The sequence below is a fragment of the Actinospineispora spinosispora DSM 44797 genome (genome assembly GCF_000429025.1).
Taxonomy (GTDB): domain Bacteria; phylum Actinomycetota; class Actinomycetes; order Mycobacteriales; family Pseudonocardiaceae; genus Pseudonocardia; species Pseudonocardia spinosispora.
On record NZ_KE386834.1, the window covers coordinates 1 to 57671 of the forward strand.

Genomic DNA, 57671 nt, shown 5'->3' on the forward strand with positions numbered 1-57671 from the left:
TCGAACACCGACAAAACCAGGAAATCAGCAGGTCAACCAGTCAACAAACCCCCACCAGCGGCAAACGGTCACAGCCAGAACACCGCGATCAGACCCACCCCGACCACCCACACAACGCGGCCAGAAGGGACTTCATGGGCAACCCGAGCCGCACCACAGGGCCCCCAGGGCCCTGCGGTGCGGCTCGGGGCGGCAGCCCCCTCAGTAAAAGCCCCCGGGCGCAGCCCGAAAACCAAACCGCCGCAGCCAGCAGCTCACAAGACCGAAGCCGCAGCCAGCAGCCCGAAGACCAAAGCCGCAGCCCCCGAAACCTTGTGAGTGCTGAGGCCGCCTATAGCCGGTCTTGCCACTCACGACGAAAAGCGTGTCGTGAGTGGCAAGACCGGCTACGCTTCGCGCCGCTTCGCGGTAGACGGCCTCAGCACTCACAAGGTTGGGGTGGTCGCGGTCGTCGGGATATGAGGAGCACGAGGGCTGTGGCGCGTTCGAGGACTTGGGTGAGTCGTGCCTAGGCACTCGACGCACCTGCTCAACGTGGCCGAACGTTATCGAGGCCATACGGTGCTGCGTGACGTCACGCTGCGGTTGCCGACCGGTGAGCTGACGGTGGTGCTCGGCGCCAACGGGTGCGGCAAGTCGACACTGCTGCGGACCGCCGCGGGTGTCGCGGCACCGTCCGAGGGTCGGGTGCTGGGACTTCCACCTTCGGTGGGGTACGTCCCCGACCGGTTCCTCGCCAGGTTGCGGCTGTCCGCTTCCGGGTATCTACGGCGGACGGCCGCGCTGCACGGGTGCCCGGCGCGCGGTCCGGTCGTGGAGTCCGCGACCGGACCTGCTCGAGCGTCTGCGATTCACCGGTGACCCGTCCGCTCCGATGGCCCAGCTGTCGAAGGGCAACGCTCAGAAGGTTGCGCTCGTCGGCGCTCTGTGCGGCGGCAGTGGACTGGTGGTGCTCGACGAACCCTGGTCGGGGCTCGACCGGGCGGTCGCTCCGGTACTGATTGAACGCCTGGCCGAAGCGGTGTCGCGGTGCTGGTCACCGACCACACCGGGCTGGCCGCGCAGCTGGGTGGGCAGCGCTTTCGGCTGGCCGAAGGCCGATTGGCGCCGATCGAGGAGGAGACGTCCACGCCGCATCCGGCGTGGACGGCCGACTCAGTGGGCCCGGATGAGGGCACCGATAGCACTGACGAGAACGCTCGCGGTCACCCGATATCTCATGGCCGACCTGCTGCGGTCCCAGCGTTTCCTCGTGCCGCTGCTCGCGTACCTGGCCGCGGTCGCGGTGTTGATGGGAGGCGGCCCCGGACCACCGCCTCAGCCGTGGGCGGCAAGCGCGGGCCTGCTGTACCCGATCAGTGCCTGGCTTGCCATAACTGTGAGTAATACCGAGGAGTCGGTCGGGCGGCAGGCGACGGTGGCGGCGTCGGGTGGCTGGTGGCGCTTGCAGGCCGGCGTGTTGCTCACCTGTCTGGTCGGCGACGCGGTCCTCATGGCCTGTGCGGTACTTCGACCGCTGGTGCCGCTGGGCAGCGTGTCCTATGCCTATTCGGCCAGGATGGTGCTGGTGGGAGTGTTGGTGCACGTCGCGGCCGCCGGTACCGGCACGGCGCTCGGCCTCGTGTTCGGACGGCCTCGCGTCAGTCGGATCGGGTGGAGCGCGGTACTGATCGGCCTGACCGTTCTGGCGACGATCACCCAGCCGTGGCTCCCCCCGGTCGGCGTATCGATCGTGACGCTGAACGGTCCAGAACCATCACTGTCCGTATTGACAATGAGTGCGGTACTCGGATTATTGCTCAGTGGAATGGCTCTTTGGCTGGTTACAGTCGCTGAACGGCGATATAATTGATATCGGCCCGCAATTCCCAACTGTACGCTCGTTAGGTCGTGCGATATAAATTGAGTGTGCCAGACGAGTCAGGGCAGGCTGCGGTGGACGTGGAGTTTCGCGCTGAGGACTACGACGCCGCTCACGCCGGTCCGCTGCTGCCCTTAGTGAAGGCGGCGCACGACGAGCTGCCGACACACCCCGACCTTCAGCCGCCTCCCGGCAAGGAGTTGTTGCCGGAGAACCGAGGTGTATTCGTCGTCGCCTACGTCAATGGCCGGGCAGCGGCCTCGGGCGGATATCAGACGTTCGAGGGCGACTCCACCGGTGCGACGGTCGAGTTCGTCAGGTTGTACGTCGGGCCGGCCGCCCGACGCACCGGAATCGGGCGCGCGCTGCTCAGTGAGCTGGAGGAGCGTGCGCTGGACGACGACTACCGCTGGGGAGTGCTCCCTGTCGGGGCCAACCAGCGCGCGGCGCAGGGCCTGTACGAGTACCTCGGTTATCACCGGTTCGACGGCGCTGAGGGGGGCGGCGGACGGTTGTTGTACCGCAAGGAGCTGGAGGACTGAGTCAACCTTCGTTGGCGCACCAACCGGTTACCGATTGCCCACGACCGTATGCGTACCGATAGGGCATGTCGTACTGTCACCGGTCTTCTGACATGCAGGATGGGGAATTGTGGAGTCCGAACAGGGTGAGGTCGTGTTGCGGGTCGTCCCCGTCGACCGCGACAACCCCGTTCTACTTCAGGGCATGGTGGGTTTCCCCGAATTGTCCGGTGCGGAGGTCCTCGGGTTCGCCGAGGCGAACGACGGTCTCTTCATGTTGGCCTATGTGCGCGGGCAGCCCGCTGGCTGCGGCGGCTACCGGCGGCTGACCGGCGCGGACGAGACGGTGGTGGAGTTCGCCAGCATGTACGTCCGCCCCGGCGCGCAACGCGCCGGGCTGGCCAGGACGATCCTCGGCGAGCTGGAGCGCTGCGCCGTCGATGACGGTTACACCTCGGGCGTCGCCCGTGTCCCGCGCGGCGCCCAGGCGGTTCGCGCGCTGCTGGAGGTCAGCGGCTACCGCGTGGAGTCGTCGGCTCCCGACGCTCCGGACGGTCAGCTGGTCTACGGCAAGGCTCTGACCGTCGAGGACGGGCCGGTGATGGCGGCCGCGCCGGACGGGGTCGGCAGGCACCGCCGCTGATCCGGTGGTTGCGCGAAGCTCTAGAGGTCATTATTTTCCATCGTAAACATCGATGGAGATGAGGCAGTCGTGCAGCCTGGTGAGCGAGTGATCTCCCAGAAGATCGGTCTGTGGTGCAACTGGGTCTTCGTGGCGCTCACCGCCATCGGCTGGCTGGGCATCGCGCACTTCTGGGCACCGGCACGGGCCGACCTGGGCCTCGAGGCGACGAAGATGTGGTTCGGCGACACCCACAAATGGGGCACGCTCATCGGTTGCTCGATCTTCTACGTCGCCGCGGGGCTGCTCACCCCCGGTTCGGTCGCGTTCGGCATCATGCTGTCGAAGATCGAAGGACGCTATCCGCTCTGGTCGATCACGACCGCGGTGTGCGGGGCGTTCATCTCACTCATCGTCTTCTTCAACTGCTGCGCGTGGATCGTCACCGCGTATCGTCCCGAGACCGGCGCCGACGTCATCCAGTCCTGGTACGACTGGGCCTGGTTCGCGTTCCTGCTCGGCTGGATCTATCTGGCGCTGGAGATGGCCGCGACCGGGGTCGTGGAGCTGATGGACGATCGTCCCCGGCCGATGGTCCCGCGCTGGTTCACCTGGCTCACCTTCCTTGGCGCGTTCGCGCTGGTCTGCGCGGCGGGCCCGGCGTTCTTCAAGAGCGGCCCGTTCGCGTACCACGGTCTGCTGGCGTTCTACATGCCTGTCGTGATCTGGGGCGGCTACATCGCGGTCACCAGCTGGTTCATGCTGAAGGAGCTCGACCGGGACTCAGCGCCAGGAGGGCAGCCACATCTCGGCGTCCCAGTGGGCCGAGGTGATGGAATCGCCGACCATGATCGGCCATAGCCAGGCGAAGTTGGCGACCGCGAGGCCGACGTACAGCGAGATGATCAGTAGGCCGGTGGCTCGCCGCTCGGTGCCGGCGAGCGCCGGACCGAGGACGTCACCCAGCATCAGCGTGAGGCCGAAGATCAGGAACGGTGCCATCGGCGTCGCGTAGAAGTAGTACATCTGGCGGTCGATGTCCAGGAACCACGGCAGGTACCCGGCGCCGTAGCCGACCATGATCGCCACGTGCCGCCAGTCGAAGCGGGTGACCGTCCGCCACACCGCCCACACGAGCGCGAGCGGGCTCGCCCACCACAGCGCGGGTGTGCCGACCAGCATCGTGGCGCTCACACAGTCCTTCGCGCCGCACGTCTGGTCGGAGTTGTTCAGGTAGTACAGCATCGGGCGCAGGCTCATCGGCCACGCCCACGGCTTGGACTCCCACGGATGCGGCGCGGACGTCGACGTTGTCAGGTTCGCGTGGAAGGACAGCACGTGGCCGCTGTAGTACCACAGCGACCGCAGCGCGTCCGGCATGAACGAGAACGGGCCCCCGACGCCGATCTCCTGGCCGACCTCGTGGCGGTCGACCCCGGTCTCGCTGGCGAACCACGCCCACCAGCCGGCGAGGTAGGTCAGGATCGGGATCGCGGCCAACGCCCACAGCGCCGGTCCGACGTCCCGCACCCACACCCCGAGCCATGGTCTGCGCACCCCCGCCGCGCGCCGGGCAGCGACGTCCCAGCCGAGCGACAGCACACCGAACGCGGCGACCCAGTACACGCCGGACCACTTGACCGCGCACGCCATCCCGATCAGCACGCCCGCGGTGAACCGCCACCAGCGCACCCCCAGCCGGGGCCCGAACGGGCTGACCCCGACCCGTCCCTCGGCGACGACCACCGCCATTCGGGCGCGCACATCGTCGCGGTCCAGCACCATCGCGCCGAACGAGGCGAGCACGAACACGGTGAGGAAGATGTCGAGCATCCCCATCCGGGACTGTACGAAACTGACCCCGTCGCACAGGAACAACGCACCCGCGACGACACCGAACATCGTCGAGCGGGTGAGCCGGCGCGCGATCCGGACGACGAGCAGCACACACACCGTGCCCGCGACGGCCGCGCTGACCCGCCACCCCATCGAGTCGTAGCCCCACACCCACTCGCCGAGCGCGATCAGCTGCTTGGCCAGCGGCGGATGCACCACGAGCTCGAACCCCGGGTTGTCCTCCACCCCGAAGTTGCGCAGCATCTGCCAGGCCTGCGGCACGTAGTGCTTCTCGTCGAAGACCGGAGTGCCGTGGTCGGAGGGGAAACCCAGACGGTAGAACCGCAGAATCCCGCCGATGAACGCCAGCAGGATCGCCAGCAACCAGCTGCGCAGCCGATCGGTGGGCATGGGCCGCTCGACGGGGAACCGCACGCCCAAGGTCGGCCCCGGCGCGCTGGTGGCCGGCCGACGCCCGACCGGCACAGCGCCGGCCCGCGCCGGCCGATCCCCAACAGAAACCATCGCGGGTGACTCTATTTGCTGCCCCGACGTCGGTCGTGCGGGGCTCTGCGAAGTCGCACCGGTGCGACTTCGCAGAGCAAGCTGTCGCGTCGCAGAGACTGCAGCGTCTGCGACACGACACGAAGCTCTGCGACGTCGCCCCAGGGGTCAACGCATAGGCTGCGGCGGTGGACAGTGAACCGAGCGGGCGACTGCTGCTTGCCGCCACCCCGCTCGGCGACCCGGGCGATGCGTCGGCCCGCCTGGTGGCGGCACTGGGGCAGGCCGACGTGATCGCCGCGGAGGACACCAGGCGGCTGCGGCACCTTGCCTCGGCGCTCGACGTCACGGTCACCGGCCGGATCGTGAGCCATTACGACGCGGTCGAGGCGTCCCGAGCTCCCATGCTGGTCGACGCGATCCGTGAGGGTCAGACCGTCCTGGTGGTGACCGACGCCGGCATGCCATCGGTGTCCGACCCCGGATACCGCCTGGTCAGCGCATGCGTCGAAGCGGATCTGCCGATCACTTGCCTCCCGGGCCCCTCGGCGGTGACGACGGCGCTCGTCCTGTCCGGCCTGCCCTGCGAACGGTTCTGCTTCGAGGGATTCGCCCCGAGGCGCCCCGGCGAACGGCGCCGCTGGCTGACCGCACTGGCCACCGAGGAACGCGCGTCGGTGTTCTTCGAGTCGCCGAGGAGACTCGCCACCACTCTCGCCGACGCGGTCGACGTACTGGGCGCCGACCGTCGCGCCGCGGTCTGCCGTGAGCTCACCAAGACCTACGAGCAGGTCCTGCGTGGCTCGGTGGGCGAGCTCGCCGAGTGGGCGGCGGCGGAGGAGGTGCGCGGCGAGATCACCGTGGTGCTGGCCGGCGCCGAGCCGGTGGTCGCCGCGCTGGACACCCTGGTCGCCATGGTCCACGAGCGGGTGGAGGGTGGGCAGCGACTCAAGGATGCGGTCAGTGAGGTCGCGGCCGGTTCCGGGGTACCGAAACGGGAGCTCTACGCGGCGTCACTGCCGGGAGGCGACAGCTCGGCGAGCTCCGCCACCAGCTCGTAGCTGCGCCGTCCGTCCGCCGGGTCGTGAACCATGGTGGCGACCATCAGCTCGTCGGCCTGGGTCTGTTCCAGTAGCGACGTGATCCCCTTGAGGACAGTGTCCGGCCCGCCGATGATCTGGTTGGACATGCGGTCCGCGACGAACGCCTTCTCGGTCTCGTTGTAGGCGTACGCGGCGGCGTCCTCGGGTGTCGGCATGAGCCCGGGTTTGCCCTGCCGCAGCTGCAGGAACGACAGTCCGCCGGGGCCCGCGAGGTAGCGGGCGCGGTCGTCGTCCTCGGCGGCGACCACCGAGGCGCACACCATCGCGTAGGGCTCCTTGAGCCGCGCCGACGGGCGGAACCGCTCGCGGTAGAGCGCGAGGGCGGGCAGCGTGTTCGCCGCGCTGAAGTGGTGGGCGAACGCGAACGGCAGGCCGAGCAGGCCGGCGACCTGGGCGCTGTAGCCGCTGGAGCCGAGCAGCCACACGTCGGGCGGGTTGCCCATCGCGGGCACGGCGTTCACCCCGCGCTCGCTCGGCCCGGTGAAATAGCCCATCAGAGCGGTCAGCTCCTCAGGGAAGTCGTCGACCGACAGCGCGTTCGCGGTACGGCGCAGCGCCTGCGCGGTGACCGGGTCGGTGCCGGGCGCGCGCCCGATGCCCAGATCGACGCGACCCGGGTGCAGTGCCTCAAGCATGCCGAACTGTTCGGCGACCACCAGCGGCGCGTGGTTGGGCAGCATCACGCCACCCGAGCCGACCCGCAGCGTGCTGGTCGCCGCCGCGAGGTGTGCGATCAGCACCGGCGGCGCGGAGCTGGCGATGCCCGGCATGTTGTGGTGTTCGGCCACCCAGAACCGCCGGTAGCCCAGCTGCTCGGTGCGCCGGGCCAGCTCGATGCTGCCGTTCAGCGCCGCGCCGGCGTGCGAGCCGGAGCCGATCACGGCAAGATCCAGTACGGAAAAAGGGATGTCGAAGCGCGCCACTCAGGGTGCAACGCATCGAGCCCCCGCTGACTTCCCGATGTGCGCAATCAGTGGCCGTTCACAGGCGAGATCAACCTTAAATATCGTGATATCATAGTTCGGTAGAGTGTCCCAAGTTCGTGGTGAGTCGGTCTGTCTGTCGGGTTTCCGGCACGGTGGGTGAAATCAGTGGATCTGAAGCAGTCGTCGCCCATGTCTCATCCGATCGACAAAACCATTCTCGATGCGGTCGATCGCAACGCCCAGCACCACCCCGGTGTCACCGCCGTGGTGGACGGCGACAGCCTGACGAACTGGTCGCAGTACCGTCGACGAGCTCGCGCCATCGCCCTCGCGCTGCTCGATCTCGGTGTGGAACGTGGTGCGGTCGTCGGTCTGCACATGTGCAACCGCGCCGAACACGTGCTGTCGGACGTCGGGGCGCTGATGGCCGGTGCGGTCCCCGCGAGCTTCTATCTGACGATCACCGATGAACTGCTGATGTACATGGCGCGGGACTGCGCGGTCCCGGTGGTCGTCATCGATGCCGACCAGCTGCCGCGCTGGCAGGTGATCTGGCGCCAGCTGCCGGCGCTGCGCCACCTGGTGGTGGTCGGGCTCGAGCCGGGGCGGCCGCTGCCACTCGGTGTGCTTCGGTTCGAGCTGCTGGTGGAGAACGCCGAGTTCGCGCTGGACCGTCGTGGGCACGAGGTCGACACGATCCGCGCCCGCGTCCGGCCCGACGACCTGGCGACGATCGTCTACACGTCGGGTACCACCGGTCCGCCGAAGGGCACACTCGTCACTCATGCCGGCGTGTGCTCCTCACTGACGGAGCTGTCCAACCTGGCCGCGGAGCACCTCGGTGGGGTCATTCCGGTGGGCTGGACCATGGTGTCCTACCTTCCGCTCGCGCATCTCGGTGAACGCTCGTTCGCGCACTATCTCGCGGTGCTCAGGGCATTCACCGTGACCTACGTCCGCGATCCGCTGCAGCTGCCCACCGTGCTGCGTGTCGCTCGGCCGTACCTGTTTCTCGGCGTGACCAGGGTGTGGGAGAGGGTCCTGTGGACGATCCGGAGCAGGGCGCTCGAGTCGAGGAACCCGTTCCGGCGGATGCTGGGCAGGGCCGCCGTCTCCGTGGCCACCCAGGCCGGTCAGTCCCAGCTCGACGGCACCCCCATGTCGGTCACCGCTCGGCTGCTGCTGCCGCTCATGGACCGGGTGCTCTTCCCCCGGCTGCGCGCGGCACTCGGTCTGGATCGTGCGAGGTTCGCGGTGAGCGGCGGGACCCCGATGCCCACCGAGGTGTCGGCGTTCTTCGCCGGGATCGGGCTCCCGATCACCGAGGTCTACGGGATGACCGAGGCGCCGCTCATCACGGTCAGCCCGTTCGACGCGCCTCGGCTGGGCACGGTCGGCAAGACCTGCCGGGGCACCGAGCTGAGCCTCGCCCGGGACGGGGAAATTCTGGTCCGGGGTCCCGGGGTGACTCCCGGCTACCTCAACAAGCCCTCGGAGACAGCGGCGGCGTTCGATGCGGCGGGTTGGCTGCTCACCGGCGACATCGGGGTGATCGACGACCACGGTTACCTACGGATCGTCGGTCGTAAGAAGGAGATCATCGTTCTGTCGACCGGTGTCAGCCTGTCGCCCAACTACATCGAGGACGTCATAGCCAAACAGTCGGACCTGATCGGCACGGTCTCCGTGCACGGGGACGGCAAGCCCTGTCTCGTCGCGCTGATCACGCTCGATGCGATGAGCTGGGAGGCGTGGTGCCGATCGCGTGGTATCCGGGTCGCCACGGTCGCGGAGGCGGTGTCCAACGGCAGGGTGCGGCTGGAGCTGGCGAGGGCGATCGGCAGGGCCAATGCGACGTTGTCGCGCAACGAGCAGATCCGCGGCTGGACGCTCATCGACGAGCTCTGGACGACGTTCACCGGCGAGCTGACCCCGACCATGAAGCTCAAACGCCCGGTGGTCAGTGAGCGCTACCGGGAGGAGATCGAGGAGCTCTACGACGACAACATCATAGAGAAATGGGGCGATGGGTAGAACGATTCCCCCGATTCGGGCACGTTTGACCAGCGCGATCCGCCTCGTCTCCTTGTAGAGTGCACTACTTGTAGAGGACGTGTGCCGACCTCGTGCGGCGTACCGGCCAATAGGTGGATCAGTGGGGTCGAGGGGGCAGCGTCCCGTCCAGGAGACGATCCTGGACGCGGTCGATCGGAACGCGCTGGAGCATCCGGGTGTCACCGCGACCGTCGACGGTGCGAACCTGCTGAACTGGTCGCAGTACCGGCAGCGCGCCAGAGCGATCGCGCTCGGGCTGCTCGATCTCGGTGTCGGCCGGGGCGAGGTCGTCGGCCTGCACCTGTGCAACCGCGCCGAGCACGTGCTGTCCGACGTGGGCGCGTTGATGGCGGGCGCCACTCCGGCGAGCTTCTACCTGCAGGTCAGCGACGAGCTGCTGGTGTACCTGGCGACGGACTGTGCGGTCACGGTCGTCATCGTCGACGCCGACCAGCTGCCCCGATGGCAGGCCATCCGCGGCAGGGTGCCCTCCCTGCGGCACGTCGTCGCTCTCGACCTGTGCCCCGACGAGCCCACGCCCCAGGGTGTGCTGCGGTTCGAGCACTGGGTGGAGGACGCGGAGCACTCGCTCACCGAACGCGGCGCCGAGGTCGACGCGACGCGGGAGAAGGTCCAGCCCGACGACGTACTGACGATCGCGTACACGTCCGGCACGACCGGTCCGCCCAAGGGCACGCTCATCACGCACGCCGGTACCCGGTGGATGCTCGACGAGCTGTCGCTGCAGGCAGCCGAGTACCTCGGCGGAATGATCCCGGTCGGCTGGACCACCGTGTCCTACCTGCCGCTGGCGCACATGGGCGAACGGATCTTCTCCCACTACCTCGCGTTGATCAGGACGCTGACCGTCACCTACGTCCGCGATCCGCTGGAGCTGCGTGCGGTGCTTCCGGTCGCCCGGCCGTACCTGTTCCTCGGCATGCCGAGGGTGTGGGAACGGATCCATCAGGGGATCCACACCCGGGTGGCCGAGTCGAGGAACCCCGCTCGCCGGGCGCTGGGCGCCGTGGCGCTGTCCGTGGCGCGCTCGGCGGGCCAGGCCGCGCTGGACCGCACCGAGACGCCGGCGCACACCCGAGCGCTGTACCCACTCATGGAACGGCTCGTCTTCCAACGCCTGCGCGCGGCACTCGGACTGGACCGGACGCTGTTCGCGGTCACCGGCGTCGCGCCGATCTCGACCGAGGTGTCGATGTTCTTCGCGGGCATCGGTATCCCGCTCATCGAGGTGTACGGCATGACCGAGAGCGGGCGGATCACCATGAGCCCGTTCGACGCCCCTCGTCTCGGCACCGTGGGCAGGCCAGGGCGCGACGTCGCGCTGCGCATCGCCGAGGACGGCGAGATCCTGGTCAAGGGACCGGGGGTCACGCCGGGCTACCTGAACCGGCCGGAGGCCACCGCCGAGGCGATCGACGCCGACGGGTGGCTGCACACCGGTGACCTCGGCTCGCTGGACGCGGACGGGTACCTGCGGGTCATCGGTCGTAAGAAGGAGATCATCGTCCTGTCGATCGGGCCGAGCATCTCGCCTGCCAACGTCGAGAAGGCCGTCGCCGACCAGTCCGAGCTGATCGGCTCGGTGTTCGTCCACGGCGAGGGCAGACCGGCGCTGGTGGCGCTGGTCGCGCTCGACCCGATGGGCTGGCGGCCGTGGTGCGAGGCACGTGGACTCGCCGTCGGCTCGGTCGCCGAGGCGGCCTCCCACGAACAGGTCCGGTCCGAGGTCGAGCGGTCGGTCGCGGCCGGCAACGCCGTGCTTTCCCGGTTCGAGCAGGTCAGGGGCTGGATGCTGGTCGACGAGCTGTGGACGAGCATGGCCGGCGAGCTGACCCCGACGCTGAAGCTCAAGCGTTCGGTTCTCGCGGAGCGGTACGGGCACGAGATCGAGGCGCTGCACGAGGCGCAGCTGGCCGACTCACCGCTCTTCTGAGCTTGTAGAGTGTACTAATTACCGGGTGAGCCGAAGGGTGGGCAATGGGCTCGACGGCACCGTCGACGGGGCGTGAGGCCCGGGAGACGATGCTGGACGTGCTCGACCGCAACGCCGAGGACCACCCCGGTGTGACCGCGCTGGTCGACGGCGACCGGGTGCTGAACTGGTCGCAGTACCGCAGGCGAGCCCGCGCGATCGCGCTGGCACTGCTCGACCTCGGTGTGAGCAGGGGCGATGTCGTCGGTCTGCACATGGGCAACCGGGCGGAGCACCTCCTCGCCGACATGGGGGTGCTCACCGCCGGGGCAGTGCCGACCAGTTTCTTCCGGGGCATCGCCACCGACGAGCTCGTCTACCTCGCCCGGGACTGCGCCGCGTCGGTGGTCATCGTGGACGCCGGACAGCTGCGCCACTGGCAGTCGATCCGTGAGCAGCTGCCCGCCCTGCGCCACCTCGTGGTGCTCGACCTCGCACCGGACGAACCGGCGCCCGACGGCGTGATCCGCTTCGAGAAATGGATCGAGGACGCCGACGACCAGCTGGCCGACCGGGACGCGGAGGTCGCGGAGGCGCGGGCATCGGTCGTGCCCGACGACGTGCTGACGATCGCCTACACGTCCGGCACCACCGGGCCGCCCAAGGGTGCGATCGTCACCCACGCGGGCGCTCGCTGGCTCCTGGACGGGCTGTCCGACCAGATCGCGGACCACCTCGGCGGCGTGATCCCGGTCGGTTGGACCACGGTGTCCTACCTTCCGCTCGCGCACCTCGGTGAGCGGATGTTCTCGCACTACCTGGGGTTGGTCCAGACGATCACGGTGACCTACGTCCGGGACATGGCGAAGCTACCGGCCCTGCTGCCCTCGGTCCGGCCGTACCTGTTCTTCGGCCCACCGAAGGCCTACCAGCAGCTGCACGACATCGTGCGCGCACACATCGCCGGCGCCACGAACCCGGTCTACCGCATGGTGGGCAGGCTGGCGCTGTCGGTCGCCGAAGCCGCCGGGGCCGCGACGCTCAACCAGGTCGAACCGTGCCTGCCGACCCGAATCCTGCACCCGATCATGGAGCGGCTCGTCTACGCCGGGATTCGCGCGCGGCTGGGTCTCGACCGCCACGTGCTCGCCGTGACGAGCTCGGCGTCGATGTGCCCGAACCTGTCCAGCTTCTACACCGGTCTCGGGCTCGCGCTGGTCGACGTCTACGGCAGCTGCGACGGAGGAATGCTGGCGATGAGTCCGCTGGACGCGCCCCGCCCGGGCACCGTCGGCCGAGCGTGGCCTGGGGTCGAGCTGACGATCGCACCGGACGGCGAGATCCTCGCGCGCGGTCCGAACATCACCCCCGGTTACCTCAACCGGCCCGACGCCACCTCGACGGCGATCGACGACGACGGCTGGTTCCACACCGGCGACGTCGGTTCGCTGGACGACGACGGCTACCTGCGGATCCTCGGCCGCACCAGCGACATGATCACCACCGAGTCGGGTGAACGCGTGTCACCCGACTACGTGGAGCGCGTCCTCGCCCACAGCAGCGACCTGATCGGTTCGGTGTTCGTGCACGGCGCGGAGCCGCCCGGACTGGTCGCGCTGGTCACGCTCGACCCGCTGACCTGGGAGTCCTGGTGCGTCGAGCGGGGTATCGAGGTCAGCGGCCCCGAGGAGGCCTCGGTAGAGGAACAGGTGCTCGACGAGGTGGCCGGGGTGATCGCCGCTGGCAACGCCACACTGCCGGCGTCGCACCAGGTCGGGAACTGGACGCTGCTGGGCGCGTTGTGGAGCACCCGGTCCGGTGAGCTGACCCCGACGCAGAGGCTTCGACGGCCGGTGATCCTCGACCGCTACCGCGCCGAGATCGAGCGGCTGGCACCGGTGCCGAAAGTCTGACCGAATTGTCGGGGGGCGGTGCTTGGATGGGTGACCCAAGCCACAGCTGCCCGGAAGGTGCCAACCATGCCCGTTCGCGATACCCACTGGCCTGCCGGTACGCCGGGCTGGGTCGATCTCTCGGTTCCTGACGTCGACGCCGCACTGACCTTCTACGGCCCGGTGATCGGCTGGCGGTTCGCCGGCTCCGACGACGAGTACGGCGGCTACCGGATGTGTCAGGTCGACGGACGCTCCGCCGCCGGGATCGGCCCGATGCAGGCCCCGGACCAGCCGGTCGCCTGGCTGCTCTACTTCGCGTCCGACGACGCGGACGCCACCGCGAAGCTGATCACCGAGCACGGCGGCACCGTGCTGCTCCCGCCGTCCGACATCGACGAGATCGGCCGGATCGCCGTCGCGCTGGACAGCACCGGTGCGGCGTTCGGAGTGTGGGAGGGCCGCAAGGCCGTCGGCATGGAGGTCTACGGCGAGCCGGGTTCGCTCGTCTGGGAAGACGCCATGCTCACCGACCTCGACGCGGGCAAACGCTTCTACGCCGCGGTGTTCGGCTTCGGATACCAGCCGGTTCCGGAGATTCCCGACGACTTCAGTGCGTTCACCGTCGGCGGCGAGATGGCGGGCGGCATCGGAGTCGCCGAGGCCGGCGAACCCGGACACTGGCTGATCTACTTCTCCGTCGCCGACGTCGACGCCTCGGTCGCGGCCGCGGGCGCGGGCGGCGGACGGGTCGTCGCACCCGCCGAGAACACGCCGTTCGGGCGGATCGCCACCCTGGCCGACCCGTTCGGTGCCGTGTTCGGCGTGCACTCCGAAGCGACCTGAGCCCATCGGTCGGTACCGGCCCATCGGCCGGTACCGACCGCCCGGTCAGCCGCGAACCGCGTAGGTCAGCAGCGCGAACGGACCGTCCTGCCGCACATCGGTGAGCCGCATCGGCGGATGGCTGATCACCCGGGGCAGCAGCGGCGCACCCGCGCCGAGCGCGATCGGCGCGACACCCAGGATCAGCTCGTCGAGCAGCCCGTGGTCGTGGAACTGGCCCGCGAGCTCACCACCGCCGACGATCCAGATGTTCTTCCCGTGCGCCGCCTCGGTCATCGTCGCGTGCACCGCCACCACGTCACCCCGGACGAACCGGATGTCCGCGCCCTCGACCCCGGGCAGCTCCCGCGAGCTGAACACCCAGGTCGGCTGCTCGTACATCCACGGCCTCGGATGATCCGCGTCCGCGTTGACGTGATGCTCGAGAACCCACTCGTAGGTCGTCGACCCCATGACGATCGCGCCCACCTCGGCGATGAACGCCGAGTACGTGTCACCACTGCCGTCACCGAACTGCAGCAACCAGTCGAGCGAGTTGTCCGCGTCGGCGATGAACCCGTCGATACTGGTCGCTGTGTAGTACTGGGTTGTCATGCGGGCAGGGTCTCACCCACCACCGACAGTTTTGTTGGCGCTGGTCAGCGCGGTGTGCCACAATTGTGGCCATGACCGCTGTCGAGCCACTGCGTACGGTCCGGGACCACTTCTCCGAGTACGTCGACCGGGCCGAGAAGGAGCACGAGCGCGTCGTTGTCACGCGTAACGGGCGGCCCGCGATCGTGCTGATCAGCTACGAGGACCTCGAGGCGATCGAGGAGACCCTCGAGATCCTGAGCGACCCGGAAACCATGAAGGGCATCCGCGAAGGTGAAGCCGCGTTGGCGCGCGGCGACTATATCGAGGGTGACGACGCATTGCGTGCGTTGTTGAAGCGCAAGTGAGCGAGCCGTACCGATTTCGGCTGTCGGCCCCGGCCGCTCGCGCGATCCATGAGCTGCTTCCGGAGTCCGTTGCGGCGGCGGTTGTCGAGTTCATCGCCGGTTCCTTGATCGAGAACCCGCACCGGGTGGGTAAACCGCTGGGCGGCGAGTTGAAGGGCAAGTTCGCGGCACGCAGGGGCGTATACCGCGTGATCTATCGGATCGATGAGGCAACGCGCACTGTCCTGGTAGTACAAGTGGATCACCGGGGCTCGGTGTACCGCCCCCGATGAGGACGGTGGCGCGCGAAACCCGGTAGTGGGGTGCGAATAGGCTTGTCAGCATGAGTTCCCGCGTGCTGACCGCTGTGGCGTGGCCCTACGCCAACGGCCCACGGCACATCGGCCATGTTTCCGGTTTCGGTGTGCCCTCCGACGTCTTCTCCCGGTATCAGCGAATGGCGGGCAACCGGGTTCTCATGGTGTCCGGCACCGACGAGCACGGCACGCCGATCCAGGTGCAGGCCGACGCCGAAGGGCTCACCGCCCGTCAGCTCGCGGACAAGTACAACCGGGTCATCGTCGAGGACCTGCAGGGGCTGGGCCTCGGCTACGACCTGTTCACCCGCACCACCACGAGCGTGCACTACGAGGTGGTCCAGGACCTGTTCCTGGCGCTGTACAACAACGGCTACGTCGTGGCCAAGACCGCGATGGGCGCAATCAGCCCGTCCACCGGCCGCACCCTGCCGGACCGCTACGTCGAAGGCACCTGCCCGATCTGCGGCTACGACGGCGCGCGCGGCGACCAGTGCGACAACTGCGGCAACCAGCTTGATCCCGCCGACCTGATCAACCCGCGTTCGAAGATCAACGGTGAGACGCCGAAGTTCGTCGAGACCGAACACTTCTTCCTCGACCTGCCCGCGTTCGCCGAGTCACTCGGCAGCTGGCTGACCACCCGCAGCGACTGGCGGCCCAACGTCATCAAGTTCGCCACGAACCTGGTGAACGACCTCAAGCCGCGCGCGATCACCCGCGACCTCGACTGGGGTGTTCCGATCCCGCTCGACGGCTGGCGCGAGCAGTCGATGAAGCGACTGTACGTGTGGTTCGACGCGGTCATCGGGTACCTGTCCGCGTCGGTCGAATGGGCCCGGCGCGGCCCGGATCGTGACGCGTGGAAGCAGTGGTGGTGCGACCCGGAGGCCACCGGCTACTACTTCATGGGCAAGGACAACATCGTCTTCCACTCGGTGATCTGGCCGGCGCTGCTGCTCGGCCAGAACGGGGCCGGGGACAAGGGCGGCGAGCCGGGTGTGTTCGGCACGCTGAACCTGCCGAACGAGATCGTGTCCTCGGAGTTCCTCACCATGAGCGGCTCCAAGTTCTCCACCAGCCGGGGCACCGTGATCTACGTCGGTGACTTCCTGAAGGAGTTCGGGCCCGACGCGCTGCGCTACTTCATCTCGGTCGCCGGCCCCGAGAACCAGGACACCGACTTCACCTGGGACGAGTTCGTCCGCCGCACCAACTTCGAGCTGGCCAACGAGTGGGGCAACCTGGTCAACCGGTCCATCTCGATGGCCCACAAGAACGTCGGCGCCGTGCCGAAGCCGATCGCGCCGACCGACGCCGACCACGAGCTGCTCGCCGTGTCCCGCGCCGGGTTCGACACCGTCGGCGACCTGCTCGCGCGCAGCCGGTTCAAGCAGGCGCTCGGCGAGGCGATGCGGGTGATCGGCTCGGCGAACAAGTACCTGTCCGACCAGGAACCGTGGAAGCGCAAGGACGACCCGGAGCGGCGCGACACCATCCTGCACACCGCGCTGCAGGTCGTGCAGGACGCGAACACGCTGCTCACGCCGTTCATGCCGCACGCCGCGCAGAAGGTGCACAACGCGCTCGGCGGCTCGGGCGTGTGGGCCGCGCAGCCGGAGATCCGCCAGGTCGACGACCTCGGTGACGGACCCGGGTACCCGGTGCTGATGGGCGACTACGCCGGTGAGCAGGCAGCGTGGGCGTCCAGCCCGATCGAGGTCGGCCGTCCGCTGGACAAGCCGTCGCCGCTGTTCGGCAAGCTCGACCCGAAGCTCGGCGAGACCGGCCCGGAATGGGCACCCATCCAGACCTCGTGAGTGTTGAGTATGGCTATAGCCATACTCAACACTCACGAGGGTGGGCATGAGCGGGGGACACGGGCGGCGGGAACGACCGCCCGCGCCGGAGCCGTTGAGCGGGCCGGGCACGATCGACTCGCACACGCACCTCGACGCCTGCGGCTGTGTCGACGCCGAGGACGTGCGTGCGGCCATGGATCGCGCGGAGGCTGTGGGCGTGCACGCCGCGGTCACCGTCGCCGACGACCTCGAGTCCGCGCGCTGGGTGCTGACCGCCGCTGCCGCGGACCCTCGCGTGTACGCGGCAGTCGCACTGCACCCGACCAGGGCGAACGTGCTGGACGACGCGGCGCGCACGGAGATCGAGAAGCTCGCCGCGTCGCCGAGGGTGGTTGCGGTCGGCGAGACCGGGCTGGATCACTACTGGCCGGGCAAGATGGACGGCTGCGCCACACCCGAGGAGCAGCGCGAGGCGTTCGCCTGGCACATCGAGCTGGCCAAACGGCTCGACAAACCGGTCATGATCCACGACCGGGATGCACACGACGACGTCCTGGCGGTGCTGCGCTCCGAGGGCGCGCCGGAGCGGGTGATCTTCCACTGCTTCTCCGGTGGTCCCGACCTGGCGAGGGCCTGCGCGGACGCCGGCTACTACATGTCGTTCGCCGGGCCGGTCACCTTCCGCAACGCCGCCGAGCTGCGCGAGGCCGCCGCGCTGGCACCGGAGGAGCTGCTGCTCACCGAGACCGACGCGCCGTTCCTGACCCCGCACCCGCACCGGGGACGGGCGAACGAGCCGTACTGCCTGCCGTGGACGGTGCGCGGCATCGCCGACGTGCGTGGTGTCGACGCCGACGTCGTCGCCGACGCCACGCGACGCAACGCCGAGCGGGTGTTCGCCCTGCCGAAGTAGGCCGGGGTAGATCTACTCAGGTTTCACCGAACGCCCCCGGCGACGACCATGATCTGGTTACCGTCCGGCGGATGTCTGGTGGACGAACGATCCGGCGCCGCTCGCTGCGCGTGTCCGGTGCGCCCGTCCCGGTGTTCCGTCCCCAGGGAATCCCGCCGCCGTACCGCCCGCCCCACGGTGGTGGGAACCGCATTCATCAGACGCTGGTCCTCGGGATCGTCCTGGTGGTGGCGATGGTGTCCGGCGGGCTCGCGGTCGTCGGCATGACCAAGGCGGTCACGATCACCGTCGACGGCACGGAACGCACGGTGCACACGCTCGCGGACACCGTCGGCGGCGCGGTCGAGGCGGCTGGCCTGCGGGTCGGCGGCCGGGACCGGCTGGAACCGTCGGCGGACACCGAGCTGGACGATGGCGATCACATCATCCTCAACCGGGCACGGGCGCTGACCCTGGTCGAAGACGGTGAGCAGCGCACCGTCTGGACCACGGCCGGCTCGGTGCGCGCCGCGCTGGAGGGACTCGGCGTGCAGGCGGGTCCCGGTGAGGTGTCGGCGGACCCGGACCACGAGATTCCGCTGCAGGGTATGTCGGTGACGGTCAAGGTGTGGCGCACGGTCACCCTGGTGGACGGGAGGAGTCCCGCGCGTCAGGTGACCACCCAGGCGGGCACGGTGCGCGGCCTGCTCGCGGACGTCGGCAGGCCGCTCGGTCCCGACGACATCGCGATGCCGGACGCGGACGACCAACTGGACGACGGCACGACCGTCCAGGTGGTACGCGGCGGCAACGGCGAGCTCACCATCACCAAGGCGAGCATCCCGAAGCTCGAACGCATCCCCGACCCGAAGCTGGAGAAGGGCAAGGAGGTCGTGGTCTCCGAGGGCGAGCCCGGTGAGCTGACCGCCGTGTTCACGGTCCGGCTACGCGACGGCAAGCGCATCTACCAGCAGAAATCGCAGAAGCCGACGGCGAGTCCCGGCAAGCCGAGGGTCATCCGGTTCGGCACCGGCGGCGAGCCGGCCGGGACCGCTCCGAAGGTGCCGGCGGGTTCGGTGTGGGACCGGCTCGCCAAGTGCGAGGCCGGTGGCAACTGGAGCATCAACACCGGTAACGGATACTACGGTGGCGTTCAATTCGACAGACAGACCTGGCGGGCCAACGGCGGTACCAAGTACGCGCCGACGGCGGACAAAGCCAGCCGGGAGGAGCAGATCGCCATTGCGGAAAAGGTCCGGGACGCCCGAGGCGGATACAGCGCCTGGCCGGCCTGCTCCAGAAAGCTCGGGCTCCCCAGAGACGCCTGAGCCGCCCTCGCCGTTGCTCGGCCCGGTGGAGGTCCGCGCGCTCGCCGAGCGGCTGGGCATCCGTCCGACGAAGAAGCTCGGGCAGAACTTCGTGCACGACCCGAACACGGTGCGCCGGATCGCGCGCCTCGGCGAGCTGGGGCCCGAGGACGTGGTGCTGGAGATCGGTCCCGGGCTCGGTTCGCTGACCCTCGCGCTGCTGCCTGCCTCGGCCGGTGTGGTCGCGGTGGAGATCGACGAGGTGCTGGCCGATGCGCTGCCGGACACGGTCTCCCGGCACGCGCCCGCGCTCGCCGACCGGTTGACCGTGCTGCGGATGGACGCGCTGCGGCTGCGCGCGTCCGATCTGCCGGTCGCGCCGACCGCGGTGGTGGCGAACCTGCCGTACAACGTGGGTGTGCCGGTGCTGCTGCACGTGCTGGAGGTGTTGCCGTCCCTGCGCACGGGGCTGGTGATGATCCAGTCCGAGGTCGTCGACCGGATGGCCGCGCCGCCGGGCGGGCGCGAGTACGGCGCGCCGAGCGCGAAGCTGGCCTGGTACGCGGCCGCTCGCCGGGCGGGGCCCGTTCCCCGCGCGGTGTTCTGGCCGGTTCCCGGGGTCGACTCGGCGCTGCTCCAGATCACCCGGCGGGAGCCCCCGCCGACCCCGGCGTCCCGAGAGGCCGTGTTCGCCGTGGTCGACGCGGCGTTCGCACAACGCCGCAAGGCCCTGCGCGGCGCCCTGGCCACCTGGGCAGGCTCGCCGGCAAGGGCCGAGGAGATCCTGCGCGCGGCCGACATAGACCCGACCACCCGCGCCGAACGCTTGTCGATCGAGGACTTCGCCCGGGTAGCGGCCAACAGGTGACAGCGCACCCAGCGCCACCCCCGAAGGCACGGAGACCCGGCGACGGTAGAACCGGCGGCGGTGGACCCGGCGGCGGTGAACCCCGGCAACGGTGAACGCGGCAACGGCGAACGTGGCGGCGGTGAACATGGCGGCGGCGAACGCGGCGGCGGCGAAGGCGGCGGCGGTGAACGCGGCAACAGCAAGGCGAGCGACAGCTAAGCCGGCTCCGCGAGTCTCCGAAGGAGTTCCGGCGAAGGCCGGCGTAGTGAATGTCCGCAACCACGTCGCCCAGCTGCCAGGGCGGCTCCCAGGGTGGCCACAAGCGCGCGCCCGGGCGAGTCCTCGAGCCTTTTTTTCTGGGAGTACCCCAGCGAGCGTTTACGCGAGCCGGGGTGGTCACAGAAAAATACCGCGCGCGAAACAGGCCCAAGAGACGAGCACAGGCCGGAAAGACCAGCAGATAAGCTCGCCCAGTGCTTGCTGTTGTTCCACCACCGGTCACCGTGCGTGTCCCCGCCAAGGTCAATCTGCATCTGGCGGTCGGACCGCTGCGGGAGGACGGGTACCACGATCTGGTCACGGTGTTCCATGCGGTGAGCCTGTTCGACGAGGTCACCGTCGCGGCGACCGACCAGCCGGGTGTGGATGTTCAGGGTGAGGGCGCGGGGCAGGTGCCGACCGACGCGACCAACCTGGCGTGGCGTGCGGTGCTCGCCGTCGCCGAGCTGGCCGGTCGTGAGCCGGACGTCCGGGTCGAGCTGCGCAAGGGCATTCCGGTCGCGGGCGGGATGGCGGGCGGAAGCGCCGACGCGGCCGCCACACTCGTCGGGCTGTCCGCGCTGTGGAAGCTGGACCTGCCCCGGGACCAGCTGGGGGACATGGCGGCGGAGCTGGGCAGTGATGTCACGTTCGCGCTGCACGGCGGCACCGCGTTGGGGACCGGGCGCGGTGAGCAGCTGGTTCCGGTGCTGTCCCGGCACACGCAGCACTGGGTGATCGCGCTGAACCATCGCGGTCTGTCGACGCCGAAGGTGTTCGGGGAGCTCGACCGGTTGCGGGCCGCCGCGTCGCACAACGAGACCGCGGTGTCCCGGGCCGGTGCGGTCGAGCCGATCCTGGAGGCGTTGGCCTCCGGTGATCCCCGTCAGCTGGCGTTGCTGCTGGGCAACGACCTGCAAGCGGCCGCGGTGAGTCTCGAACCGGGGCTTCGGCGCACGCTGCGCGCCGGTGTGGAGTCGGGTGCGCTTGCCGGGATCGTGTCCGGTTCGGGCCCGAGCTGCGCGTTCCTGTGTGCCAGCCAGGAGGCGGCCGTGAGCGTCGCGGCGGACCTCGCGGGTGCCGGCGTGTGCCGCACTGTGCGGGTCGCGCACGGTCCGGTGCCGGGCGCGCGGATCATCAGCGACGGCGAGCCGGGGCCCAGTGGGGTGCCACCGCACCTCCCACCGGCCAGGGCGTGACCGGTCGCCAAGTAGGTTTCCTGTCGAGATGGCTGACACGAATCTGATCAACTTTGAGGCGGTCACCGCCACCGTGCCGGGCGACGGTTCCCGGATTCTGCTCGACCGGGTGTCGCTCGGTGTCGCCGTGGGCGACCGGATCGGTGTCGTCGGGCTGAACGGTGGCGGTAAGACGACGATGCTGGAGGTGCTGACCGGGCTGCGCGAGCCGAACGGTGGCCGGGTCAGCAGGATGCGTGACCTGCGGGTCGCGGTGGTCAGCCAGCACAACGAGCTTCCGGCGGGCGCGCGGGTGCGGGACGTGGTGCTCGGTCCACTGGAGTTGTCCGCCGAGCACGAGTGGGCGGCGGACGTGAGGGTGCGGTCGGTGCTGGCCGGTCTGGGCATCACCGACCTTGAGCGGACCGTCGACGGGATGTCCGGTGGTGAGCGGCGCAGGGTGGCGTTGGCGGCCGCGCTGGTCGCCGAGTCCGATCTGGTGGTGCTGGACGAGCCAACGAACCACCTGGACGTCGAGGGCATCGCGTGGCTGGCCCAGCACCTGGTGGCGAGCCGGGCCGCGCTCGTCGTGGTCACGCACGACCGGTGGTTCCTCGACGCGGTGTGCACCCGGACCTGGGAGGTCGCCGACGGTCGGGTCGAGTCCTACACCGGCGGTTACGCGGACTGGGTGTACGCCCGCGCCGAGCGGTCCCGTCAGGCGGACGCGGCCGAGGAACGGCGGCGCAACCTCGCGCGCAAGGAGCTGGCCTGGTTGCGCAGGGGCGCGCCCGCCCGCACGTCGAAGCCCCGGTTCCGGATCGAGGCGGCCGAGGAGCTGATCGCGGACGTTCCCGATCCGCGCAACACTCCCGAGCTGATGGCGTTCGCGTCGGCCCGGTTGGGGCGTCAGGTCCTCGAGCTGGAGGACGCGTCGCTGCGGGTCCCGGACCGGGTGCTGCTCGACCAGGTCACCTGGCGGGTCGGGCCCGGTGACCGGATCGGCCTGGTCGGGGTGAACGGATCGGGCAAGACGTCGCTGCTGCGGGCGCTGGGCGGTGAGCGGGAGCTGGACGGTGGCCGGCTGGTGACCGGTAAGACGGTCCGGCTGGCGCACCTGAGCCAGGAGCTGGCGGACCTGCCCGCGTCGCTGCGGGTGCTGGAGGCGGTCGAGGAGATCGCGCGGTTCGTCACGGTCGGGAAGCACGAGCTGTCCGCGTCGTCGATGCTGGAGCGGCTCGGGTTCCCGGCGAGCCGGCAGTGGACGCCGGTGGGCGAGCTGTCCGGTGGCGAGCGTCGCCGGCTGCAGCTGACCCGGCTGCTGATGGGCGAGCCGAACGTTCTGCTGCTGGACGAACCGACCAACGACCTCGACATCGACACGCTGCAACGCCTGGAAGACCTGCTGGACGGCTGGCCGGGCACGATGGTGGTGGTCAGCCACGACCGGTACCTGATCGAACGGGCCTGCGACATCGTGGTCGGGCTGTTCGGCGACGGTCGCATCACGCACCTGCCGGGCGGCATCGAGGAGTACCTGAAGCGTCGGGCCGCCAGTGTCGCGGAATCGCCGGTGCCGGTGGCCCCGACCGCGCAGGCGGCGCCGTCGTCTGCCGCCGAGCAACGGGACGCCCGCAAGGAGGCTCGTCGTCTGGAGCGTCGGATGGAGACGCTCACGGCGAAGGAGGAGAAGCTGCACGCCGCGCTCGCGGAGGCGTCCACCGACGCTCCCCGCCTGCTCGCGCTGGACGCCGAGCTGCGTGAGGTCATCGCCGAGCGCACCCGTATCGAGGAGGACTGGCTGGCCGCCGCGGAGCTGGCCGAGGGCTAGCGGGTGCGCAGGCCGCGCATCGTCACGGTGTATCGCACGAGGCCGAGCAGAGCGGCGGCGATGCTCAGCACGCTCTCCACGATCACGAACAGCATGACGTCCCCGAAGGAGCGCTCCCGGTAGGTCGGCCGCCCGAAGTCCATGAAGCCCAGGTAGGCGAGCCCGACGACGAGCGCGACCCCGATGGACGCCCACAGCGCGATGCCGAGCGCCCGTGCCGCGGCATCCTGACGCAGCCACCGCGCCACGAGCACGCCGGACACACCCCAGACGAGCACGAGGACGAACGCCGACGGGGCGAAGTCGACCTCGGCGCGGCCGAGCCAGGTCGCCCGCGCGGCGAGGATGACGAAGATCGTGACTAGCGCGGCGATCACCAGGGCGGCCGCGCCCGCGAGACCCCGGTTGCGCACCTGTGAGATTGACGGCGGCATGGCGTGCCCTCCTCGGCGTCGCGTCCGATCAGCGGCTCGGAAGGCCATCGGGATTCTGCCACGACGGCGCCGGCACACCCGACAAGTTTTCCTGGCGACGCAGTCCGCCCTCGAACACACCTCGGCCAAATCCCTCGACTCGCGCGGCGAAATCCCCCGACTCGCGGATGGGTTCGGCGGGGCCCAGCGTTCGGCAGGCGCCCAGCGTCCGGCGAGTCGGGGGATTCCGCGGCGCGAGTCGGGGGATTCCGCGGGGCGAGTCGGGGGATTGTGCCGCGCGAGTAGGGGGGATTTGCCAGCGCGAGTTGGGGGATTTGCGGGTCGTCGGTGTCCGTGGCGGTCCTCGTGTGGCTTGGTCCGTACCCGTACGGCCCGAGGGCTCCGTGTGGCTCTTGTCAGTGGAGTGTCAGCGGGGTGTCAGTGCCCTCGGCGAGAGTTCTTCGCGTCGCACGATCGCAACGAGGGGAACACGATGGACCACACGATCCAGGTCGAGGGCCTGGTCAAGAAGTTCGGCGGGGTCACCGCACTGGCGGGTGTCGACTTCACCGCCCGCGAGGGCGGCGTCCTCGGGCTGCTCGGCCCCAACGGAGCGGGCAAGACCACGGCGGTGCGGGTACTCGCCACGCTGACCCGGCCGGACGCCGGGACCGTGCGGGTGCTCGGTCACGACGTCACCCGGGACCCGGCGGCCGTACGCGCGCGGATCGCGCTGACCGGCCAGTACGCGGCGGTCGACGAGGCGTTGTCCGGCAACCAGAATCTTGTGCTGATCGCCCGGCTGCTGGACCTGTCGCGTCGCGCGGCACGCTCCCGGGCAGGCGAGCTGCTGGAGGCCTTCGGTCTGACCGATGCGGCCGACCGGCCCGCGCGGACCTACTCCGGCGGCATGCGGCGCCGGCTCGACCTCGCGGTCAGCATGCTCGGGCGTCCGGACGTGCTGTTCCTAGACGAACCGACCACCGGTCTCGATCCGAGGCACCGCAGCGACGTGCTGGACGGGGTACGCATGCTCGCGGCCGAGGGCGTCACGGTGCTGCTGACCACCCAGTACCTGGAGGAGGCCGAGCAGCTCGCCGACGACCTGGTGGTGATCGATCACGGCCGGGTGATCGCCTCCGGCACGCCGGCCTCGTTGAAGGCCGAGGTCGGCGGCCAGCGGCTGCACGTGCGCCCGCTGCACCGGTCGGACCTGGTGGCGGTGTGCGCGGTGGTCGCCGAGCAGACCGGCGGGACGGCGCCCACGACGAGCGCGAGCGGAGAGGTGATCGTCCTGGGCGCGGACGCGAACCTGCTGCACCGCGTCGGGGCCCGGTTGGAGGCCGACCGGCTCGCGGTCGCGGAGCTGGGGTTGCGGTTGCCCAGCCTCGACGACGTCTTCCTGACGCTCACCGGTCACCCAGCCGACGAGGAGGTGGCGGCATGACCAGCACCGTGATGGACACCGTGGCGGAGCCGACTCCGACCCAGGAGCCTCGGCGGCGTTCGTCGGTGGTGCCGTCCGCGCTGCGGCACGGCGGCACACTCGTCTGGCGAGGCCTGGTCAAGACCACGCGCTCACCGGAGGCACTGATCGACGTCACGCTGCAGCCGGTGATCTTCCTGCTGTTGTTCGTGTACGTGTTCGGCGGCGCCATCGCCGGCGACCCGCACACCTACCTGCAGTTCGCGCTGCCCGGGGTCCTGGTGCAGAGCGTGCTGTTCGCGTCGATCGGCACCGGCGTGAGCCTGTGCGAGGACCGCCAGACCGGGATCTTCGACCGGTTCCGCAGCCTGCCGGTGTCGCGCGCGGCGCCGCTGCTCGGCGCGATCGGCGCGGACCTCATCCGGTACCTGACCTCCGGCGTGATCATGCTGGTGGTGGGTGCCGCGCTCGGCTTCCGGTTCGCGACGGGCCCGCTCCCGGTCGTCGCGGGGCTGGCGGTGGTGATCGCGTTCGCCTTCGCGTTGTGCTGGGGGTTCACCGTGCTCGGTCTCCTGGTGCGTGACCCGAGGTCGGTGCAGGGCATCTCGGTGATGATCACGCTGCCGCTGACGTTCGGCAGCACGGTGTTCGTCCCCGCCGCGACCATGCCGTGGTGGCTGCGGTCGTGGGCGGAGATCAACCCGGTGTCCCAGGCAGCGGACGCGCTGCGCGGGCTCTACCTCGGTGGCCCGGTCGCGGCTCCGGTGACCAGCGTGTTGGTCTGGACGGCGCTGATCATGGGTGTCTTCGCGCCGATCGCCGTGGCGCTGTACCGGAAGCGTGCCTGATCGCTTGACCGTGACACGGGTGTCAGGGTCTAGCCTGTCGTTCGGTATTCATCGAACGAGCACAGGAGTCGATCATGGCCGGAGCAGTGGTCATCGGGGCGGGTGAGGGGATCGGCGCCGCCGTCGCCCGCCGTTTCGCCAAGGAGGGGCTGCCGGTCGCACTAGTGGCCCGCCGGGCCGGAACGGTCGATGCGGTCGCCGAGACCCTGCGCCCGAGCGGTGTCCCCGTCGTGCGGCTGACCGCGGACGCGGCGGACGACGACGCGCTGCGCGGGGCCCTCGATGCCGCTGCCGCCGAGCTGGGCCCGGCCGACGTCGTGGTCTACAACGCGGCGATCGTGCAGCTGGATGCTCTCGGTGACCTGTCGAGCCAGGGGCTGCTGGACGCGCTCGCGGTCAACGTCGCGGGCGCGGCGACCACGGCGGCGCACCTGCTGCCGGGCATGGCACAGCGCGGCAGCGGCACGTTCGTCGTCACCGGCGGCATGCCGGAACCGAAGCCGTTCACGGTGAGCCTCTCGGTCAGCAAGGCGGCGGTCCGGGCGCTCGTCGGTCTGCTGGACGAGCAGTTCCGCGACTCGGGTGTCCACGTGGCCACGGTGACGGTGGACGGCCCGGTCGCGCCCGGCACGGCGTTCGACCCGGACGACATCGCAGAGCACTACTGGCGCCTGCACACCCAGCCGAAGGCCGAGTGGGAGACCAACGTCCTGCACACCGACAAGACCCCGTGAGTGATGTGGGCTGCCATGGCAGCCCACATCACTCACGGCTGTGCGGGGAGTAGGCCGAGGCCTGCCTGCGGGGAGAGCGCGCGGCCGCGCTGGATCGTGGCCTCGGCACCCGCGTGGCCGAGGGCCCGGGTGACCGCGGTGAACGTCGCCATGACGTCCGGGTTGCCCCGGTCGAGGGTGCCTCGGCGGGTGATCGCCACGCCGAGCAGTTCCGCGGCGCGGACCGGATCGTTCCTCAGCAGCGCCCACCGCGCGGCGTGCTCGGCGATCAACGCGATCGCCGGGCCGTCCGGGTCGTCGGATATCGCCTCGACCGCCCTGCGCAGGGCGGCGTCGGCGGTCTCGGCGTCGTCGGTGTCGAGTGCCACCGCGGCGTGCGCGCAGGCCAGCCCGATGGCACGCTCGGCGGCCCCGGCGTCGCGGCGGCCCGCGAACTCGGCGTCCGTGGCGCGCAGCGCGGTCCGTGCGCCGGGCAGGTCACCGGCGAGGCGTGCGATCTCGATCCTGGCCAGCGGGGACGGACGGCCCACGTCGGTTGCGCGGTCCGCGGTGAGCCGCGTCGCCTCGTCGAGCTGGGCGCGTGCCGAGGCCAGGTCACCGCGCCGGGCCGCCGCTCTGGCGGCGAGCAGGAGGAACTCGGGCAGGTCGTCGTCGTTGCCGAGTTCCCTGGCCAGCGCGACGGCTTCGGCGTACGCGTCGGCGGCGGCGCAACCGCGACCGGCCAGCTCCTCCAGCTCGCCGAGCGAACACAGTGTCATCCCGCGCCCGAACCGGTCGCCGACGGCGCCGAAGTCGTCGTGCGCGGCCCGGACCAGCTCACGCTGGGTCGTGACGTCACCGGCCCGCTCCGCCAGGTGAGCGCGCATGTGCAGCAGGAACCCCCGGACCCAGCGGCTCTCCACGGCGTCCTCGACGTCAGGGCCGGTCAGCTCGAGGATGGGCTTCTCGTCGCCGTCGAGCAGCAGCGCGGCCAGTGGGATCACGAGCCGGAGCAGCGGCGGGTGCGGCAGGGGCAGCTGCCCTATCAACGCCCGTGCCTCGCCGATCTTCAGCCGCCCTTCGGCCCAGTTACCGAGCCGGAACTCGGTGCCGGCGAGCAACGACAGGCTCGTCGCGCGCGCCGCGTCCGGCGCCGGCCCGGTGAGCGCGCACGCCGTGGTCAGCCAGCCGGTGGCCTCGGTGAAGAGACCCCGGACGAGCCAGTACCAGCTCAGCGCGGCGGTCAGCCGCACTGTGGTGGCGGCGTCACCCCGGCTGCTCGCGTCACGCAGCGCCTCGGTCAGGTTGTCGGACTCGGCACGCAGCCGTCCCATCCAGCGCAGCTGATCCGCCGTGCGCAGGTGTTGATCGGCCTCTTCGGCGAGTGCGAGGAAGTACCGGCCGTGCCGCGGCGCCGTCGCGTGACGCTCGCCCGCCTCGTCGAGCCGCTCCGCCGCGTACGCCTTGATCGTCTCCAACATGCGGTACCGGGTGGGCGCGTCGTCCTGGGTGACGGCCTGCACCAGCGACTTGTCGACCAGCGCGGCGAGTGTGTTCTCCTCGGCGCCACAGACGTCGGTCGCGGCGTCCAGGGTCGCCCCGCCGGCGAACACCGCGAGCCGACGGGCCAGCACGCGCTCGGGTTCGGTGAGCAGGTCCCAGCTCCAGGCCACCACCGCACGCAGCGTCTGGTGCCGGTCCGGCGCGGTCCTGCTGCCTGCCGAGAGCAGCCGGAACCGGTCGTCGAGCCGGGCCGCGATCTCGGCCGGGCTGAACATGCGCAGCCGGGCGGCGGCCAGCTCGATGGCGAGTGGCTGCCCGTCGAGCCTGCGGCAGATCTCGGCCACCGCCTCGGGTGCGGTCGCCGGGGTGAAGTCGGGGCGCACAGCGCGCGCCCGTTCGGCGAACAACGCACCGGCGTCGTCCGGGGCGAGCGCATCGACCGGATGCAGCCATTCACCCGCGATGCCGAGTGGTTCCCTGCTGGTCGCGAGAACCCGCAGTCGAGGGGCGTGGGTCAGCAGCGTCTCGGTGAGCGCGGCGACCGCGGCGATCAGATGCTCGCAGTTGTCCAGGACCAGCAGCAGCGGACGTCCCCCGACCGCGTCCAGCAGCCGTTGGGTGGTGCTCGGGTTGTCCTCGACATGACCGCGCAACACCATCCGTGAGCTGTCGACCGAGGCGAGCAGGACCGAGGTCAGCTCACTCGCGGCGGTCAGTGGCGCGAGCTCGACGACCCGGACGCCGTCCCGACCGGCGACGGCCTCGGTGGCCAGGCGGGTCTTACCCGCGCCGCCCGGGCCGGTCAGTGTCACGAGCCTGGCCGTGGTCAGCATGTCCTGGACCCGGCGCAGGTCACCGTCCCGGCCGACGAACCTGCTCAGTCCGGGTCTGCTGAGACACCCGACTCGGTGTGCTGACGTGCCCGACTCGCGGGCAGGGGGTGGGGCGGCGCGCAGGATGTCCAGGTGGGCCGCCGCCAGGTCGGCGCCCGGGTCCACACCCAGCTGGTCGGACAGTGCCTTCCTCGTGCGGTCGAGAACCGCGAGGGCGTCGGCCCGGCGGTCCTGCGCATGCAGGCAGCGGGCCAGGAGCGCGGCGGTCGGTTCGCGCAACGGCTGGTCGGCGAGTACCGAGGTGAGGTGGTCGATCGGGCCTGGTTCTGCGGACATGAGCGCGAGGCGTGCCGCCTGTTCGACCGCGAGCGCCCGCCGGTCGCTCAACCGGGCCGAGGCCGAGGCGACGAACGGGAGCTCGGCCAGGTCGGCGAGCGCTGGACCGCGCCACAGCGCCGCCGCCTCGGCCGGTCTCGCCTCCGCGACCAGCCGGTCGAACAACGCCGCGTCCACCGAGTCCGTCGGCAGCGCGAGCCGGTAACCGGCGGGATCGGTGTGGATCGCGCCCGAGCCGAGCACCCGACGCAACCGGGACACCAAGGCCTGCACCGCGTTGTCCGCGCGGTCCGGCACGGCGGTGCCCCACAGGTCGTCCACCAGCGTCGGGACCGTGACCACCCGGCCGACGTCGAGCGCCAGCCGTGCGAGGAGCCCGCGCAGCAGCGGTCCGCCGGGCGCGGGGCGCTCGGTTCCGTCCAGCGTGAGGGTGACCGTGCCGAGCAGCCCGATGCGGATGTCGGTCAGTTCAACACCTTGACGAACGACACCCGGTCCAGGCCCGGCCCGTCGTAGTCCGGCTGGACCGGGCGTCCGTCGAACTCACGCTCGCCGGGCTCGGCGGCGAACCCGAGCGCGGTGTGGAAGGCGTACGACACGTCGTTGCCCGGCGACGTGACGGCCCGGACCGAGGTCCGGCCGGCCGCCCGGCAGTACTCGAAGAACCGGCCGTAGAGCTCGCGGGCCAACCCGGTGCCCCTGGCTGCCGGGTTGACCCCCACGAAGTGGATGTAGCCCTCGTCGATCTTCGTGGCGGACAGGAACCCGATCAGGAATCCCCGAACCTCGTCGCCCTGTTCCGCGAACAGGCTGCCCTCGGTGAAGTGCTGCAGGAACAGGCGCGGCACCAGCAGCGCGCGCTCGGTGGCTCCGGTGCCGCCGAGCTGGTCGGGCCACCAGTCGCGCAGCGCGGCCTGGATTCGCGGGTAGTCGGCCTCGATCGGCTGGCGGATCGAGATTTCGGTCGCCGGAGGGTGCACCCGCCCCACGCTACCGCTCCCGGCCAGCGGTTTCGGCATAGCCGTGAGTGGCGAGTGGTCCTATAGGACCACTCGCCACTCACGGGTTGTTGGTGTCTCCCAGCTCCTTCAGGAGGAGGGCCTCGGCCAGGGTGGCGCTGGCGAACATGCCCAGGTGCAGGCTCTCGTCGATGCCGTGCCAGCGGCTCGCCGGGTCGCCGACACCGGTGACCAGTACGGCCGCGCCGGGGAATGCCCTAGCGAACTCGCCGATGAACGGGATCGAGCCACCGATGCCGATCTCGACCGCCGACTGGCCGTACGCCTCGGTGAACGTGCGGCGCGCGGCGTCGTAGACGGCGCCGACCGCGTCCAGCTCGAACGGGGCGGCCGCCGCACCCGGGGTGACGGTGACCTGAGCGCCCCATGGCGCGTGGCCGGTCAGGTGCTCGGTGAGCGAGCGCTGCGCGACCGCCGCGTCCTGGCCGGGAGCGAGGCGCAGGCTGACCGCCGCGCGCGCCGAGGGCAGCAGCACGTTCGCGGCCTCGGCGACCTTCGGCGCGTCGATGCCGAGCACCGCGATCGCCGGTTGCTGCCACAGCCGCTCGACGAGCGTGCCGGTGCCGATCAGCTCCACTCCGTCGAGCAGGGCGACGTCGGAACGGAACGTCGCCTCGTCCATGTCCGGTGCCTCGGACGTGTTGTGCACCAGCCCCGGCACCGCGACCCGGCCCTTGTCGTCGTGCAGCGTGGCCATCAGCCGGCACAGCGCGGTGAGCGCGTCGCCCACCGGCCCGCCGTACACCCCGGAGTGCGCGGGGCGCTCCAGCATCGACACCTCGACCGTGCAGTCGACCAGGCCGCGCAGGCTCGTGGTGAGCGCCGGGACGTCGGTCGCCGGGTTGCCCGAGTCGGCGATGATGATCACGTCGGCGGCGAGCCGCTCGTGGTGCTCGGCGAGCAACGCGGTCAGCGTCGGCGAGCCGGACTCCTCCTCGCCCTCGATGAACAACGTCACCCCGACCGGCAGGCCACCCGTCGACCGGAACGCACGGATCACCGCGAGATGCAGCATGACGCCGGCCTTGTCGTCCGCCGCGCCACGGCCGTAGAGGCGCCCGTCGCGCTCGGTCGGCTCGAACGGCGGACTGGTCCACTGCTCGTCACCACCGGTCGGCTGCACGTCGTGGTGCGCGTAGAGCAGCACCGTGGGCGTGCCCTCCGGGCCCGGCCAGTGCGCGATCACGGCGGGCGCGCCACCCTCGGCGGCGACCACGTCGACGCTCTCGGCACCGGCATCGCGGGCCAGCTCGGCGACGGCTTCGGCACTGCGCCGGGTGTCGTCGTGATGCGCCGGATCCGCCCAGATACTGGGTATGCGGACCAGCCGTTCGAGATCGGCGCGGGCGTCTGGGAGAACTTCGGCGACTACTGTTCGCAGGTCGGACACGCCACCGGAGCTTACCCGGAAGTAGGCTGCGCAGCTGTGAGCCGTTTTGTGGATCTTCTGCTGCGCAGCGCTGCCCAGTCACCGAGGGGCATGACGACGGGTGAACCGCACGAGCCGGTACGTCGTACCTGGTCGGAGGTGCACGCCGTCGCCCGCCGGATGGCCGCCGACCTCGTCGCCGGTTCCGACGAGCTACCCGGCCTGCAGCCCGGTACCTCGGTCGCGGTGCTCGCCGGTGAGCCCGCGCTGATCGCGCCCGCCGCGCAGGCGGTGTGGCTGTGCGGCGGCAGCGTGACGATGCTGCATCAGCCGACCCTGCGCACCGACCTCGCCGAATGGGCCGAGGACACGGTGCGTGTGCTGAAGATGATCGGCGCCGGGCTGGTGCTGCTCGGTCCGCCGTTCGACCCGCTGGCCGATGTGCTCACCCAGCGCGGCATCACGGTCCGCCCGATCGCCGGGCTCGGCGCGTCCCTCGGCGAGGACGAGCCGCTGCCGGACGTCGTGAACGACGAGGACGACACCGCGCTGCTGCAGCTGACCAGCGGCTCGACGGCCGATCCGAAGGCCGTCCGGATCACCCACCGCAACCTCTACGCGAACCTGACCGCGATGGTCGAGGCGTCACAGCTGCGGGTCGAACGGGACGTCATGGTGTCCTGGCTGCCGCTGTTCCACGACATGGGCATGGTCGGATTCCTCACCGTGCCGATGACCGTCGGCCTGGAGCTGGTCACGGTCACCCCGTCGGACTTCATCAGCAGGCCCCTGCTGTGGGCCGACCTGATCAGCCGGTACGGCGGCACGGTGACCGCGGCGCCGAACTTCGCCTACTCGGTGCTCGGCAGGCAGCTGGCCCGCGCCGAGGAGGGCTCGCTGGACCTGTCCAGCATGCGGTTCGCGCTCAACGGTGCCGAGCCGATCGACCCGGACGCCGTCGAGTCGTTCACCTCGGCAGGCGCGCGGTTCGGGCTGCGCAAGGAATGTGTGGTCGCCGCGTACGGCATGGCGGAGACCGCGCTCGGGGTGTCGTTCGCGCCGATCGAGACCGGTCTGCAGGTCGACGTGATCGACGCCGACGAGCTGGAGGCGAACCGGCGCGCGGTGCCCGCCACACCCGGTTCGGACCGCCAGGTCCGCCGCTTCCCGCTGCTCGGCCCGCCCCTGCCCGGCCTGACCGCGCGGGTGGTCGACACCGAAGGGCGGGTCCTCGGTGACCGAGAGGTCGGCGCGATCCAGCTGCACGGCGAGTCGGTCACGCCCGGCTACCTGACCGTCGACGGCCCGCTCGCCACCCAGGACGACGAGGGCTGGCTCGACACCGGAGACCAGGGCTATCTGGTCGGCGACACGGTGGTGGTGTGCGGCCGGCTCAAGGACGTGATCATCATGGGTGGCCGCAACATCTTCCCGACCGACATCGAACGTGCCGCCGGCGAGGCGGACGGCGTGCGCGCGGGCAACGCCGTCGCGGTGCGGCTGGAGGCCGGCAGCGGCGTCGGGTTGACCAAGCGCGAGTCGTTCGTCGTCGCGGTCGAGTCACGCAAGGCGGGCGACACCGAGGCGGAGGAGCTGATCCGCAAGGACGTCACGTCGAGGGTGTTCTCGTCGGTGGGTGTGCGTCCCGCGCGGGTGGCCGTGCTGGCACCCGGTTCGCTGCCGAAGACCCCGTCCGGCAAGCTCCGCCGAGCCGCGACCCGCACGCTGCTGGAGGACTGAGCTCAGGGCCAGAGGCGTTCGGTGGTCCAGCCGTCGTGGGTGTGGTGGTAGCGCAGGCGGATGTGTCTGCGGTCGTGGCTGGCCTGCCAGAACTCCACGGTCGAGGGCGTCACCAGGTAGCGAGTCCAGGCCGGGGCGACCAGGCCAGGGTTGGCGCTGACCCGCTCGCGCGCCTCCTCGGCCGCGGCGAGCAGGTCGGCCGGGTCGTGCAGCACCTCGGACTGGTGGCCGATGAACGCCTCCACCCGCGAGTCGAGCGGACGTCGGCGGAAGTCCTCGACCGACACCTCCAGCGCACACGGCGAGACGGTGCCGCGCACCCGCACCTGACGGCCGCGCCCCGGCCAGGAGAACGTCAGCGCCGCGCGCGGGTCCTTGTCCAGCTGCATGCCCTTCGGGCTGTCCGCGCTGGTCGCCACGTAGAAACCGGCCGCGTCGACGTCCTTCAGGATCAGCACCCTGGCATCGGGGGAGCCGTCCGGCTCGACCGTCGACAACGTCACCGCGTGCGGCGCCAGTACGTGCTCACCGGCGTCGTTCAGCCACTGGACGAACAGCTCGTGCGGCTGTACAGGGACGTCGGCGGGATCGAAGGGCGGCAGGTCGTCCGGGAACGACGCCCATCCGCGCAGGCTGCTGCTCATCGTGAGCCTTCCCTGAGCTGTAGTGCCATCCCGCCGAGCCTATCCCTGGTACAGGTGGGGTCCAACGCCGTTGCCTGAGAGCCGCGAGCGTCAGCCGACGATGCCGGCCAGCCGGGTGTCGGACTCGCGCAGCGCCTCGCGGTCGAACGTGGAGGTCGAGGCGAGCAGCTCGTCGGCGCCGGTGCGGTCGAACAGCTCGGCGAGCTCCGTCGACACGGTGGCCTGGTCGCCGTACACGGTCCGTCCGATCGCCGACTCGACGACGTCGCGCTGCCGCTCGGTGAGGGGGCGGTCGGTGGCGACCGGTTCCAATGCGGGGAACGCGCCGGTCGTGCGTGCGGCGGCCAGTGCCCAGGCCTCCGGGAGCGCGAGCTCGCGGGCAGCCCCGACCGAGTCCGCGACCAGGACGTCCACCGACACCATGACGTACGGGACACCGCCGGTCGCGCGGACGCGGGAGCGGTAGTCGTCGAGCCGGTCGGGCAGCTCGTCGCTGTGCAGGATCGGACCGCCGACCACGACCGGCAGGCCCGCGTCACCCGCGACCGCCAGTCCGCTGCCGGTGGCGAGCACGAACACCGGGACGGGGCGTTCGAGCGTCGGGCGTGCGGTCACGTCGCCGCGGCCGTCGAGGTAGCCGCGTAGTTCGGTGAGGTCGTCGGCGAACGTGTCGGGTGCGTTGCGGTCCTGGCGCAGAGCCCGGCGGACCGGCGGGGTGAAACCCAGTGAACGACCGACACCGAGGTCGATGCGGTCGGGGAACAGCGCCTGCAGCATGGCGAACTGCTCGGCGACGATGAGCGGCTGGTGGTTCGGCAGCATGATGCCGCCGGAGCCGACCCGGATCGTCTCGGTCGACGCAGCGACCGCGGCCATCAGGACCGGAGGGCTGCCACTGGCGATCCCGGGAACCGCATGGTGCTCGGCGACCCAGAACCGGTGGTAGCCGAGCTGCTCGGCCCACCGCGCGCGTTCCACGGTGTGCCGCAGCGCGGCCGCGTCGGGCTCCCCGGCCCGGGTGCGCGACCGGTCCAGCAGCGACAACCGAACATCCGCGGACACACCCAGGGGAACGCCCGCCGTCGACGTGACATTCCGCAGGTCAGACCTCGTGAGTGGCGAGTGGTCTGATAGGACCACTCGCCACTCACGGGTAGTTAACTGGGGCGCTTCGAGGAGCCGCGGGTGAAGCGCTGCTCGTTGGTGCGGCCGGGCTGGGGGCCGACGTGCGTCGGCGCCTTCTGCTTGAGCTTCGCGCGGCGGGCGGCCCGGTTGAGCGGGACCTCTTCCTCGGCCGTCACGGCGTCGATGTTCTCGGCTTCCGGCTCGGTGGGCTCTGGCTGGGTGGGCTTGGCGGGCACGGTGGCCTCCGAGACGGTGTTGAGGTGAGAACTCAGGGGGTCAGAGCGTGGAAGCGGTTCTGCGTCGGTTCCAGGCCGTCGGCGAGGAGCGCTTCGATCGCGTCCGCGCACAGTTCCACGGCGAGGTCGACGTCCGTGCGTTCGCCCGAGGAGAACCGGCGCAGCACGTAGTCCGCCGGGTCCATCCGGCCGGGGGGACGTCCGATGCCGAACCGGGCGCGCAGGTAGTCGCGGGTGCCGAGCGACTGGCTGATCGACCTCAGTCCGTTGTGACCGCCTTCGCCGCCACCCAGTTTGAGCCGGATCGTGCCGAACCCGAGGTCCAGGTCGTCGTGCACGACGATCAGCGACGCCGGTTCGACGCCGTAGTAGCGCAGCACCGACGCGACCGGACCGCCGGAGACGTTCATGTACGAGCGGGGTTTCGCCAGCACCAGACGGGTGCTGCCGATCCGCCCGTCCGCGACGTCCGCGACGCCCTTGTGCGGGCGGAAACGCTCGCCTGCGCGCGCGGCGAGCCGTTCCACCACCGCGAACCCGACATTGTGCCGGGTGTCGACGTACTTCGGGCCGGGATTGCCGAGCCCGACCACAAGGCCGGGCCCGGCGCTCGCGCCAGTCATCGAAACGTCAGCGCTGTCGAGAAGCGGGGATCAGCTCTCTTCGGCGGCGGGGGTCTCAGGGGCGTCCTCGACCACACCGGCGCCCTCGGCGTCGACGGCGGCCTCCATCTCGGAAGCGGTCGGCGCGCCGACGATGTTCGCGGCCAGGTACTCCGGGTCGGTGCGCAGCTCGACACCGTCCGGCAGCGGGATGTCGCGGGCCAGAATCTGGGTACCGGAGGACAGGCCCTCGATCGAGACCTCGAGCGACTCGGGGATGCTCGACACGTCGGCCTCGACCTCGATGCGGTCCAGCTCCTGGGTGACCAGGGTGCCCGGGCCGGCCTCACCGGTCAGGTGCACGGCGACCTCGACGACGACCTTCTCGCCGCGCTTGATGACCAGCAGGTCGACGTGCTCGATGTAGTTGCGGATCGGGTGCGTGACAACCGTCTTCGGCAGCGCCAGCTGCGGCCCGCCGTCGAGCGCGAGGGTCAGCACCGCGTTGCGGCCGTGCTCACGCAGCGCGCGGGCGAACTCCAGAGCCTCCAGCGACAGGTGGACAGGCTCGCTACCCTTGCCGTAGAGAACGGCGGGGATCTGGCCGGCGCGTCGGGTACGTCGGGCAGCGCCCTTCCCGAACTCGGTGCGGGGTTCGGCGGTGATACGTACGTCGGCCACGGCGGTGCTCTCCTCAAGAACTAGCTACACAAACGAATGTCGGGCGGGCCACGGCGGGACAAGGACGCCGGATCACATCCGCCGACCACGTCGATCACGGCGGACCCGATGTGTGTCCACCCTCGCCGAGGCAACCCCACGATGGTACGTCATCGGAACTTCACAATCCGAATCGCCACGGACCGTCCGTCGCTGCCGTGTCGCCGTTGAGCAGAATTATTGACTCGACAGCTGTCTCGGTCGGCGGTAAACGGTGCCGTTCGTCGGGGCTCTCGGGCTCTCGGGGTGTCTGGTGTCTGGGGTGTCCCCGCGGCCAGGTCTGGGTATTTGGGGTGTCCCCGCTGGCCATTAAGTGTCTTGGCGTGGGTGGGCGGTATCAACCCCCGGCTGGCGCCGGCCTCGCGCGGGTTCGTGGTTGCGCGGGTTCGGGGGCGAGGTTTCAGGGTTGACACCACCCGCCCACGCCAAGTGCGGGCCAGGATCGCGGGGACGGGGGAGCTCTGCGCGCCCACAGGGCCACGGCTGCGCCGCGCCCCGCTGGCTGCAGTGCGCCCCGGGAGGGGTGGGGGTCCGGGAGGGGTTCGGGTGACTTCGCAGAGCTTCGTGTCGTGTCGCAGATGTTCCAACATCTGCGACACAACACGAGCGTCTGCGAGGTGGGCTAGAAGCTCTGCGAGGTGGGCGAGGGTCCGCTCCGCGAGTCTCCCCGCAGGGGGTTCAGTGCGAAGCACTGCAAAGAACGCAACAGGCGAAGCAGAACGCGACCAGACAAGCGCGCGTCAAGCGAGGGCAGCGAAGCCGAAGCGTCAGCGAGGGCGTAGCCGCCCAAGTTTCCGGTTGCGGGCCCCCGGAGCGAAGCGGAGCGGGGTCCCTGCCGGAAACTTTCGACGCGCGGGGGCCCGCCGGTGAGCCGCGAGCCAGCTCCTACCTCATGCGCTTGGCCAGGTTCGTCACCAAGCCTGCCCAGCGGCTCGCCTCGGCGTCGAAAGGTGGGCTGGGGGCCAGGCGGGTGGGGTCGGGGCGCAGGACGAACGAGGTCAGCCAGCCCAGGCTCTGCGAGGGGGACAGCGCGATGGAGGCCGAGTCGTCGCTTGCCCATTCGCCGACGTCGAGCAGCAGCTCCACGCCCAGGTCCAGCTGGCTGGGGTCCACCTGGGCCGGGCCGGCCGCGAGCTGTTCGGCGAGTCCGCTGAGCTGGTAGATGTTCTGCGGGTCGACGTCGATCTGCAGGTCACCCGCGACCGCTTTGAGCACGACCTGTGACCAGGTGGACGTGCGGGTGAGGTCGTGGCCGGCGGTGCCGGGGCCGCCCAGGTAGCGGGCGAGCGCACGGGTGGACGGGAACGCTCGGATTCGTCCGGCCGCGCCGAGGAACAGCGGCTGGTCGTCGAGGTAGCAGCGCAGTGTGTAGTAGTCGCCCTCGTCGAAGCTGATCTGGATGGGGTCGATGCCGACCTCTTCCCAGAACGTGTCGGCGTCGGTGGGCTCGTCGGAGTCCTCGGCGTCCGCCCGTCCCGCGATGACCGCGTCGGAGAACTCCTTGCGCGCGATGGCGACGGCGTCCGGGTCGACGTCGGGGACGAGAACGATGCCGTCCAGTGCGTCGATCACCTCGTCCCAGCGGGTGGCGATGGTGTCGGCGAGCTGTTCCCACAGCTTGCTGCCCTCGCGGCCGCTGAACGCCCAGGTGCCGCGGTCGAGGATGTTGAAGCCTTCGGCCGAGTCGAGGACCTCGTGGACGGTGCGCAGGCCGCAGGTGTCGGCGAGGGCGCGGATGACGGCCGTGATGCCGGCCAGCTCGCCGACCATCCAGGTGTCCGGCTCGTCGGCCGCGATCTCCGGGACGCCCACCACGTCGTAGCAGTGGTCCTCGGCGGGGACCAGCTCCGGCGCGGTCAGCTGGTGGACGAGCGGCCAGGCCGGGTGGTCGCTCAGGTCGTGTTCGGCGACGGTGCGCACGTAGGCGGTGAGGGTGCCGGCGTCGGGAAAGGCGTGGACCCCGTGTTCGTCACCGAGGAAGCCCTCCCATTCCTCGCCGCCCTCGCGCCACCGGGGCGCCCACAGGGTGATCAGGTCGCCCCGGGTCAGGGAGAGCTGGATGGGAACGATGTCCATGGCCACCCGGAAAGGTTACTGAACTGGATCACACGGCCGATGAGGGCCGGACCGCGGCGCCCGATCCGGACATGCGAGTGGGCCGGCCAGATGGGCCGGCCCACTCGGCTGCTGACGGGTAGAGGCGTCAGTGGGCGGTGTGCAGTCGGACGACCCCGACCGTCACGTCGGTCAGGCCGCCCGCATCGAACTCGCCACGCAGCCGGTCCGCTTTCAACGTCGCGGCCATGCCGTCGTAGGGGCCGTGTGCGTCGACCTCTCCGGTTTGCGGGTCCACAGCGAGCACGATGTAGCCATCGCACTGCCCGAGCTGCTCTGCCGCTGCCACCAACGCGGCGTTGGCGGGCGCGTTCTCCGGCACTCCGATCACCTCCTGACAACTGACTCTTACTGAGTACAGCGGTGGAAGGGGCTTGAGCGTGTCACTCAAAACCGGAAAACACCCGTTCGGGGCAGGTCACCGGGTCACTGTGGGTGACTTGACGACGGTAGGTCCGATATGCGTGTCGTTGGGTGATCGGTTGGACACTTTCGACTGATATACCGCAGGTGATCAACCTTGTCCGGGCTATCCGGACAGCACGTGGTGCCGGGCTCGTTCCGGGCTGGCAGGATCGCTCTCGCGTTGACCCTGCGTACCCTCCAAGGTCGTTGTGTCGAGCTCATTGTCGATCTTGTGTACGGACGGTAGGCGATCATGGAACTGCACGTAGTCGATCATCCGCTGGTCAAGGCCCGGATGAGCACGTTGCGCGACACACGCACCGGCAGCCCCGGATTCCGCGCCGCGCTGCGCGAGCTGGCCGAGATGCTGATCTACGAGGCATGCCGGGGAGCCGAGGTCACCGAAGAGCGGATCGAGACGCCCGTCGCGGCCACGACCGGATTCCGGCTCGCGGCGCCACCACTCCTCGTACCTATCCTGCGCGCCGGACTCGGCATGGTCGACGCCGCGCTCGGCCTGATCCCGGAAGCACGAGTGGGGTTCGTCGGCGCCTACCGGGACGAGGCGACGTTCCGGCCGGTGTCATACCTGGAGTCGCTGCCGGAGTCACTGGCCGGCTGGCCGGTGTTCGTGCTGGACCCGATGCTGGCCACCGGAGGCACCCTGGTGCACGCGGTCGAGCTGATGCTGGACCGGGGTGCGACCGAGGTCACCGCCATCTGCGTGCTCGCGGCGCCGGAGGGGCTGAAGGTGGTCGAGGACTCCGGGCTGAAGGTGCGGGTGGTCACCGCGGCCGTCGACGACAGCCTCAACGACGCGCGGTTCATCGTGCCCGGCCTCGGCGACGCGGGCGACCGCCAGTTCGGCGCCCGCTAGTGGGGCACTAGGGGTGCCAGCCGCGCAGCATCGCCCGCAGCGCGTGCCGGTACAGCTCGGCGGGCTCACCGGAGCCGGGCGGCAACAGGGACCGAAGCTCGAGCGACACCAGACCGTGCATCACCGACCACATCGTCGTGGCCACGGTCCTCGGGTTCTCCTCACGCAGAAGACCCGCGTCCATGGCCTGGCGAACCCATTCCACCAGCGGCGTGAACGTGGCGGTCGCCCGCCGAACCGACTCCTCGTCCGGCGTCAGCTCCCCGCCGACCTGACCGAACATGACCTGGTAGAAGTGCGGCTCGTCCAAGGCGCTGCTGCGGTAGGCGGCCGCGAGCGCGATGCCCTGCTCGATCAGATCGTCGACGTGCTCCACCGTGCCCAACCGCTGCGCGAAACGGTCGAACGCCTCGTCGAACACGGCGTTGAGCAGACCCGGCTTACCGCCGAACAACGAATAGACGGCGGTCGTCGACGTGCCGACCTGAGCGGCGAGCTTGCGCAGGCTGAGCCCGTCGGGGCCCTCCTTGGACAGGGTGCGCACCGCCTGCTCGAGCAAGCGGACACGCAGCGCGTCGTCGTGGAGTTTCGGCCTTGGCACGAGCCGAGGCTAACTTAGTAGCCCCTTAACCCCGTCATATGCTGGCTCTTTCTGCGGCTTCCGCGCGGAGTTTTTCTGTGACCACCCCCTCGGCTTCGCCGTCGGGGGTACTCCCAGAAAAACAAGCTCCTTCGTCGCTGGGCGCGCTTGTCGTTGCTCTGGGAGCCGCCTCCTTGCGTTGGTGTGGTTGTTGCGGACATTCACTGCCCGGCCTTCGCCGGAACTCCTTCGGAGACTTGCGGAGCCGGCCTCGCTGTCGCCGGCCAAGCTTCGCTGGCCTAGCTGTTTGTCGGCTTAGTTGTTGTCGGCTTAGTTGTTGCCGGGTTTGCTGCTGTCGGCTTGGCTGTTGCTGGGTTGGTTGTTGCCGGGTTTGCTGTTGCTGTTGTTGTTGGGCATCAGGGCATGAGGGTTGCTGCCAGGGTGGCGCCTAGTTCGTAGCAGCGTTCCAGGGCCTTCTTGTCCGGGGGGCCGGTGATCACGGCGGGCTCTGTTACCTGTTTCCAGTTCAGGCCCTCGGCTATCGAGGTCACCGAATTCACCGCGCCTTCGGTGCCCAGGTTGCCGTGCACGAACAATCCGTACGGCAGCCCCTTCGTGTCGTCGAGCACCGGGTAGTAAATCTGGTCGAAGAAATGTTTCAACGCGCCGGACATGTAGCCGATGTTCGCCGGTGTGCCCAGTAGTAGTCCGTCGGCGGCCAGTACATCCGACGCGGTCGCTGCCAACGCGGCACGCCGTACGACGTCGACCCCGGTGATGTCCGGGTCGGTGGCTCCGCGCAGCACCGCGTCGAACATCTCGGCGGTGGCCGGCGACGGCGTGTGATGGACGATCAGCAACGTGGGCACCCGGGACAGTGTGCCGCCCGGAGACCGCCGTGCCACTCGAGGTGGCACGGCGGTCAGGCGACCGGGGCGTTCTCCCACGGCCAGCGGCCATCGACCCCGGCCTCCAACAGGCTGATCATCCGGAAGCCGGAGTCGTTCAACCCGCCGAACGTGTGCCGGTTGCCCGAACCGGACGGGCCGTGGCCGTGCCGGTAACCCGCCAGGTTCCAGGTGTAGAGCGGAACCGTCGCCGGCAGCACCTGACCGACGTCACCCCGGCCGGCCTGCTCGTCGGTCAGGATCACCACCCGGTCGTGCCCGGCGAAATGCTCGGCCAGCGCGCCCGCCGTGTCCGTGCCGGCGCCGAGGAAGAACCCCTCCTCGCCCCACCGGCGCACACCGGACAGCAGCGACTCGGCCCGGCGCCGAGGGAACACCCTGGACCTCGGCGACGGTGCCACCCCCGGGTACGTGTACTCGGAGGAGAACGACACCACGTCCGGCCGTGCGCACCGCGCGGCCAACGCGAGACCGAACATGACCGCCGCGTCCCACCGCGCGACCGTGCCGTCCTGGGAGAACCCCGCCTGCATCGAGCCCGACGTGTCCACCAGGATCAGCGTCCGGCCGGCGAGCGCCGGGATACCCGACAGCGACAGGTCCAGTGCCTTCTCCAGCGGATAGGACCATCGCAGCGACGGCGCGGCCCGGTACGCCGACAGGAACCGCATCGGCAGCTGCCGCGACCGCGCCACCTCACCCGGATCGCACAGGTAGTCACCCACCCGACCAGCGACGTCGTCCGGCACCTCGGCACGGTCGAGGTTGCGCAGGTTGCGCAACCGGGCCATGTAACCCATCGACGGCAGCACCACCGACCACGCACGCGCATCCATCGGACCCTGCAGCCACCCGGCGAGCGACTCCCACGTCATGCCCGCGGCCGCCAGCACCTCACCGGCGTCGTCGCGGTCCAGCACCGGCCGACGGTCACCCGGTGCGAGAGCCATCAGCTCGGCACGTGCCCGCAGCATCGCCAGCGACTCGGGAATCGGGTTGTCCCGCTTGTGCCGCCGGTCCAGCGCGTGCCGGAACAGGTCGTTCTGCCACGGCGCGGACGCCGTCGGGTGGGTCAGCTCGATGACGTCGCCGAACCGGAAACCGTGAGCGTCGGAGTCGTACTTCAGCAGCGACCGCTCGGTGTACAGGCGGACCAGCCCGTCCGCGACACCCCGCTTGACCGGCATCGGCACGGTCCGGCCGTGCCTCGACCGCCAGTAGGCGAGCATCTCGCCCGGCTCGTCGGCACGTCGCAGCACCGAGGCGACCACCTGCCGGCCGCCCGGGATCGTCAGCTCCAGTGCCTTCGCGGCGAACTCGGCCGCGCCCACCAGCGCCGCGGACCGCAGGTTCGCCTCGGTGCGCAGCCACACCAGCAACTTCGCGGTCCACTCCGGGTCCAGCTCGGTGGCCTGATGGACGAGCTGGGTGAACCGGTCGTCCCGAGCGCCGCCGGACTCGTAGAACGTGTCCTCGCCGACCATGTTCGTGACCGCGAGCAGGAACAGCTCCGAGCGCGTGTCCCGCACGTATCCCGGCGCACCCTGATGGGTCACGCCGGACGGAATGTTCTCGCTCGTCACGGGTGAGTGCGCGGCCGGACGTACGTCGGCGGTGTTGAACTTGCTCACCGTGCTCAACCTCTCCATCGGCAGAAAGGGAGCAACACGAATTCCATGGCGGAGTTCCGAGAACAGTAGCGGCGACGGTACAATTCTATTGCTCTGCCAGTTTGAGCTACACCACCCGGCGAACCGCGCGGTGACGGGACTCGAACCCGCAACCTATAGATCAGAAGTAACCATTGCCTTCGCAGCGGAACTCACCATGAAATTGTGGTGCCCCCGAGAACATGACGCCCACGGTCTGTTTCATGAGAAGTGAAGTATCCGTGGACTTCGCAGCGGGTGCGGATATAACGCTAGCAGCGTCAGCGGGTCGCCGCGACCGGTTTTCGCCGATCCGTCACGATTCGCCGGTCGTCCCGAGCAGCACCTCGACCTCATCACGCAGCCGGGCCAGCCGATCCGAGGCGCGGGACCGCGCGGCGGCCAGCCCGGCCGCTGCCGCGACCGGTTCGACGACCTCCAGGTACGCCTTGAGCTTCGGCTCGGTGCCCGATGGCCGGATCACCGCGCGGGCCCGCTCCCGGTGCAGCAGGAACACGTCCGGCGCCGGCCGGTCGCCGGGCAGCTCACGCTCCAGCCTCCGTACCGCCTCGGCGCGCTGAGCCGGCTCCATCCGCAGCGTGATCGCACCGGTCAGATACACGCCGTGCGCGACCGCCAGCTCGTCGAGGACCGCCGGGAGCGGCCCCCGGGTGGTGGCGAGGTCGGCGGCGAGCACCGCCGCGGAGATGCCGTCCTTGTCCCGTACCGCGCCGGGGTCCACGCAGTACCCGAGCGCCTCCTCGAAGCCGTATACGAAGCCCGGGTCGCCCTCGGGCTCCTCGCCGGCGCGCACGATCCATTTGAAGCCGGTCAATGTCTCGGCGAACCGGGCATCGCGTGCCGAGGCGATCGCGCGCAGCTGTGTCGAGGAGGCGACCGTCGTGGCCACCAGCGGATCGGGGTGACGCTCGCGGTCCAGCGTGGCGAGCAGGTGGTCACCGAGCAGGGCGCCGGTCTCGTTGCCGGTGAGCATCCGCCAGCCGGCCCCGGGGTCACGAACACCCAGCGCGCACCGGTCCGCGTCCGGGTCCAGCGCGATCGCCAGGTCGGCGTCGACCGATCCGGCCAGTTCCAGCAGCGCGTCGGTGGCCCCCGGTTCCTCGGGGTTGGGGAACGGCACGGTCGGGAAGTCCGGATCCGGCGCCGCCTGTGCCGCCACCACGTGGACGTCGTCGAACCCGGCCAGTCGCAGCGCCTCGACCGCGACGTCGTTCCCGACCCCGTGAAGCGCGGTCAACGCGATGCGCAGCCCCGACCGGTCGCCGGCCCGCAGCGCGGCGACCCGATCGAGGTAGCCATCCAGCAGGGCGTCCGGGTCCGTCTCCGGCACCGCGACGGTCGGGATGTCGGTCGCGTCGGGCGCGGCCTTGATGTGCGCCTCGATTTCGGTGTCCACCGGGCCGACGAGCTGCGCGCCGTCCGCGAGATACACCTTGTAGCCGTTGTCGCCCGGCGGGTTGTGCGACGCGGTGACCTGCACGCCGGCGACCGCGCCCCAGGTCCGGACCGAGTACGCCAGTACCGGGGTGGGCAGCGGCCTGCTCAGCGCGCGGACCTCGAACCCGGCCGCCGCGAACACGGACGCCGCCGCCTCGGCGAACGCCGCCGAACCGTGCCTGGCGTCGCGCCCGACCACCACGAGGCCGCCACGGGAGCCGTGCTCCACCAGCCACGCGGCGAGCCCGGCGGTCACCCGGCGGACCACCGCGACGTTCATCCCGGTCGGCCCGGCGCGGACCGGACCCCGGATGCCCGCCGTGCCGAACGTCAACGGCGGGCTCATGCGCCGCGCCAGCTCCTCGGCGTCGCCCGAGTCGAGCACCCGGGTCAGCTCGGCGCGGGTCGCCGGATCCGGGTCCGCCACGATCCACCGGAGCGCGGCATCACGCCACCCGTCCTGGACGGCCACCTCAGAGTGTCGTGATGAGCCGACCGAGCAGCTCGCCCATGCGGCCGGCGGCCGCGTCACCCGCCTCGATGACCTCCTGGTGGCTCAGCGGCTGCCCGCTCAGCCCCGCCGCCAGGTTCGTTACCAGCGACAGCCCGAACACCTCGAGCCCCTCGGCGCGCGCCGCGATCGCCTCCAGCACGGTGGACATGCCGACCAGGTCGGCGCCCACCGTCCGCAGCATCCGGATCTCGGCCGGCGTCTCGAAATGCGGACCGGGCAGACCGGCGTAGACGCCCTCGGCGAGACTCGGGTCGATCTGTTGCGCCAGCGCGCGCAACCGGGGCGAGTACAGGTCGGTCAGGTCGACGAACCGCGCGCCGACCAGCGGCGACCTCGCGGTCAGGTTCAGGTGGTCGGAGATCAGCACCGGCTGGCCCACCGACAGACCGTCCCGGATTCCGCCGGCGGCGTTCGTCAGCACGATCGTCGAGCAGCCTGCCGCCGCCGCGGTCCGCGCCGCGTGCGCGACCGCCGCCTCGCCGTGCCCCTCATAGAGGTGCGTACGGCCGAGCAGGACCAGCACCCGCCGCGACCCGACGACCAGTGACCGCACCGTGCCCGCGTGACCGATCGCCTTCGGGACCACGAACCCGGGCAGCTCGGACATCGGGACCTCGGCCTCGGGCGCGCCGAGCGCGTCGGCGGCCGGGCGCCAGCCCGAACCGAGTACCACCGCGACATCGTGGCGGTCGGCGCCGGTCCGCTCGGCGAGTACCTCGGCCGCGCGTGCCGGGTCGTCGGTCTGTGCGATGTCCGTCATGGGGTGAATCCACTGACCATCTCGTCGAACAGCTCCTTGGTCTGGTCGTCGGCTTGGGTCGCGGGGACGATGAGCTGTGCCACCCACAGGTCGTCGCCCGCCTTGGTCAGCTGCGCGTAACCGAAACGGTTCGACACGCCCTGCGGGCCGGTCCGTTCGCTGCGGTACGTCACCTGGGCGCCGGTGTTGGACTCGACCGTCACCTTGTCCACACCCAGCCCGCTCGAGGACAGCGCGTTGGTGAAGTCCGTCGTGGTCGCGGGTTTGGTCCGGCTGCCGACGATCTTGTCGATACGCAGCTCACGGGAGCCGTCCGGGCTGACGAACCGGACCGACGCGGACCCGTTGCCCTGCGGCGCCACCCGGTACTGCTCCCACGTGTCGGGTGTCTTGACCGTGAAGCCGAGCCCGCCCTGGGTGTTGTCGGTATAGGCCTTCAGCGTCACCGTGCCGCCGTTCGCCGGGCTCACCAGGTCGGTCGTGAGCGACGACTGGCCGACCAGGACGCGGATGGTCGACCACCCGAAACCCGCGCCGACCAGCACCGCGATCATGCCGGCGAGGATCAGCGGCACGACCATCTTGCCGGACAGGCCCGCCTGCGCCCTGGTCGGTGGCGGCGCGGACCTGGCGATCGGTGGGCGTGCCGGCACGCCGCCGGTCGGCTGCCAGCTGGGCCTGCCGTACCCGCCCTGGGTCCCCTGGGCGTAGCCGCCCTGCGTTCCCTGGGGGTACCCGCCCTGGGTGCCCTGCGGGGGATAGCCGGTGCCCTGGGTCCCGTAGCCGGTGCCCTGTGCGCCGTAGCCGTCCGGGGGCCTCGGGGGCGCCGGTGCGGGCGGCATCGGGCCGGGGTCGGCCGCCAGCGGCGCGGGCGTGCCGTCCGGACGGCTGGTGTTCCATCTGCGCGGCGCCGACGTGCCGGTGGTCGTCGCGCCGTAGCTGTTGTACTGGACCGGTGCGGCGGAGCCGCCGCTGTCGGCCTCGCCGATGACCCGGCCCGAGGTGTCCGGCGGCGGGATGAACGCCTCCGGCGAGCCGGGGAACACCGGGTCCTCCGGGTCGTCGACCAACGGCCGCAGCCTGCGCTTGACGTCCGCGAGCCCCAGCCTGCGCTCCGGGTCCTTGACCATCAGCGCGGAGATGACGTCGGCGAGCGGGCCGCCCATCGAGACCCTCGGGACCTCCGCGTGGACCACGGCGGTGACGGTCTTGACCGGGTCCCCGTCGACGTCGTAGGGCGGTCGTGCCTCCAGCGCGGCGAACAGCGTCGCGCCGAGGCCCCACAGGTCGGCGGCGGGAGTCACCGGCTGGCCAGCCGCGACCTCCGGGGCGATGTAGGCGGGGGAGCCGAGCACGAGACCGGTCTGGGTCATGGTGACGTCGTCGCGTTTGCGTGCGATACCGAAGTCGGTCAGCTTGATCCGGCCGTCCTCGGCGACGAGCACGTTGCCCGGCTTGACGTCCCGGTGCGTGATGCCGGCCCGGTGCGCGGCCTGCAGCGCCGAGGCCATCGCGTGACCGACCGTGGCCGCCTCGGCCGCGCTGAGCTTGCCCTGCGCGCCGATGACCTTGGACAGGTCGCGGCTGGGCAGCAGCTCCATCACGACGAACGGGTCACCGTCGACCGCGACCACGTCGTACAGCGTGATGACGTTCGGATGCGACAGCCCGCCCAGCGTGCGGGCCTCCCGCATCATGCGCTCACGCATCGCGACCATCTCGCCCTCGGGAACACCGGGCGGGACCTTCAGCTCCTTGATCGCGACCGACCGGTGCAGTACCTCGTCGTAGCCCGCCCAGACCGTCCCCATGGCGCCGCTGCCGAGTGGTTCGGTCAACCGATAGCGGCCGGCGATCAGGCGCGACTCGGCCTCCTCGGGTGCGGAACCGGATGGCGACATACCGGACATTCTCCCGGTTCACTCTGACTGCGTTCGCTGGGCCTGTCTACGTACCCTGTCACGCCGGGCCGACCCGCTGAACTCCATTAGCGGTCAGCCTTCAGCGGTGGATGTCGGTTTCGCCGGCGGACGTCCGATTCCCGTAGCGCATCGTGTGCGGAGCGCGGTCGAACACCCCGGTGAGCGGTGTCACAGCCCGTTCACGGCACCACGACGACCGGTTGTCCGGCGAGCGGGGCCGCCCGCAGCAGATCAGTAACCCTTGAGCGAGGAGAGGCTCCGGAGCGACTGTTTACGCGGATCTTGCCGTCCCGAGTGATGCACCATATGTGAGATAGCGACGTTGACACGGCACTGTTCCCGACACTCACAAGGTGGCCCGAACCGACCGTCCGCGTCAGCGTCAACATCGAACGGATTGATCGGTGGTGGTACCGGTGTCTGTGCTCGACGCGCACACCGAACTGCTGGCAGCGCAGGCCATTGGGCCGAGCGCACCGGTGACCGACATCGGCCAGGGCAGAGGTCCCGCCTGGCTGGACGGTTGGTTGGCTGAGAACAACCGCGAGCTCGTGTCGTGGCGGCGTGCGCTGCACGCGCGCCCCGAGCTCGCCCGCCAGGAACGGCTGAGTACCTCGCTCGTAGCCACCCGGCTCACCGCCGCCGGACTGAAACCCCAGATTCTTCCGTCCGGTACCGGTCTCACCTGCGATATCGGCACCGGCGACCACTGCGTCGCGTTGCGCGCCGACCTCGACGCACTGCCCCTGCGCGAGCAGACCGGCCTCCCGTTCGCGTCCGGTGTCGACGGCGTCATGCACGCCTGCGGTCACGACGCGCACACCGCGATGCTGCTCGGCGCCGGTCTGGCGCTGGCGAACGCACCCAAGCTGCCCGGTCGCGTCCGGCTGATCTTCCAGCCGGCCGAGGAGGTCCAGCCCGGCGGTGCGATCGACATGGTGGCGGCCGGCGTCATGAAGGACGTCGAGCGCATCTTCGCCCTGCACTGCGACCCCCGGCTTCCGGTCGGTCAGCTGGGCACCAAGGTCGGGCCGATCACCTCGGCCTGCGACCTCCTGGAGGTCCGGCTCACCTCGCCGGGTGGCCACACGTCGCGGCCGCACCTGACCGCGGACCTCGTGCACGCGCTGGGCACCCTGATCACCCAGCTGCCGTCGCTGCTGTCCCGCCGCGTCGACCCGCGCACCGGCACCGTGCTGGTGTGGGGTGCCGTCGAAGCAGGTCAGGCGGCGAACGCGGTGCCGCAGAACGGCGTCCTGCGAGGCACCCTGCGCACCGGCGACCACCAGATCTGGACCGAGCTCGAGCCGCTGGTCCGGTCCCTGGTCACCGCCTTGCTGGCGCCGATCGGCGTCGGGTACGTCCTGGAGCACACCCGTGGCGTCCCGCCGGTCGACAACGAGCCGCTCAGCAGCGGCCTGCTGCACGACGCGGCCGTCGCCGCGCTGGGTCCGGACGGTGCGACGAGCACCGAACAGTCCAGCGGCGGTGAGGACTTCGCCTGGTACCTGGAAGAGGTGCCCGGCGCCATGGGCCGCCTCGGTGTCTGGTCCGGCGAGGGCCCGATGAAGGACCTGCACCAGGCGACCTTCGACCTGGACGAACGCGCCCTCCCCGTGGGCGTCCGGGTCCTGGTCCACGCAGCCCTGGCCAGCCTCGCAGCCTGATTCCTGCCTGTTTCGCGCGCCATCGTTCCCGGCAGGCCCTCCGGGCCAACCGGGAACGATCCAGGCGGCAACCCCTTCGGGGTCGCTGCCTGGGCTTTTTCCTCGCGGGCCCCCATACCCTTCGGGCATGGGGACCCACTCGGAAAAATGTCGCCTTCGGCGACGCGCGCGCTTGGTGCCCCGGCTTGGGAGCCGCCCCTCATGCACTACCCGCCTGCGGCGGAACCCCTCCGGGCACCTCTGCGGGGCCACCCATGCACCGCGCCTCGCCACATTCCCGGTGCAAGCTGAGCGGCTGCAGGTGCGATGCGCAACCCACCACCCACACCCGCGCAGCCAACAAAGACCCGTGAGTGTTTTGGGTTGCCCTGGCAACCCAAAACACTCACGGCTCCTTATCCCGCTGCGGGTGTACCTGTGTCTGTGAAGCCGGCTCCGCAAGTCTCCGAAGGAGTTCCGGCGAAGGCCGGGCAGTGAATGTCAGCGACCACATCGCCCAGCTGCCAGGGCGGCTCCCACGGTGGGCACAAGCGCGCGCCCGGGCGAGTCCTCGAGCCTTTTTTTCTGGGAGTACCCCAGCGAGCGTTTACGCGAGCCGGGGTGGTCACAGAAAAATATCGCGCGCGAAACAGGCCCAACAAGACAGCCTGCACCCTCACCCAGCGCTAAAACCCCACAGCCCGACCTGCAGAGCTCAACCATTCCCGCAGGCCCACAACCCGAGCCACCCAGCCCAACCACACCCAGCCCAACCACAGGCTCAGAAGCACAGAATTACGGGCCTACGTTTCTGCTGGGGCGGGTGCGGATTGCCTGGACGTAGTCGTCGGGGGCTCCGGCCAGCTCCGCCGCGTCGGCCACCACGCCCAGGTAGCGGGCCGAGGGCAGGCCGCCCTCGTAGGCGTCCAACACGTAGAGCCAGGCGAGTTCGGTGCCCTGCAGGGTCTGCACCCTCAGGCGCAGCTTCTTGTGCAGACCGAGCTCACCACCCTCCCACCGGTCGAGCAGGATGGCATCGGCGTCGGTGACGTCGTACAGCACCACGAACACCTGCGAGTTGGGGTCTTCCACCACGGTGCACAGCGCGCCCTCGGGGCCGTAGTCCTCGCCACCGAAGGTCATGCGCCAGCCCATCAGCCAGCCGGTGCCGGCCATCGGGGAGTGCGGGCACCGCTGCTTCATCTGGGCAGGATCCATGTTGGACCCATAGGCAGCGTAGAGCGACACCCGGACAGCCTAGTGTCATGGCAGACGTATCGAGTGGGAGGGGAGCACCGGGTGAGCCGGATTGTGATCATGGGCGGCGGACCGGCCGGATATGAGGCGGCTCTGGTGGCCGCCCAGCACGGCGCGGAGGTGACCGTGGTCGAGCGGGACGGCATGGGCGGAGCATGCGTACTGGACGACTGTGTGCCGTCCAAGACGTTCATCTCGTCGGCCGGAATCCGCACCGAGCTTCGCCGGGCCAACGAGCTCGGGCTGAACGCCGACCACAAGGCCGCGACGGTCGACCTCGCCCGCATCAACGCGCGCGTGGGTTCGCTGGCGAGGGCACAGTCGGCGGACGTGCGCGCCAGGCTGGAACGCGAAGGTGTGCGGCTGATCAGTGGATCGGCGGCGTTCGCCGAGAAGCCCCTGTCCGGTGCCGCGCACAGCGTGGTCGCCGACGGCGAGACGCTGCCCGCCGACGTGGTCCTGATCGCCACCGGTGCGACCCCGAGGGTGCTGCCCAGCGCGGTCCCGGACGGCGAGCGGATCCTCACCTGGCGGCAGCTGTACAACCTGGACGAGCTGCCCGAGCACCTGATCGTCATCGGCTCGGGGGTGACCGGCGCCGAGTTCGTCTCGGCCTACACCGAGCTGGGCGTGCGGGTCACCCTGGTGTCGAGCCGGGACCGCGTCCTGCCGACCGAGGACGCCGACGCGGCGACGGTGCTGGAGGACGTGTTCGCCGAACGCGGCGTGACGATCCTGCCCCGCACCAGGGCAGAGCAGGTCAGCAGGGACGGCGACGGCGTCGTCGTGACCCTCGGCGACGGCAGCACGGTCAGCGGCTCGCACGTGCTGATGACGGTCGGCTCCGTGCCGAACACCCAGGACCTCGGCCTCGACCGGGTCGGCGTCACCACCGATCGGGGCGGCTTCATCCCGGTGGACCGCGTGTCGCGCACCGCCGCGCCCGGCGTATACGCGGCCGGTGACTGCACCGGGCTGCTGATGCTCGCCTCGGTCGCCGCGATGCAGGGCCGGATCGCGGTGTGGCACGCGCTCGGTGAGGGAGTCGCGCCGATCAAGCTGAAGACCGTCGCGGCCGCGGTGTTCACCCGGCCGGAGATCGCCACGGTGGGCATCAGCCAGGCCTCCATCGACGCCGGTGAGGTCCAGGCCAGGACCATCATGATGCCGCTCGGCACGAACCCCAGGGCGAAGATGCAGGGTCTGCGCCGCGGTTTCGTGAAGCTGTTCTGCCGTCCGACCAGCGGCGTCGTGATCGGCGGCGTGGTCGTCGCGCCGGTGGCGAGCGAGCTGATCCTGCCGATCGCGATGGCCGTGCAGAACACACTGACCGTGGACGACCTGGCCAGGACCTTCTCGGTGTACCCGTCGCTGTCGGGTTCCATCACCGAGGCCGGCCGGCAGCTGATGCGCCACGACGACCTGGACTGAGCATGACGATGCAACGACCGTTGGACGGCATCACCGTCGTCGCGTGCGAGCAGGCTGTCGCCGCGCCGTTGGCGACCCGGCACCTCGCGGACCTGGGCGCTCGGGTGATCAAGGTGGAGCGACCGGGAAGTGGCGACTTCGCCCGTGACTACGACACCACCGTCCTCGGCATGTCGAGCCACTTCGTGTGGCTCAACCGGTCCAAGGAGAGCCTCACGCTCGACCTGAAGCAGCCGGACGGTGCCGAGGTGATGCGGCGGCTGCTGGACCGGGCGGACGTGTTCGTGCAGAACCTGGCGCCCGGTGCCGCCGACCGCCTCGGGCTCGGCGCCGAGGAGCTGACCGGGCGGCACCCGAGGCTGGTGCACTGCTCGATCTCCGGGTACGGAGAGGACGGCCCCTACCGCGACGCGAAGGCCTACGACCTGCTCATCCAGGCCGAGGTCGGGCTGCTGTCGATCACCGGGACCCCCGAGCAGCCGGCGAAGTCGGGCATCCCGGCGGCCGACATCGCCGCCGGCATGTACGCGTACTCGGGCATCCTGAGCGCGCTGCTGCACCGTGAGCGCACCGGTGCCGGTGGCGCGTTCGCGGTATCGCTGTTCGACGCGCTCACCGAATGGATGGGCTTCCCGATGTACTACGCGCGCTACGGCGGCACCGCGCCGGTGCCGGCGGGTGCGAGCCACGCGGCGATCGCGCCGTACGGGCCGTTCGCCACGAGCGGGACCGACGTGATGCTGGCGATCCAGAACGACCGCGAGTGGGTGCTGTTCTGCGCCGAGGTGCTGCGCAGGCCCGAGCTGACCCGCGACGAGCGGTTCGCGACGAACCCCGCCCGGGTGGAGCACCGTGACGAGCTGCGCGCGGCCATCGAGGACGTCTTCCGCGCGCTGCCGGCCGAGGAGCTGGCGAGCAGGCTGACCGGCGCCCGCATCGCGCACTCCCGGCGCAACGGCCTGCCCGAGCTGATCGAGCACCCACAGCTGGCCGAACGGGGCCGATGGACCGAGGTCGGGTCCCCGGTGGGCCCGCTCGCGGCACTCGCTCCGCCGGTCATCCCGCGAGGTGGCCCGGAGCCGAGGATGGACCCGATCCCGGAGATCGGTGAGCACACCGACGCCCTGCTCGCCGAACTCGGCTACGGCGCGCCCCGGATCGCCGACCTGCACGACGCCCACGTGATCTGAAGACCCGTGAGTGTTTTGGGCTGCCCTGGCAGCCCAAAACACTCACGGGCCGTTTAGTCCTCCACCCAGTCGAAGGTGCGGGTGACGGCCTTCTGCCACTGGCCGTAGAGGCGGGCGCGCTCGTCCTCGGCCATCGTGGGCTCCCACTGCTTGTCCTTCGCCCAGTTCGTGCGGATGTCGTCGGTGTTCTCCCAGAACCCGACCGCCAGACCGGCGGCGTAGGCGGCGCCGAGCGCGGTCGTCTCGGCGACCACCGGACGGATCACCGGCACACCGAGGATGTCCGCCTGGAACTGCATCAGCAGCTCGTTGACGATCATGCCGCCGTCCACCTTCAGCTCGGTCAACGGCACACCCGAGTCCGCGTTCATCGCCTCGAGCACCTCGCGGCTCTGGAACGCCGTCGCCTCCAGCACCGCGCGGGCCAGGTGGCCCTTGTTGACGAACCGGGTCAGCCCGACGATCGCGCCCCGCGCGTCGGACCGCCAGTGCGGCGCGAACAGCCCGGAGAACGCCGGCACGAAGTACGCGCCGCCGTTGTCCTCCACCGACGCGGCGAGCTGCTCGATCTCCGGCGCGGAACCGATGATGCCCAGGTTGTCCCGCAGCCACTGCACGAGCGAGCCGCTGACCGCGATCGACCCCTCCAGCGCATACACGGCAGGCTCGTCGCCGATCTTGTAGCAGACCGTGGTGAGCAGGCCGTTCTCACTGCGTTTGATCTCGGTACCGGTGTTGAGCAGCATGAAGTTGCCGGTGCCGTACGTGTTCTTCGCCATGCCTGGGTCCAGGCAGGCCTGGCCGAACGTCGCGGCCTGCTGGTCACCGAGGATGCCGGCGATCGGCACGCCGGGCAGGATCCCCTTCGCCCGCACCGTGCCGTACACCTCGGACGACGACCGGATCTCCGGCAGCATCGACGCGGGCACGCCGACCGCCTCGCACAGCTCCGGATCCCAGTCCAGCGTCTCCAGGTCCATCATCAGCGTGCGGGAGGCGTTCGTGACGTCGGTGATGTGCAGCCCGCCGTCCGGGCCGCCGGTCGCGTTCCACAGCACCCAGGTGTCCATGGTGCCGAACGCCAGCTCGCCCTTCTCCGCGCGCTCGCGGGCGCCGTCGACGTTGTCCAGGATCCACCGGACCTTCGGTCCGGCGAAGTAGGTGGCCAGCGGCAGACCGGTCCGCTGGGTGAACTTCTCGCCGCCGCCGTCGCGGGCGAGCTCGGCGCAGATCCGGTCGGTGCGGGTGTCCTGCCAGACGATCGCGTTGTAGATCGGCTGCCCGGTCGCCCGGTCCCACACGACGGCGGTCTCGCGCTGGTTGGTGATCCCGACCGCCACGACGTCGGACTCGGACAGGTCGGCCTTCGCCAGTGCGCCCGCGACGACCTCGCGGGTGTTCGTCCAGATCTCCAGCGCGTCGTGCTCGACCCAGCCGGCCTTCGGGAAGATCTGCTGGTGTTCCCGGCTGTCGGACGCGACCGGTAGGCCGTTGTGGTCGAACAGGATGCAACGGCTCGACGTGGTGCCCTGGTCTACCGCGGCGACGTATCGGCTCATGTGATTCCCCTCATTGGGTACCTGGCGGTGGCATGGCTGGACTCCGGGGCCTGATTCCAGCAGGGTCTGGGCTTCGCCGCATCCCTTTGCCCGTATGCGTTTGCGCGACTGACCCGATCGGCGGCGTCCGACCGGGGGTCGGGGCAGGCCCCGAGTGGACGCCGACGCGTACCGTTGGGGCGACCGAACTGACGACCACACCGACGCGCAGGGAGTAGCCCTCGATGTCCGACCTCGGCAGGCTCGGCCCGGAGCAACGCGAACAGAGCTGGCAGGCCCTCGCCGGTCAGCAGTTCGACCTGGTGGTGATCGGCGGCGGCGTCGTCGGCGCCGGCACCGCGCTGGACGCGGCGACCAGAGGACTGCGGGTCGCGCTGGTGGAGGCGCGCGATCTCGCCTCCGGTACCTCGTCACGCTCGTCGAAGCTGTTCCACGGCGGCCTGCGCTACCTGGAACAGATGGAGTTCGGGCTGGTCCACGAGGCGCTGCGGGAGCGTGAGCTGATGCTCACCAGGCTGGCGCCGCACCTGGTCAAGCCGGTGAGCTTCCTGTATCCGCTGCACGGCAGGTTCTGGGAGCGGCCCTACGTGACCGCCGGCCTGACCTTGTACGACCTGATGGCCGGCGGCCGCGCGGTGCCCCGCCAGAAGCACCTGACCCGGTCCGGGGCACTGCGTATGGCCCCCGCGCTGCGGTCCGACTCGCTGATCGGCGCGGTCCGCTACTACGACGCCCAGGCCGACGACGCGCGCCACACGATGACCGTGGCCCGCACCGCGGCGCACTACGGAGCGGTCGTCCGCAACTCCACCCAGGTCGTCGGCTTCCTGCGCGAGGCCGACCGGGTGTCCGGGGTGCGCGTCAAGGACAGCGAGAACGGCGCCGAAGCCGACATCCACGCCGGGGTGGTGGTCAACTGCACCGGCGTCTGGACCGACGAGCTGCAACAGCTCGCCGGGGGCAGGGGCCGCTTCCGGGTCCGCGCGTCGAAGGGCGTGCACATTCTGGTCCCGAGGGACCGCATCGTCTCCGACACCGGCATCATCCTGCGCACCGAGAAGTCCGTCCTGTTCGTCATCCCGTGGGGCGGCCACTGGCTCATCGGCACCACCGACACCGACTGGCACCTCGACCTGGCCCACCCCGCTGCCACGAAGAACGACATCGACTACATCTTGGAGCACGTCAACCGGGTGCTGGTCACGCCGCTCGTCCACGAGGACATCGAGGGCGTCTATGCGGGCCTGCGCCCCCTGCTGGCCGGGGAGAGCGAGCAGACCTCCAAGCTGTCCAGGGAGCACGCCGTGGCGCGGGTCGCGCCCGGCCTGGTGGCGATCGCCGGTGGCAAGTACACGACGTACCGGGTCATGGCGGCCGACGCGGTCGACGCCGCCTCGGTGGACCTCCCGATCCGGGTCGCCCCGTCGATCACCGACAAGGTGCCGCTGCTGGGCGCCGACGGCTACCACGCGCTGGTCAACCAGGCCGAGCAGATCGCCGCCCGCTACCGGCTGCACCCGCACCGGGTCACCCACCTGCTCAACCGCTACGGCTCGTTGCTGCACGACGTCCTGGCCTTGGCCGACGACCGCAAGGAACTGCTGGCCCCGGTGCCGGGCTCGCCGGCGTACCTGCAGGTGGAGATGGTGTACGCGGCGAGCCACGAAGGCGCGCTGCACCTGGACGACGTCCTGGCGAGGCGCACCAGAATCTCGATCGAGTACGCCCACCGAGGCGTCGACTCGGCCCAGGCGGTCGCCGAGCTGATCGCCCCCGTGCTCGGCTGGGATGCGGACACGATCACCCGAGAGGTCGAGGTCTACACGGCCCGGGTCGCCTCGGAACGCGAATCCCAGGCCCAGCCCAACGACGAGGCAGCCGACGCGGTCCGCAAGGTCGCCCCGGAGGCGCGAGCCCTCCTGTCCTAGCCCGTTCCCATGATCACCACCGCCTCATGGCTGTTTTCGAGCCCGGAAACAGCCCTCAGGCGGTGGTGATCATGGCTGTTCGGGGGTTGTCCCTACCGTGGATTCGGGGGAGCGGGGGAGGGTGTCCGGGTGAGGCGCGCGACAGCCTGGACGCATGGGACTTTCGCGGGTGTGTGCTGTGGGCAGTGCGATCGTGTTGCTGGGGCTCGTCGCGGCGTGCGGGGCGCGGGAACCGGAAATACCGGCCGATCCGAGCGGACGAGGGCACGTGCTGTCGGTCGTTCAGCTGGAACGGCTCGACGTCGGCCAGGTCCGTGAGTACCTGGCGCTGCGGGGTGTTGATGCGTCCCGAGCACGGTTCGGCGTCGACGCCCGCCGGGTCGAGTACACCACGATCGATCCGCACGGACAGCCCACCAGGGCGAGCGCGCTCGTAGCGACACCCATGGACAGCGGGCGAGGAGAGCTGGTGTCGTGGCAGCACGGCACCA

51 protein-coding genes (1 of these 51 running past the window's edge) are annotated in these 57671 nt (G+C 70.3%); 29 read left to right on the top strand and 22 right to left on the bottom strand.

Going from position 1 to position 57671, the window contains the following annotated elements; all coding sequences use genetic code 11:
• Positions 1 to 504: 504 nt before the first annotated feature.
• From G406_RS59095 to G406_RS50695, 5 genes are all read left to right on the top strand, one after another.
• Complete coding sequence (locus tag G406_RS59095; protein WP_084216467.1) at positions 505 to 861, top strand: ATP-binding cassette domain-containing protein; 357 nt, start codon at positions 505 to 507, stop codon at positions 859 to 861.
• A gap of 13 nt (positions 862 to 874) precedes the next feature.
• Entirely contained in the window at positions 875 to 1852 is a 978-nt protein-coding gene (locus G406_RS57380; protein WP_169736812.1) for a hypothetical protein, read from the top strand.
• A gap of 89 nt (positions 1853 to 1941) precedes the next feature.
• Complete coding sequence (locus G406_RS50685; protein ID WP_169736813.1) at positions 1942 to 2403, top strand: GNAT family N-acetyltransferase; 462 nt, start codon at positions 1942 to 1944, stop codon at positions 2401 to 2403.
• Positions 2404 to 2512: 109 nt separating this feature from the next.
• Positions 2513 to 3025, top strand: a complete 513-nt coding sequence (locus tag G406_RS50690) for a GNAT family N-acetyltransferase (protein WP_037079318.1) — start codon at positions 2513 to 2515, stop codon at positions 3023 to 3025.
• 69 nt (positions 3026 to 3094) lie between these two features.
• Positions 3095 to 3865 (top strand): hypothetical protein, encoded by a 771-nt coding sequence (locus tag G406_RS50695; RefSeq protein WP_051342866.1) that lies wholly within the window; start codon positions 3095 to 3097, stop codon positions 3863 to 3865.
• Here G406_RS50695 and G406_RS0129410 read toward each other — a convergent pair.
• Positions 3788 to 5365 carry a dolichyl-phosphate-mannose--protein mannosyltransferase gene (locus tag G406_RS0129410; protein ID WP_028936555.1) on the bottom strand — a complete coding sequence of 526 codons (1578 nt, stop codon included), beginning with the start codon at positions 5363 to 5365 and terminating at the stop codon, positions 3788 to 3790. The two genes, G406_RS50695 and G406_RS0129410, sit on opposite strands and share 78 nt — an antisense overlap.
• Before the next feature lie 167 nt (positions 5366 to 5532).
• On the opposite strand from G406_RS0129410, the gene rsmI reads away from it, so the two are divergent.
• Positions 5533 to 6405 carry a 16S rRNA (cytidine(1402)-2'-O)-methyltransferase gene (gene rsmI / locus G406_RS50700; protein ID WP_037079320.1) on the top strand — a complete coding sequence of 291 codons (873 nt, stop codon included), beginning with the start codon at positions 5533 to 5535 and terminating at the stop codon, positions 6403 to 6405.
• Here rsmI and G406_RS0129420 read toward each other — a convergent pair.
• The gene (locus tag G406_RS0129420) at positions 6348 to 7370 is read right to left on the bottom strand and encodes an LLM class flavin-dependent oxidoreductase (RefSeq protein WP_028936556.1); all 1023 of its coding nucleotides are present in this window, start codon (positions 7368 to 7370) and stop codon (positions 6348 to 6350) included. The two genes, rsmI and G406_RS0129420, sit on opposite strands and share 58 nt — an antisense overlap.
• Before the next feature lie 192 nt (positions 7371 to 7562).
• Between G406_RS0129420 and G406_RS50705 the strand changes: the two genes are divergently transcribed.
• The 4 genes from G406_RS50705 to G406_RS0129440 all read left to right on the top strand — a co-directional run bounded on the left by G406_RS50705 (position 7563) and on the right by G406_RS0129440 (position 14099).
• Positions 7563 to 9407, top strand: a complete 1845-nt coding sequence (locus tag G406_RS50705; protein ID WP_051342867.1) for an AMP-dependent synthetase/ligase — start codon at positions 7563 to 7565, stop codon at positions 9405 to 9407.
• 121 nt (positions 9408 to 9528) lie between these two features.
• On the top strand, positions 9529 to 11382 hold the full coding sequence (locus G406_RS0129430; protein ID WP_051342868.1) for an AMP-dependent synthetase/ligase: 1854 nt from the start codon (positions 9529 to 9531) through the stop codon (positions 11380 to 11382).
• Between the two features lie 44 nt (positions 11383 to 11426).
• A complete protein-coding gene (locus tag G406_RS0129435) occupies positions 11427 to 13274 on the top strand; it encodes an AMP-dependent synthetase/ligase (RefSeq protein WP_028936558.1) in 1848 nt (615 codons plus the stop codon).
• A 66-nt stretch (positions 13275 to 13340) separates the two neighbouring features.
• Positions 13341 to 14099 carry a VOC family protein gene (locus G406_RS0129440; RefSeq protein ID WP_028936559.1) on the top strand — a complete coding sequence of 253 codons (759 nt, stop codon included), beginning with the start codon at positions 13341 to 13343 and terminating at the stop codon, positions 14097 to 14099.
• A 45-nt stretch (positions 14100 to 14144) separates the two neighbouring features.
• Here G406_RS0129440 and G406_RS0129445 read toward each other — a convergent pair whose 3' ends face one another.
• Positions 14145 to 14693 (bottom strand): dihydrofolate reductase family protein, encoded by a 549-nt coding sequence (locus G406_RS0129445; protein WP_028936560.1) that lies wholly within the window; start codon positions 14691 to 14693, stop codon positions 14145 to 14147.
• Between the two features lie 71 nt (positions 14694 to 14764).
• Here G406_RS0129445 and G406_RS0129450 point away from each other — a divergent pair, with 71 nt between their 5' ends.
• From G406_RS0129450 to G406_RS0129490, 9 genes are all read left to right on the top strand, one after another.
• Positions 14765 to 15040 carry a type II toxin-antitoxin system Phd/YefM family antitoxin gene (locus G406_RS0129450; protein WP_028936561.1) on the top strand — a complete coding sequence of 92 codons (276 nt, stop codon included), beginning with the start codon at positions 14765 to 14767 and terminating at the stop codon, positions 15038 to 15040.
• On the top strand, positions 15037 to 15312 hold the full coding sequence (locus G406_RS59450) for a type II toxin-antitoxin system RelE family toxin (protein ID WP_028936562.1): 276 nt from the start codon (positions 15037 to 15039) through the stop codon (positions 15310 to 15312). Before G406_RS0129450 ends, G406_RS59450 begins: the two co-directional genes overlap by 4 nt.
• 50 nt (positions 15313 to 15362) lie before the next feature.
• Positions 15363 to 17156: a methionine--tRNA ligase gene (gene metG, locus G406_RS0129460; RefSeq protein ID WP_028936563.1), complete on the top strand. Its 1794-nt coding sequence runs from the start codon at positions 15363 to 15365 to the stop codon at positions 17154 to 17156.
• Positions 17157 to 17202: 46 nt separating this feature from the next.
• Positions 17203 to 18051, top strand: a complete 849-nt coding sequence (locus G406_RS0129465; protein ID WP_028936564.1) for a TatD family hydrolase — start codon at positions 17203 to 17205, stop codon at positions 18049 to 18051.
• Between the two features lie 71 nt (positions 18052 to 18122).
• Entirely contained in the window at positions 18123 to 19358 is a 1236-nt protein-coding gene (locus G406_RS59455; protein ID WP_084216470.1) for a resuscitation-promoting factor, read from the top strand.
• A 25-nt stretch (positions 19359 to 19383) separates the two neighbouring features.
• Positions 19384 to 20205, top strand: coding sequence for a 16S rRNA (adenine(1518)-N(6)/adenine(1519)-N(6))-dimethyltransferase RsmA (rsmA, locus tag G406_RS0129475; protein ID WP_245607260.1), 822 nt, complete (start codon positions 19384 to 19386; stop codon positions 20203 to 20205).
• 60 nt (positions 20206 to 20265) lie between these two features.
• Positions 20266 to 20406, top strand: a complete 141-nt coding sequence (locus tag G406_RS57385; protein WP_156935223.1) for a hypothetical protein — start codon at positions 20266 to 20268, stop codon at positions 20404 to 20406.
• A gap of 254 nt (positions 20407 to 20660) precedes the next feature.
• On the top strand, positions 20661 to 21644 hold the full coding sequence (locus G406_RS0129485; protein ID WP_028936566.1) for a 4-(cytidine 5'-diphospho)-2-C-methyl-D-erythritol kinase: 984 nt from the start codon (positions 20661 to 20663) through the stop codon (positions 21642 to 21644).
• Between the two features lie 28 nt (positions 21645 to 21672).
• Complete coding sequence (locus tag G406_RS0129490) at positions 21673 to 23454, top strand: ABC-F family ATP-binding cassette domain-containing protein (RefSeq protein ID WP_028936567.1); 1782 nt, start codon at positions 21673 to 21675, stop codon at positions 23452 to 23454.
• Here the strand turns inward: G406_RS0129490 and G406_RS0129495 are convergent.
• Positions 23451 to 23888, bottom strand: a complete 438-nt coding sequence (locus G406_RS0129495; RefSeq protein ID WP_028936568.1) for a hypothetical protein — start codon at positions 23886 to 23888, stop codon at positions 23451 to 23453. The genes G406_RS0129490 and G406_RS0129495 overlap by 4 nt on opposite strands.
• A gap of 472 nt (positions 23889 to 24360) precedes the next feature.
• On the opposite strand from G406_RS0129495, the gene G406_RS0129500 reads away from it, so the two are divergent.
• The 3 genes from G406_RS0129500 to G406_RS0129510 all read left to right on the top strand — a co-directional run bounded on the left by G406_RS0129500 (position 24361) and on the right by G406_RS0129510 (position 26875).
• On the top strand, positions 24361 to 25314 hold the full coding sequence (locus G406_RS0129500; protein ID WP_028936569.1) for a daunorubicin resistance protein DrrA family ABC transporter ATP-binding protein: 954 nt from the start codon (positions 24361 to 24363) through the stop codon (positions 25312 to 25314).
• On the top strand, positions 25311 to 26141 hold the full coding sequence (locus tag G406_RS0129505; protein WP_051342870.1) for an ABC transporter permease: 831 nt from the start codon (positions 25311 to 25313) through the stop codon (positions 26139 to 26141). The genes G406_RS0129500 and G406_RS0129505 overlap by 4 nt, the downstream gene beginning before the upstream one ends.
• 74 nt (positions 26142 to 26215) lie before the next feature.
• Positions 26216 to 26875, top strand: coding sequence for an SDR family oxidoreductase (locus tag G406_RS0129510; protein WP_037079325.1), 660 nt, complete (start codon positions 26216 to 26218; stop codon positions 26873 to 26875).
• 32 nt (positions 26876 to 26907) lie between these two features.
• On the opposite strand, the gene G406_RS50715 is transcribed toward G406_RS0129510, so the two are convergent.
• The 3 genes from G406_RS50715 to G406_RS0129525 all read right to left on the bottom strand — a co-directional run bounded on the left by G406_RS50715 (position 26908) and on the right by G406_RS0129525 (position 31935).
• Positions 26908 to 29994: an AfsR/SARP family transcriptional regulator gene (locus G406_RS50715; protein WP_342666260.1), complete on the bottom strand. Its 3087-nt coding sequence runs from the start codon at positions 29992 to 29994 to the stop codon at positions 26908 to 26910.
• Positions 29991 to 30506, bottom strand: a complete 516-nt coding sequence (locus tag G406_RS0129520) for a GNAT family N-acetyltransferase (RefSeq protein ID WP_245607261.1) — start codon at positions 30504 to 30506, stop codon at positions 29991 to 29993. Before G406_RS0129520 ends, G406_RS50715 begins: the two co-directional genes overlap by 4 nt.
• Before the next feature lie 79 nt (positions 30507 to 30585).
• On the bottom strand, positions 30586 to 31935 hold the full coding sequence (locus G406_RS0129525; RefSeq protein WP_028936573.1) for a dipeptidase: 1350 nt from the start codon (positions 31933 to 31935) through the stop codon (positions 30586 to 30588).
• A 36-nt stretch (positions 31936 to 31971) separates the two neighbouring features.
• Between G406_RS0129525 and G406_RS0129530 the strand changes: the two genes are divergently transcribed.
• The gene (locus tag G406_RS0129530; protein WP_028936574.1) at positions 31972 to 33654 is read left to right on the top strand and encodes a fatty acyl-AMP ligase; all 1683 of its coding nucleotides are present in this window, start codon (positions 31972 to 31974) and stop codon (positions 33652 to 33654) included.
• A gap of 2 nt (positions 33655 to 33656) precedes the next feature.
• Here the strand turns inward: G406_RS0129530 and G406_RS0129535 are convergent, their stop codons facing one another.
• From G406_RS0129535 to G406_RS0129565, 7 genes are all read right to left on the bottom strand, one after another.
• Positions 33657 to 34298: a pyridoxine/pyridoxamine 5'-phosphate oxidase gene (locus tag G406_RS0129535; protein WP_028936575.1), complete on the bottom strand. Its 642-nt coding sequence runs from the start codon at positions 34296 to 34298 to the stop codon at positions 33657 to 33659.
• 90 nt (positions 34299 to 34388) lie between these two features.
• Positions 34389 to 35360, bottom strand: a complete 972-nt coding sequence (locus G406_RS0129540) for an MsnO8 family LLM class oxidoreductase (protein WP_211241320.1) — start codon at positions 35358 to 35360, stop codon at positions 34389 to 34391.
• Between the two features lie 95 nt (positions 35361 to 35455).
• Entirely contained in the window at positions 35456 to 35659 is a 204-nt protein-coding gene (locus tag G406_RS0129545) for a hypothetical protein (protein ID WP_028936577.1), read from the bottom strand.
• Positions 35660 to 35691: 32 nt separating this feature from the next.
• Positions 35692 to 36282, bottom strand: coding sequence for an aminoacyl-tRNA hydrolase (pth, locus tag G406_RS0129550; RefSeq protein ID WP_028936578.1), 591 nt, complete (start codon positions 36280 to 36282; stop codon positions 35692 to 35694).
• Positions 36283 to 36312: 30 nt separating this feature from the next.
• Positions 36313 to 36942, bottom strand: coding sequence for a 50S ribosomal protein L25/general stress protein Ctc (locus tag G406_RS0129555; RefSeq protein ID WP_028936579.1), 630 nt, complete (start codon positions 36940 to 36942; stop codon positions 36313 to 36315).
• A 924-nt stretch (positions 36943 to 37866) separates the two neighbouring features.
• A complete protein-coding gene (locus G406_RS0129560; protein WP_028936580.1) occupies positions 37867 to 39063 on the bottom strand; it encodes a hypothetical protein in 1197 nt (398 codons plus the stop codon).
• A gap of 121 nt (positions 39064 to 39184) precedes the next feature.
• Positions 39185 to 39418 carry a hypothetical protein gene (locus tag G406_RS0129565; RefSeq protein ID WP_028936581.1) on the bottom strand — a complete coding sequence of 78 codons (234 nt, stop codon included), beginning with the start codon at positions 39416 to 39418 and terminating at the stop codon, positions 39185 to 39187.
• 336 nt (positions 39419 to 39754) lie between these two features.
• On the opposite strand from G406_RS0129565, the gene upp reads away from it, so the two are divergent.
• On the top strand, positions 39755 to 40378 hold the full coding sequence (upp, locus tag G406_RS0129570) for a uracil phosphoribosyltransferase (protein WP_028936582.1): 624 nt from the start codon (positions 39755 to 39757) through the stop codon (positions 40376 to 40378).
• Positions 40379 to 40385: 7 nt separating this feature from the next.
• Here the strand turns inward: upp and G406_RS0129575 are convergent, their stop codons facing one another.
• From G406_RS0129575 to G406_RS0129605, 6 genes are all read right to left on the bottom strand, one after another.
• Entirely contained in the window at positions 40386 to 40979 is a 594-nt protein-coding gene (locus G406_RS0129575; RefSeq protein WP_028936583.1) for a TetR/AcrR family transcriptional regulator, read from the bottom strand.
• Between the two features lie 395 nt (positions 40980 to 41374).
• The gene (locus G406_RS0129585; RefSeq protein ID WP_028936584.1) at positions 41375 to 41827 is read right to left on the bottom strand and encodes a flavodoxin family protein; all 453 of its coding nucleotides are present in this window, start codon (positions 41825 to 41827) and stop codon (positions 41375 to 41377) included.
• Positions 41828 to 41880: 53 nt separating this feature from the next.
• Positions 41881 to 43497 carry a vWA domain-containing protein gene (locus G406_RS0129590; protein ID WP_028936585.1) on the bottom strand — a complete coding sequence of 539 codons (1617 nt, stop codon included), beginning with the start codon at positions 43495 to 43497 and terminating at the stop codon, positions 41881 to 41883.
• Positions 43498 to 43831: 334 nt separating this feature from the next.
• A complete protein-coding gene (locus tag G406_RS0129595; protein WP_028936586.1) occupies positions 43832 to 45445 on the bottom strand; it encodes a phospho-sugar mutase in 1614 nt (537 codons plus the stop codon).
• A 1-nt stretch (position 45446) separates the two neighbouring features.
• Positions 45447 to 46247, bottom strand: coding sequence for a purine-nucleoside phosphorylase (locus tag G406_RS0129600; protein WP_028936587.1), 801 nt, complete (start codon positions 46245 to 46247; stop codon positions 45447 to 45449).
• A complete protein-coding gene (locus G406_RS0129605) occupies positions 46244 to 48148 on the bottom strand; it encodes a serine/threonine-protein kinase (protein WP_051342872.1) in 1905 nt (634 codons plus the stop codon). Before G406_RS0129605 ends, G406_RS0129600 begins: the two co-directional genes overlap by 4 nt.
• Positions 48149 to 48585: 437 nt before the next feature.
• On the opposite strand from G406_RS0129605, the gene G406_RS0129615 reads away from it, so the two are divergent.
• Positions 48586 to 49836, top strand: coding sequence for an amidohydrolase (locus G406_RS0129615; protein WP_028936589.1), 1251 nt, complete (start codon positions 48586 to 48588; stop codon positions 49834 to 49836).
• A 774-nt stretch (positions 49837 to 50610) separates the two neighbouring features.
• Here G406_RS0129615 and G406_RS0129620 read toward each other — a convergent pair.
• Entirely contained in the window at positions 50611 to 51063 is a 453-nt protein-coding gene (locus tag G406_RS0129620; protein ID WP_028936590.1) for a gamma-glutamylcyclotransferase family protein, read from the bottom strand.
• Positions 51064 to 51114: 51 nt separating this feature from the next.
• Here G406_RS0129620 and G406_RS0129625 point away from each other — a divergent pair, with 51 nt between their 5' ends.
• Positions 51115 to 52503 (top strand): NAD(P)H-quinone dehydrogenase, encoded by a 1389-nt coding sequence (locus tag G406_RS0129625; RefSeq protein ID WP_028936591.1) that lies wholly within the window; start codon positions 51115 to 51117, stop codon positions 52501 to 52503.
• A gap of 8 nt (positions 52504 to 52511) precedes the next feature.
• Positions 52512 to 53693, top strand: coding sequence for a CaiB/BaiF CoA transferase family protein (locus tag G406_RS0129630; RefSeq protein ID WP_084216547.1), 1182 nt, complete (start codon positions 52512 to 52514; stop codon positions 53691 to 53693).
• 53 nt (positions 53694 to 53746) lie between these two features.
• Here G406_RS0129630 and glpK read toward each other — a convergent pair whose 3' ends face one another.
• Positions 53747 to 55252 carry a glycerol kinase GlpK gene (glpK, locus tag G406_RS0129635; protein ID WP_028936593.1) on the bottom strand — a complete coding sequence of 502 codons (1506 nt, stop codon included), beginning with the start codon at positions 55250 to 55252 and terminating at the stop codon, positions 53747 to 53749.
• Positions 55253 to 55476: 224 nt separating this feature from the next.
• Here glpK and G406_RS0129640 point away from each other — a divergent pair, with 224 nt between their 5' ends.
• Together G406_RS0129640 and G406_RS0129645 are read left to right on the top strand one after the other, a co-directional pair.
• On the top strand, positions 55477 to 57180 hold the full coding sequence (locus tag G406_RS0129640) for a glycerol-3-phosphate dehydrogenase/oxidase (RefSeq protein ID WP_028936594.1): 1704 nt from the start codon (positions 55477 to 55479) through the stop codon (positions 57178 to 57180).
• A 178-nt stretch (positions 57181 to 57358) separates the two neighbouring features.
• On the top strand, positions 57359 to 57671 hold the 5' portion of the coding sequence (locus G406_RS0129645; protein WP_051342873.1) for an alpha/beta hydrolase. The gene runs 869 nt beyond the window's last position; 313 of the gene's 1182 nt are visible here — the first part of the coding sequence; it begins with the start codon at positions 57359 to 57361; its stop codon lies beyond the right edge, outside the window.

Excerpts from the sequence above, each read along its gene's own strand:
- G406_RS57380 (WP_169736812.1), top strand. The coding sequence starts at position 875 with ATGGCCCAGCTGTCGAAGGGCAACGCTCAGAAGGTTGCGCTCGTCGGC.
- G406_RS0129410 (WP_028936555.1), bottom strand. The coding sequence starts at position 5,365 with ATGGTTTCTGTTGGGGATCGGCCGGCGCGGGCCGGCGCTGTGCCGGTC.
- G406_RS50705 (WP_051342867.1), top strand. The coding sequence starts at position 7,563 with ATGTCTCATCCGATCGACAAAACCATTCTCGATGCGGTCGATCGCAAC.
- G406_RS0129435 (WP_028936558.1), top strand. The coding sequence starts at position 11,427 with ATGGGCTCGACGGCACCGTCGACGGGGCGTGAGGCCCGGGAGACGATG.
- G406_RS0129440 (WP_028936559.1), top strand. The coding sequence starts at position 13,341 with ATGCCCGTTCGCGATACCCACTGGCCTGCCGGTACGCCGGGCTGGGTC.
- G406_RS0129445 (WP_028936560.1), bottom strand. The coding sequence starts at position 14,693 with ATGACAACCCAGTACTACACAGCGACCAGTATCGACGGGTTCATCGCC.
- G406_RS0129450 (WP_028936561.1), top strand. The coding sequence starts at position 14,765 with ATGACCGCTGTCGAGCCACTGCGTACGGTCCGGGACCACTTCTCCGAG.
- metG (WP_028936563.1), top strand. The coding sequence starts at position 15,363 with ATGAGTTCCCGCGTGCTGACCGCTGTGGCGTGGCCCTACGCCAACGGC.
- G406_RS0129465 (WP_028936564.1), top strand. The coding sequence starts at position 17,203 with ATGAGCGGGGGACACGGGCGGCGGGAACGACCGCCCGCGCCGGAGCCG.
- G406_RS59455 (WP_084216470.1), top strand. The coding sequence starts at position 18,123 with ATGTCTGGTGGACGAACGATCCGGCGCCGCTCGCTGCGCGTGTCCGGT.
- G406_RS0129490 (WP_028936567.1), top strand. The coding sequence starts at position 21,673 with ATGGCTGACACGAATCTGATCAACTTTGAGGCGGTCACCGCCACCGTG.
- G406_RS0129495 (WP_028936568.1), bottom strand. The coding sequence starts at position 23,888 with ATGCCGCCGTCAATCTCACAGGTGCGCAACCGGGGTCTCGCGGGCGCG.
- G406_RS0129500 (WP_028936569.1), top strand. The coding sequence starts at position 24,361 with ATGGACCACACGATCCAGGTCGAGGGCCTGGTCAAGAAGTTCGGCGGG.
- G406_RS0129505 (WP_051342870.1), top strand. The coding sequence starts at position 25,311 with ATGACCAGCACCGTGATGGACACCGTGGCGGAGCCGACTCCGACCCAG.
- G406_RS0129510 (WP_037079325.1), top strand. The coding sequence starts at position 26,216 with ATGGCCGGAGCAGTGGTCATCGGGGCGGGTGAGGGGATCGGCGCCGCC.
- G406_RS0129535 (WP_028936575.1), bottom strand. The coding sequence starts at position 34,298 with ATGAGCAGCAGCCTGCGCGGATGGGCGTCGTTCCCGGACGACCTGCCG.
- pth (WP_028936578.1), bottom strand. The coding sequence starts at position 36,282 with ATGACTGGCGCGAGCGCCGGGCCCGGCCTTGTGGTCGGGCTCGGCAAT.
- upp (WP_028936582.1), top strand. The coding sequence starts at position 39,755 with ATGGAACTGCACGTAGTCGATCATCCGCTGGTCAAGGCCCGGATGAGC.
- G406_RS0129600 (WP_028936587.1), bottom strand. The coding sequence starts at position 46,247 with ATGACGGACATCGCACAGACCGACGACCCGGCACGCGCGGCCGAGGTA.
- G406_RS0129605 (WP_051342872.1), bottom strand. The coding sequence starts at position 48,148 with ATGTCGCCATCCGGTTCCGCACCCGAGGAGGCCGAGTCGCGCCTGATC.
- G406_RS0129630 (WP_084216547.1), top strand. The coding sequence starts at position 52,512 with ATGCAACGACCGTTGGACGGCATCACCGTCGTCGCGTGCGAGCAGGCT.
- glpK (WP_028936593.1), bottom strand. The coding sequence starts at position 55,252 with ATGAGCCGATACGTCGCCGCGGTAGACCAGGGCACCACGTCGAGCCGT.
- G406_RS0129640 (WP_028936594.1), top strand. The coding sequence starts at position 55,477 with ATGTCCGACCTCGGCAGGCTCGGCCCGGAGCAACGCGAACAGAGCTGG.